The organism is Psychrobacter sp. GP33, from assembly GCF_014119005.1.
In the GTDB taxonomy this organism is placed as follows: Bacteria; Pseudomonadota; Gammaproteobacteria; order Pseudomonadales; family Moraxellaceae; genus Psychrobacter.
This window is the reverse complement of sequence record NZ_JACGYX010000009.1, coordinates 1-57,671: the sequence shown is the minus strand read 5'-3', so window position 1 is coordinate 57,671 and position 57,671 is coordinate 1. Positions and strand designations below refer to the sequence as shown.

Genomic DNA, 57,671 nt, shown 5'->3' with positions numbered 1-57,671 from the left:
ATTGGCAGCTTGAATGAAAGCCTCTGGAAAATGTGGCTGTAAAAATGCAATCAAATCGTCAGCGTTCATGCTCATAGGAATACCTGTTTTATTAGTAAAAAGTGGTCTTTACCATAGAATGGGGGTGAATAGGACGCCATTATAACAAGAGTTAGCAACTCTAGCAGTACTGTCATACGGTTATTTACTACCCTATTTAGCACGGGATTTACTACTCGAGCTTATTAACTGCACTTATTGTAGTTCTGTTGCCAAATACTGTAGCACTTGCGCTCGCACATCATTGACCCAGCGCAGTGGAGACGCCATCGCACCAATGCTGGTAGTATGACTGGCACCCTTAATCACGCCATTGCCTACTGTCGCGCCATGCGCTCTTAACGCTTGGGTCATATTAATCGTATTTTGCGCCGCAACGACCTGATCTTTTTCAGCAGTTAGTAATAAATAAGGCGGCTGTGTGCCTTTAATCTGCCTATCTGGCATCACCTCATCTGGAGTGGCAGTTGCAGGAAATGCGCTTGCACTGCTAAAGTTACGAAAGTCATAACTATAAGGACCGGCAATACCGACCACCGCGCGAATATCATTCGGTTTTAATCCATAGGGCACTAGAAAATCTTCATTGGCAACTGCAGCAACGACATTAAAAGCGCCTGCCGAGTGACCGACAACTGCCAAACGCTGCGGATTGGCATAAAAACTTTCCGCATTATGATAACTCCACGCAATCGCACGCGCCGTGTCCTTAACATAATCAGGATAAAGGTGCTCGGGCGCTTTGCGGTAATTAATCACAGCAGTGACATAACCTGCTTGTGCAAAACTTTTACCCACGAACGCGTAATCTTCTTTAGTACCGCTTTCCCACGAACCGCCATGCACAAACACTACCATGGGGTAGCTGGCAGCAATAGTCTGTTGACGCTGCATGGCTTGCGCTAACGGCTTAGGGTAATAGATATCCAAATCTTGCAGCGGCGCTTCACCATATAGGATATCTTTACTGACGCCAACACCGCCGGTCACGGTCACACTATTTAATACGCTCAAGACAGAAGATGCTTGTGCTTGCTGGGTTGCCATTAAAACAGCACCTACCACTAATACACCAGTCATACTATAACGGATAAGTACACGCGATTTTGCAGTACTATTATCGTCGTTGCTACTATCGAAACTTTTACCCAAAGGAGCCGCGCTACTATGCTGCCTGATATAGTGACTGGTCATATTAAATATCCTTATTACCTATGCGTTTAGCCATTTCCGTTATGATGCCACTATGACGCAGGTGCGCCGGTTTCAGACATGATATCTTCTTCAGTGATGGGCGTGCCCTGTTCGTTCATTAAAGTGGTCAACAGTACCAATTCGGTAATACCAACCGTATTATTTGCCATATCAATGAGTAAACTTTGCTGTGAAGGTGTCATTCGCCCCATTACATAGACGACTCCATCATTAGTAATAATTTTAATCTGTGACGATTTGATACCATTATTAGCGGTGACTCTTGCCAGCAGTTTTGAGGTGATATAGCCGTCATGAACCGTTGCACTATAGCCTTTCGAGACACTAACTTTCATCTCATTATAAACGCGGCTTACGTCAGGCATTGAGCCGACCACCTTTTCAATTTGCGTTTTGATGTCTTCAGACGGTACTTCACCCAGTAAAAGCACTTCACTATAAAAGCTATTAATACTGATGCGACTGTTTTGTTGCAAATCTTCTTGCAGACCGTAAATATTAACTTTTGCAGTATGCTCAATACTCCGGTCAAGCAGGCGCTGTGGAATGGTACGCTCGGTGGCAGGCACACCATAGGTGCCCTCAGTACTATTGGTCAAATAGTTGGTGGCACAACCGGTACTCATGAGGCAAGCGGTGATAATGGCACCTATCATAGCGCGGCGCGGGGTGAAAAAAGAAGGGAATGAATGCATCCTTGTCATTATTTACCTCATAAGACAGTGTTAAATAGGTCGGGGCAATGATTGCGGTTACTTTACTCAAATTTTATGTTGTGCGGTTAGGTATTTGGTAACGGCATATTGTTGAAGTGATGCAGCTTCTCGTTAAAATGACTACAAACATGTTGTTTTTAGCATTTACCATGCAGAAGTAATAAACGCGCCTTGCAACCATTCGGGTTGATACTCTACTTTTGCGTTATCTGGCCGTTTAGTATTATAGGCTATTACGTCAAATCGACAGTCATAATTTGCGTAGTGCGGGTGCTGCTGTAAAAAGTATTGCGCTGTTTTAATGATTTTGCGTTGTTTGGCAGGCGTGACCGTTAAAGCAGCATCGCCAAACCCTGAGCGCACGCGCTGGCGTACTTCGATAAACACCAGCGTCGACCACGCTTGCCCAACCTCTAGCATGACTAAATCGAGCTCGCCAATGTTTGGCTGCTGCCAATTACGAGAGATAAGCGTCAGCCCGTGTTGCTGCAGAAACTGACAGGCATACTGTTCAAATTGACTGCCTTGTTGCTGTTTTGGCGCATTTAACACCATCATTGCTGCCATTGGATACTGACTCTTGTGCTAATGTGGTTAAGGTTTGTTGATTAAATTATATGGACAATGAGTTATGACAACGGTTTATGTATATTAGCACTGTAACTGATTGTACCTACAGGGGTGTTAAGGGTTTGTTATGGCAGTTCCGTCTGTGTTTATTGTCAATAAAAATGATGCCTGATGCAACTGGCATTTCAGATTTATCATAGCACAACATGCTAAACTAATACCCTTTGCGCGTTTATTGGCTTCGCAACCAGCGCTCTTATAACTATTATTCCTAAGAGGTTTTAATGTCTACCCCCACTACGATGCCAGCTTGTCTATATATCGTTGCCACACCTATTGGTAATATGCAAGATATGACGCCGCGCGCGATTGATACGCTAAAACAGGTGGCTATTATCGCTTGTGAAGACACACGCACCTCGGGCAAATTACTGTCTTATTTTGGCATTGATACCAAAGCCGCTAAAGATAATAATACTGATAATTCTTCTAGTAATAATAACAACATTGCCAATAAAAATACTGATGGCGGTACGACTGAAGGTACGGATAATAAAAAAGGTCACAATAAGCTGTGGGCATATCATGAGCACAATAGCGCCATTCAAACCCCAAAAATTATTGAGATGATTCAGCAAGGGCATTCGGTTGCATTGATTAGCGATGCTGGAACACCATTAGTGAGTGATCCAGGGTATCAATTGGTACAAGCTGCGCATGCCGCTGGCGTCACCGTATCACCGATTGCTGGTGTCTCTGCTGCGATTGCCGCGTTATCGGTTGCTGGCTTACCCTCTGACCGATTTAGCTTTATCGGCTTTTTACCGGCAAAAAGCCATGGTCGCCAAAAGCAACTGACGGCATTGCAGGCACGCACAGAAACGCTGATATTTTATGAAGCACCGCATCGCATTATTGCCAGTTTAGAAGATATGGCAGCGATATTTGGCGCGGAGCGCAGCGTGACGTTTTGCCGTGAGTTGACCAAGACCTTTGAGACGGTACAGAAATTAACCCTTGGTGAATTGATTGAATTTGTGAAAGCCGATGACAATCAGCAGCGTGGTGAGATGGTAGTGGTAGTTGCTGGCAATCATACCGCACAAGATGATGACGATATCAGCGTACACGATGCATTATTACAGCGTTTATTGTTGGATTTATCCGTCAAAAAAGCAGCCGCTTTAGCCGCTGATATGACTGGTGTGAAAAAAAATGCGTTATATCAGCGCTTACTTGAGCTACAAGCAACTCATTAATAAGTAGCGCTGATAGTTTTTACTATGATTAACTGTGTTCTTAATTTTTTTTCTTAATATTAAGCTGAGGGAAATAAGCAATGTACGATGTAATGGCAATAGGTAATGCGTTGGTTGACCACGAATATGTGTTGAGCGATGCGGCATTAGATGAGACCGAACTGACCAAGGGAAATATGACGCTGGCAGCGATTGAAGAGCAGCAGCAACTACTTGCTTATTTTCAATTGGCAAATATCAAACCAACCAAACAAGCGGGCGGTGGCTCAGCGGCCAATACCATGTTTACCTTTGCAAGCTTGGGCGGTAAGCCGTTTTATGCGTGCCGTGTAGGCGATGATAAACAAGGCACCTTTTATCTGCAAGATCTACATAATGCTGGCGTTGCGACTTCAGAAAAATCAATCCATACAGGTGGTGTGACTGGCTCTTGCGTAGTGGCAGTAACGGAAGACGGCGAGCGTACCATGCAAACCTATCTGGGCACATCGAGCGATATCACCGCTGAGAATGTAAATTTCGATGCTTTAGTGAGTGCTGAGTGGTTGTATTTAGAAGGCTACTTGGCAATGTCTGAGAGCATCCAACCTGCAATGACCCAGCTGCGCCAACAAGCTGGCATTCATGGTACCAAAATCGCGGTGAGCTTTGCTGATCCAGCGGTAGTAAAATTTGCTAAAGACGGCTTACTTAATATGCTTGGCAATAAAGTCGCCGTGATTTTTTGCAATAGTGAAGAAGCACGCCTGTTCACGGATAAAAAACAATTAAAAGCATCAGCACGTGCCCTGCTTGAGCATTGCCAAATTGCGGTGGTAACCGATGGCGCAAATGGTGCTGTTATCGCCCAAAAGCCAGTACAAGAAGATGACGATATTATTATTCATGAGGTTGCTACGCCCGCCGTTAGCGATGTGATTGATACCAATGGTGCAGGCGACAACTATGCCGGCGCGTTCTTATACGCCCTATCGCAGCACTATAGCTTGCCAGAATGTGGTCGACTTGCCAGCGAAGTATCCGCGCAAGTGATTCAACAGTTCGGTCCACGTTTGGCACCACAAGACTATCAAGACATTTCGCGCCGAGTCTTAACCGCTTAAGTAATTCAGATATCGAGCAATGAAAAAGCTAGTATAAATAAAAAACCCATATCGGTCTGATATGGGTTTTTTCATGACTGACTTTTAAATATTGAATAAAATTAAGCAGCGGCTAATGCTTGCGCCAAATCCGCCTTAATATCATCAATATGTTCAATACCAATCGACAAACGTACCATATCTTCGCTAACCCCAGCTTGTGCCAATTCTTGCTCGTTTAGCTGACGATGGGTGGTGGTTGCTGGATGGCAAGCCAGTGATTTTGCATCACCGATATTGACCAATCGCGTGAATAACTGCAACGCATCAATAAAGTGCGCCCCTGCCTCGCGACCGCCTTTTACACCAAAGGTCAAAATCGCCGATGGCGTTCCTTTCATATAACGCTGCGCCAGCTCATAATCAGGGTGGTCAGGCAAACCAGCATATTTTACCCAAGCGACTTTGTCATGGTCACGTAGATATTCAGCAACGGCTTGCGCATTTTGCACATGACGCTCCATACGTAGGCTGAGTGTCTCCATCCCTTGCATAATACTAAAGGCATTCAACGGACTGAGAGCTGCGCCCGTATTACGTAATGGTGCTACCCGAGCACGAGCGATAAATGCCGCAGCGCCAATATCTTGTACAAAGTTCACCCCATGATAGCTGACATCAGGGGTATTTAGCAGTGGAAAACGCTCAGGATAATCACCCCAAGGAAAACGACCGCTGTCAATAATTGCACCACCAATAGAAGTACCCGTACCACTCATATATTTGGTCAACGCATGCACCACGATATCCGCACCAAAATCAAACGGACGGCAGATGGCAGGTGTCGCAACGGTATTATCAATGACTAATGGCACACCATATTCATGAGCAATATCACTGAGCGCTTGGATATCAACGATATTACCGAGCGGATTACCGATACTTTCGGCAAAAATCATCTTGGTCTTATCATCGATTAAATCGCGAATCGCTTCAGGATTAGTATGGTCAAAGAAGCGCACCTCAATACCTTGGCGCGGTAAAGTATGAGCGAATAAATTATACGTGCCACCATAGAGCGTCGACACGGTGACGATATTATCGCCCATCTCACAAATGGTCTGCACCGTATAAGTAATCGCCGCCATACCTGAAGCGACGGCAAGCCCGCCCACGCCACCTTCCATCGCAGCCACACGCTCCTCAAGTACCGCATTGGTCGGATTCATAATGCGCGTATAAATATTACCCGCGACTTTCAAATCAAACAAATCTGCCGCATGCTGCGTATCGTCAAATGCATATGAACTGGTGTGATAAATGGGCACTGCCACCGCTTTGGTGGTCGGCTCTACTGTGTATCCGGCATGAATGGCTAACGTCTCTATATGCTTTGTGGTTGTCTTAGGGTTGACTGGTTGTCCATCACTCATAATATATTCCTTCTATGTTTCTAGTTATATTTCTTAGTTTCGAATGTTTGGTATTAAATATTGACTATAAATCATCTTGAAAAAAGCGATTTCCCAAACAATAGTCATAAAAAAAAGCTGAGTTAATCATAACCCAGCTCTCTTATGAAAAGAATAGCGAAAACCTAATCTGTTAATGAATAATATTCATAAGTAGTAAGAAACATAATATTTCTCAGGACACCCTTAATCTTTATTTATAGTAGGCATTTTCAGTACGCGTATGATCCGTCTCATCAATGACTTGCGTAAGCTCCGGTATTTGTTGTTTAAGCTGAACCTCAACCCCTTGACGCAAAGTCATGTCGACCGCTGAACAACCCTGACAACCGCCGCCGAACTTTAATACCGCCGTTAAGCCAATACCTTCTTCATTAATCAGTTCAAGCAACTGCACATCACCACCATGCGCGGCTAATCCTGGATTAATTTCGGATTGCAAAACATAGTTAATACGCTCTTCAACACTGGCATCAGCACCCACTTTTGGCACTTTTGAGTTAGGTGCACGAAAGGTCAGCTGACCACCAAAACGGTCTTTATTATAATCAATCACGGCATCTTCTAAATACGGCACAGAGGCGGCATCAATAAAGGCAGAAAAATGCTCATAGCTGAATTGCAAATCTGCGCTGTCCTCTTCGCCCGGCTGATTATAAGCCATACAGCATTCGGCACGCGGCGTACCCGGATGCTCAACGAAAATACGCACGCCGATACCATCGGTATCTTGCTTGGAGAGCAGATCAGCCAAATAACCTTGAGCTGATTCGGTAATAGTAATGCTGCTTTTAATATCGGTTTGCTCAACATCTAGTGCAGATTCATAATCGGTAGGCGCAGTGGCGGTTGGATTATTTTCACTCATATTGTGCTCACTCATAAGAGTTCCTTATTTATTTGGAGTAGACGTGATGACAGTCCATTTATGCTCGCTATTATAACGCACTCAGCGCTCAATTCCGACTGCGCTACTGTGAATTAAAGTTATCTTCTATCTATAAACAGATTTGATTTTTCTGATGATAAGATAAAATGTATAACCTCTATCTTAAGGCAGACAAAGAGATTATCAAGCAGAGGGTAAACCGCTATTAAGCAAGGTCTATACCGCAGCCTCGCCATGTCTTTGTGTTTAACAGTCGTTACGTTTAACAATTGACAATACCCCTCACACTCCGCCACTATCTACCAATATTTTTTAAAGCTCATATTTAATTAATACCACTTATTCTCACCCTCATAAATAATAACGAATACGATAATAACGACAAAGGAGATTGCGTGAGTACTTCAATAAGTCCCAATTCAAAAACCATCTTTAACCCAGAATCAGCCGCAATGACAGAAGATACGGAACAAGATATCAAGCATTATCAGTATTTAGTCTTTATCGGGCGTTTCCAACCGTTTCATCGTGGACATAAAGCAGTGATTGATGAGGCACTAAAGCGCGCTGATAACGTCATTATGCTGATTGGTTCGGCAAACCTGCCACGCAGTCTGCGCAATCCTTTTACTGTATCAGAACGCGCCAAGATGATTAAAGGTGCTTATTCAGAAGATGACGCGGCACGGATACACTGCGTGGGTCTTGATGATGCGCTCTATAATGACACGCGCTGGCTACAATATGTGCAAGCGGCAATTAAATCAGTGACTGGCGACTTGAGCGCAGATATTGGTCTTATTGGACATTCTAAAGACAGCTCGTCTTATTATTTATCATTATTTCCAAACTGGGCATCGGTTTCTGTACCCAATTATCATAACCTGTCCGCCACACCGATTCGTGATGGCTACTTGATGGGCGCATCGCCAATCCCTGAGCGCACCCCTGAATCGACCCGTCACGTACTTAAAGCATTCAAAAAAACAGCCACCTATGACACGCTGCATGAAGAAGCAGGTTATATCGATACCTATAAAAAGAAGTGGAATTCCGCGCCCTATCCACCAATATTTATGACCGTTGATGCGTTGGTAATACAATCAGGGCATATCTTATTGGTTGAGCGCGGCGGTATGCCAGGACGTGGACTATGGGCATTGCCGGGCGGTTTTTTGGATGCCAAAGAGACTTTATTTGACGCCTGTATTCGTGAGCTGCGTGAAGAGACGTGCCTCAACATTCCTGAGCCTATCCTACGTGGCTCTTGTCACAGTCAGCATACTTTTGACGACCCATACCGCTCGGCTCGCGGGCGCACCATTACCCAAGCCTTTTATTTTCAGCTAAAAAATGATGCCAATGGTCTACCTAAAGTAAAAGGTGGTGACGATGCGGCAAAAGCATTTTGGCTGCCACTCGCCGAGCTTGATGCCACCATGATGTTTGAAGACCACTACGCCATTATTACCAAAATGGTCGGGTTATAAGAAGGGCTATAAATTATAATTTATTCACTTTGGCAATATCAATCAGTGCGGCAAATCAGCGGTAGCAATAAGCATCATTAATAAGTTAATAATTAGCCGTTAATAAAATTACTATGAATAAATAATAAGCCGCACCTTTGTCACAATAAGCCATAAATAAATGGAGGAGTTTTTGGATGTATACCAGCAATCTTAATAATTTAATCCTCAATAGCGACAGCTATAAAACCTCGCATTGGGTGCAATATCCAGCGGGCAGTGAGTATCTGTCGAGCTATATTGAAGCGCGTGGCGGTGACTATGATGTGGTATTTTTTGGGCTACAAGCCTTTATTAAAGAATATCTCAGCACACCTATTACCCATCAAGATATCAATGAAGCCGAGACCATTATTCAGGCGCATGGCTTAACGTTTAACCGCGCTGGTTGGGAGCGTTTGGTTGATAAGCATAATGGTTTTTTACCATTACGCATTGAAGCAATCGCTGAGGGTGGCATCGTTCCCGTGTCCAATGTGGTCTGCCAAGTGGTTAATACGGATCCAGAGTTTTATTGGCTGCCAAGCTATATTGAGACTGCTCTACTGCGTGCGATTTGGTATCCATCCACCGTTGCCAGCGTGTCGCATTATTGCAAAGGCATTATTCGAGATGCACTAGAGAAATCGGCTGATAATGCCGACTCGTTAATATTTCGCTTGCATGATTTTGGTTCACGTGGCGCGTCCAGCCATGAATCGGTAGCGCTAGGTAGCTTGGCGCACTTGGTCAATTTCGCTGGTACGGACTCAATGGCAGCCTTAGTGGCGGCCAGTCGTTGGTATCAAATGACGAATGACATGCCTGCATTTTCGATTCCAGCGGCTGAGCACAGTACCATGACGGCATGGGGACGCGAGGGTGAAACCGCTGCATTCGCCAATATGATTAAGCAATTTGGCGGCGCGGGTAAAGCCTTCTCCGTAGTATCTGACAGCTATGATTTATGGAATGCCATTGATAATATTTGGGGCGATAGCTTAAAAGAAGACGTTAAAAATATGGGTGGTACGCTCGTCATTCGACCTGATAGCGGCGAGCCAACTAAAGTGGTGCGTGAAGCACTGGAGCGCTTAGCCGTAAAATTTGGCACGACTGTCAATAGTAAAGGCTATAAAGTATTGCCCAATTACGTGCGTATCATTCAAGGTGATGGCATCAGCCCGCAAAGCCTTGGCAAAATTATTGATGTAGTATTAGACGCTGGTTTTAGCGCGGAAAATATTACCTTTGGTATGGGTGGCGGCTTATTACAACAAGTCAATCGCGACACCATGAGCTGGGCGATGAAAGCCAGCGCCATCTCTATTAATGGTACGTGGAAAGATATTTATAAAGACCCCATTACCAGCCATTCTAAGCGTTCTAAAAAAGGTCGATTAGCATTGGTGAAAGATGATAACGGTAAGGTAACTACTGTTAAAGCAGATGACTTAAATAGTAAACAAGACAACTTATTACGCGATGTCTATGTTGATGGCAAATTATTAATTGACGACAATCTCACTATTATTCGGGAGCGTGCCGGATGGTAGTTACCAATAAACTCACTACTGCTAAAATCATCCCTACTAAAGCCAAAGCTGCAAAGCTAACAGCTACCGCAAAAGATATGCTACTCGCTCCTGTTTATTTATATCAAGGTCGCAAAGTCAAACGAGATACTGTGCGTCTACCTGAACCAATCGGCGATAGATTTGGTCATATTAATCTAAATTCTGGCAAAGATACTAAGGTTACAAGTCAAAACCTGCCAACACTACGCCTTATGATTGTTGGCGACTCAGCTGCTGCCGGAGTTGGCAGTGAGACTCAGCAGCACGCATTATCAGGTCGTCTGATACCTGCTCTACAACAACACCATGCTATTTATAGCCAATTTCAGGCACTAAACTGGTGCCTACAAGCCACCACTGGGCATACCAGCTTTGATATTTTGCGGCGGCTGTATGTACTTGCCCAACCGAGCCAGCCTATTGATGTGATGGTCGTAAGCGTTGGTGTGAATGACACCACGACGAATGTTTCAACAGCTAAATGGCAGCAGCAATTAGCCGATATTATTACCATTGCTCAGCGTAAATTTGGGGTGCGTCAGCTGATTTTTTGTAGCTTACCACCGATGACGAACATGCCTGCCTTACCCGCCCCGCTTAGTCATTTTATAGGTGCAAAAGCCGCCAAACTTGATCAAGTGTTGCAGCATGTTTGTACTCAGTACATTTGTCACCAGGATAAGGGCGTACACTACATGGCAGCAGATTTTACCCAAATGGCAGTAGACCATGCCAATGCTATTAATGCGCATCCTGGCGCGCCACTTGATAAGGCAACACTGTTTGCTAGTGACGGCTTTCACCCCAGTAGCATTACCTATCGCTATTGGGCAGAGCAGCTTGCCGAGCTGATTGGTACATTACTTAACGACTCATCTCATATCACTGAAACGACATAATATAAAAAATGCCATTTAAAACGCAAAAAAAACCGCTGATCACTCAGCGGTTTTTTTTCATTCAGCAAAATGCATTCATACAATAGGTATAAATTATTCAGCAGAATCAGTATCAGCTTTCTTGTTACGACCACCAAACGCGCCAAAGCGTTTGTTAAAGCTAGCAACACGACCTTCAGTAGAAGTTTTGCGTTGTTCGCCAGTATAGAATGGATGCGACGCACTTGAAATATCAAGTGGGTAGTATGGGTATTCTGTACCTTCGTATTCACGAGTGGTTTTGGTTTTAACGGTTGAACGGGTTAAGAAAAACACGTCAGCGTTAGTGTCATGGAACAAAACGTCATGGTAATCAGGATGGATATCTTTACGCATAATAAACTCTCTATGTCCGATGTATATACAGTACTTTTGATGACCAACTGGCTATCAGACTGCACATACGTAACTGAGGCACCAAGGACATCTACTAGTCTGGCAGCTGTGTCACTGGCTTATTCCAGCACCCAACACCACACCTCTGCTCACTTAGCCTTTCCCCAGCGGGAAAATCAAACGCCGATTTTAACGGTTTTTACGCACTGATGCAAGCGCTGTCAGCGTTACCTAAGCGCCAATCTCTCATCAGCCATGATTAAAAAAAGCCAATGTAGCAACCATTAATTTTTTATTTATCAACCCTACTCTTATGATAAAGCTACTGACTTATGGTGATAAATACGTTATAAAAGATAAGCATGATTTGTCTGATTTACTTAATAATATAAGAGCAATGTGCAGTTTTTATAACTGACTGTATAACTTAAGCCTCTGCGTACACTACTTATTATTTCTTTCATCAGCTATTTATTTTCTTATTAATGGTGCCCTTTTATGACTAATTCTTACACAACATATCTGCCAAAAGCCTTATTACTCAGCTCGGCTCTAATTATTTCAAGTATGGCAAGCGCTGTTATGCCCACTCAATGGCAACTTGATAATTCCCACACGCGCGTCGGTTTTTCTGTTGAGCATTTAGGCTTTTCTACCACTATGGGGCATTTTGATAAAGTAGATGGCGCGCTCACTTATAATATAAAAGCGCCCAATAAGACTCAAATGAACTTTGTGATTGATACTAACAGTATTAATACCGCATGGGCGGCACGTGATGAACATTTAAGAAAGGATGAGTTCTTTAACGTGGCGAAATATCCGACCATGACCTTTAAATCTACTAAAGTGGATTTTTATAATCCGCAGCAAGCCAAGGTTACTGGTGATTTTACCTTACTCGGTAAAACCATGCCGCTTACCTTAAATGTGACGCTTAAAAAGATTGGTAAAAGTCCAATGACGAAAGAGCCTGTTATCGGCTTTCGTGCCACCGGCAATATTGACCGTGCTGCTTACGGTATGACTGCTTTTTCTCAAGGCATTTCCACCAATGTACCTATCCAAATAGATGGTGAATTGGTAGAGAAAAAAGCAAAATAAAACCTAATGAAACTAAAGAATCATATGTTCTGATTATTAAAAGTATTAAAAAAGCAGCTCATATATGGCTGCTTTTTTAATCAATAATATATAAAAGAACGCTCAAGTAATTGGCTTTTTTTAGCCATTATCTGGCAGGAACAACATGCCAAACATCAAGTTTACCATCACCACTTCTATCACCAGCTTTCTTATCGTTAGCATAGAAATATAACGGTTTACCATTCATTGCCCATTGATATTTGCCATCTTCACGTTTAAAAGGTGCAATTTGACCAGAGGCTTTGGCATTACTCGGTGCCATAAATGCTGGCCACGCCACCAAACAGACTGACCCACATTCAGACTTATTCATGGAGTCTTTATCAAAAGTATATAAAGTCATGTGATTGACGGAATCTACCAAAACGCCATTTTTACTGGTGACGGGTGCGGCACTGTCGGCGCTACCATGAACTTCGTGCATACCTGATGTGTCGTTGCCTACCACGTTTTTTAGCGTCGAGCAGCCTGTTAATGCTAAAACACCTGTTAATGCCGATAACATAATAATATGTTTCATAATAATGTCCTTATCATTAATAATAATATTGAGTTCGCTTAGACTATTTAGACTTAGTTTGCCATACGAACTCACCTTTAATCGAATCACTCAATTATCTTTTATTTATTGATTAATTTCTTAGTAACACATGCTGTTTTTAAGCATTTTGAATATAACATAGTGATGATATCATTCTATTTTGTTGTTAGAAGAACTTACAAAAGCCTGTAAAAATTACAAACTATATAAGAAATCTGGATATCTTTATAATATAAAAAAGGGTACGTAACACTTATCATCTAATCTTAGAAACTGATTTTAGTAACTGAGCTCTAACATAAATTTTCTCTTTTTCCATCACTACTTAATGATTAAATATCTTTATGATGAAGTCATTCTTCTATCAGTGCCTTACATTACAGCTTATCATTGTAATTCATTGACAAAACTACCGTATCTTCTTACGTATTTACTCGAATATTTGGAATTATTTTTTGTAAAATAGCTTTAGCAAACCTCTATATAGATAAGAAAAACTACATAATAATTTATAATTGAAATAGGAAGCTTCAATCGTAAATCAAAGTCACACAAACGGTTTATATGTGCTATTGAACTCTGTAATCATCGCACGCATATTAATGCAAAGATAATAAGAATAAATAACTGTGCTAAACAAGCCGTTATAAATATTACATAAAATGTTTAATCATAGCAGTCATAAAAACTCTGAGTATGTGCTGACGAAGATATCAAGGATATAACCACGACCATGACCCATTCTCCTATGAACGTTCAAAATCAAGATATAAAACGTGATGTGGTAACTCATGCTAAAGCCAATAATAACGCGCATGATGCTCCTGTCAAACGTGTTGGTATTCTTGGTGGTGGCACAGCTGGTGCAACGATTGCCATTCGCCTCGCTGCATTGGGTGTTGAGACTTATATATTTGAGAGGCAAAGTTCACTCGTTGATGGTCCGCCAATGTGTCATTTACATGCTGGTGGCAACCTGTATCGCGAAATCCCTGATGAAGATTGTGTGGCACTGCTCGAGCAATGTATCGATATTTTACGTTTATACCCACATACCATTGACGTGCGTCCCACGGTATTTGCGGTACCAACGCGCGATGCTGGTCTACCCAAGGATTTATTACCACGCCTTGATATTTTGACTGATGCTTATCGTGCACTTATCGAGCAGGATGTGAATAATAAAGTATTGGGCGAGCCTGAAGATTACTACCAGTTATACAATCATGAACAAATGCTTGAGCTGTCTACACGTGAGCAAGTCGCCAAGCCAAGTTGCGTTGATGAGTGGATGATTCCAGTTGCCAAATACTTAGATTTAAATAAGGTTAAATTTCCCTTAATTGTGGTACAAGAATATGGCTGGAATATCTTTCGCTTAGCCGCCTCAGCGCAATTAGCATTGGCTGAATATGACCATGCCCATGTATTAACAAATACAGAAGTTAAGCAAGTGGTTGCCGTTGATTGTACGGACTGTACCAATGCGAATCATCATGTCAGTAAATGGCGTATTGATTATCAGCGCAATATATCTCAAGATGAAGACGCCACAACCATTATCAATACCACTCCTGAGTCTATTGATGTGGATTATCTTATTAATGCTTGCGGTTTTCGCACCGGTATTATTGACGATATGGTGGGTGTAGATGTCACGCGGATGGTTGAATTTAAGTCCTCTTATATCACTCATTGGGGCGAGAGTGGCGGACAAATACCGGAGATTATCATTTACGGTCAGCGCGGTACTCCTGAAGGAATGGCGCAGCTGACCCCGTATCCGGATGGCTACTTTCAAATTCATGGCATGAGTAAATTTATTACGTTATTTAATGACGGTTTGGTAGCTTCAACCAAAGACAGCGCACAACCTAAGTTGCCAGCTCAATACGTACATTATATTGACGACGGTTGGGATGAAGCGCCACTACAAGCCCGTAGCCAGCAGTCGATTGATTATGTGGCTGAGTTTGTACCGACATTTCATAGCGCTCGTACCGTCGGCAATGCCCTATATGGTGGTCAGCAAATCCCTGGTGAAGACGATACCTTACGAGTAGCAGATGTCAGTTTATATTCGCACTTGCATTACGCACGCGCTGAGAATGTCAAAGCGTCTTCCACCTTAATTGCGGCAGATGAAATTGTGCACGAATTAACGGAGATTGGCATTATCGATGCTGAACTCTATACCAATAATGATCGCTATACTCACCAGTGGGCATATTTGCTGAATAATAATCGTAAAACGGTTGATAAAGTTGCTCAGAATTTAGCAAAATCGCGCGGTTTCCCGACATCTATGGCAAAGGTTAACAATAGTATTTGCGACTCTTTTATTAAACAATCGCCATTAAATGATGTTAAAAAAGCCGAAGGATAATATGAAGTTATTGTAATGATTAAATATTTTAAATACTTATTCTTGATAAAAAATGCTAACCCTTAAAACTAAAAACCGGCGTAAAGGTAATTTATTTGCCTTTACGCCGGTTTTTTTAATCACACTTTTTTTAAAAAATGATTTTTTTAAATGATAAAATCAGAGTAATACTATTAAGAATTACCCGCCATTTTTACCGTATCAACCGCATCATCAATCTCAACAATTACTTGTAATAATTCAATCGCTTCCGCAATCGTATTGCAAACCACCAAGCGATCAAGATCTTGCTGCTTCATAAATCCTTGCTCAGCGGTATATTGTAAATGGTCAATCAAGCGGTCATAAAAGCCATTGATATTCAATATAATCATAGGCTTTTCATGCTGATATAGCTGTCGCCAAGTGGCGATTTCCATGATTTCTTCTAACGTGCCAAGTCCACCCGGCAATGTAATAAAGGCATCGGCATACTCTGCCATCACCGTCTTACGTGTATGCATGGTGTCAGTCAAATGCAGGCGCGTTAATTCTTGGTGGGCAATTTCATGCTTGAGCATAAAGGTAGGAATCACGCCCACTGTCTGTGCGCCTCCTTTAATCACGCCATCTGCCACAGCGCCCATCAGACCAATACTTGCACCGCCATACACGAGACCCATACCATTTTCAGCTAATGCATATCCTAAATCACGAGCGGCTTGTTCATAAATTTCACTAGCGCCCAAGCGCGAACCACAATAAACAGCGACCAATGGCATATCAAGGCTTGCTTTATCCACGGCTCTTTCAATATGGCTAATATCTTGGCTGGTAATAACGTCATAATGGTGATTATTAATTTTCATTTGCATATATTGACCTTAATGTATGATGAATTTGCGATAATTATCATTCTATATAATGGTAATTTTTAAATACTAATCTGCTTTATATTTACAATTGCTATTATTATAAGTACTGTATTTATCATTTTTTTCCTTTTACTCTGTTTCTACGCACTAAATAAAACTTACTGCACAAACTAATAGTTGGTAGGCTTTGACACTTATTTTAGCTACTCTTTAAGCGTTTTCTTAAAGCATTAGATTGTGATTATCTTCGATATTTATCTTACCACAAGCCTTATCTTCTCATGTGACCAGCAATTTATCTCTACGCAATTACTACATTTTTTACTCGATGGTTGTTAATAGTAATGCTAATTTATATGGTGATTTAATATGGTTTCTTAAAGGGTTTATGATGCAGTCATCCACACCACCGCCACCACTAGCAGAACGTTTGTTAAGCCATTTATTTAAAGCCATTATTATCATCGCAGGTTTATTAGCCATATCTTTATTTATTATGCCTCTGCTTAATAAAGCACCGTCTATTGTGGTTGCCACGTGGCAAAAAATGACGTTATTACAAGAAGAATTGCCAGCTGTGCGTAGCTTACCAAGTCCGCTACCTGAGCGACATTTGGTAGATACGTGGGGCGGCGCACGCAGCGAAGGACGCTCACATGAAGGTATCGATATTTTTGCACCACGCGGTACGCCGATTCAGGCAACGACAAAAGGCGTGGTTAGTAAAGTTGGTGACGATCGATTAGGGGGTCGGGTCGTTTTTCTTATTGGTCCTGGTGGCGCAGCCCATTATTACGCGCATTTAGAGTCTTATGCTGATATCAAACCTAATGACTGGGTAAATGCTGGTGACGTTATCGGCTATGTGGGCAACAGTGGTAATGCAAAAGGCACGCCTCCACATGTGCATTACGGCGTTTATATTAACGGGAGCGCGGTAAACCCTTACCCTTTGCTAATCAAATGAATAAATAAATCAATGTATATATAATTAAATTATCTACTATTCTTTCACTTCTAATAAAAAATTAAGCGGTCCATCATTGATACTCTCGACTTGCATATCTGCACCAAATTCTCCGCTTGCCACATTGGGATGCTGATTTTTTGCATAAGTAATAAGCTCAGCAAACAAGGCTTGCGCCGCATTAGGATGCATCGCCCCACTAAAGTCAGGGCGGCGACCATTATTGGTATTTGCCATTAAAGTAAATTGGGAAACCAGTAATAATCCGCCACCGATTTGCTGTACATTTTGGTCAAGCTTGCCTACTTTAGCAGGGTCGCTGTTATTTTCAAAAATGCGATAGGTAAGGATTTTATCAACCATACGCTGAGCACTTTGCAAGTTATCCTCATGTCCAAGCCCGATATATGCCAATATACCGTGCTCAATGGCACCAATACAGTACTCATCCACTTTGACACTGGCACTGCTTACCCTTTGAATAAGCGCTTTCACTGATTGTCTCCTTCATAGATTATGATCATACAGACATTGGCTGACCATGATAAAATATAAGTATTAATGACTCTTTTTAATCATACTTTCTTATTCTAAGAATTATTTTGGTAGCCTTAATATGAATTTATTTACCACTATCCAACAGTTTGTACCGCAACAACAGCTGAGTATAGTCGCTGGACGCTTGGCAGCAAGTCGACATCCTTTAGTCAAACGGGCATTCATTCGCACTTTTGCCAAAGCATATGATGTTAAATTAGACGAATATGAACGTCAAAGCCTAAATGCTTATGAGAGCTTTAATGACTTTTTTACCCGTGAGCTAAAAGAAGATGCTCGTGCAATTGATAGCACCACGCATGGTATTGTCAGTCCTGCCGATGGGGTCATATCACAACTTGGTCAACTGCGTCATCATAAATTGCTGCAAGCCAAAGGTCGCGATTATGATATCGGGCAACTGCTCGCCGATAAGGACGATGGCAGCTATTTTGCGGATGGGAGCTTTGCTACCGTTTATTTAGCACCGAGCAATTACCACCGCGTGCATATGCCATTTGCGGGAACATTGACCAAAACCCGCTACGTTCCCGGCACGTTATTTTCGGTAAATAATACCACCGCTGCCAATGTACCAGACTTATTTGCCCGTAATGAGCGTTTGGTCTGTCTGTTCGATACAGAATACGGTAAGGCAGCCGTCGTTATGGTTGGCGCTATGATTGTCGCTGGGATTGAGACAGCAGCGACTGGTAAAATTACCCGCACTGATGAGATTCAAGAAGCTGAGCATGATATGGAATTTGCACAAGGCGCTGAGCTTGGACGTTTTTACTTAGGCTCAACCGCGATTGTCGTATTACCAAAAGCTGCAAGAACGGCTTGGCAAGATAGCATGACTGCCAATACTACGGTACAAATGGGTCAATTATTAGGCGTGGCAAACGCTGAATAAAACGCTCATTATGAATAAAAAACACTAAAAATACAGCCGCTAATATTAAGCTACTAACGGCTGTATTTATGATACCAGCATTTACGATATCGGCATTTACGACGTTAACAGTTTTACTGCTATTTAATCAAATTACTAATGGTTTTAAACGCAGGGTCTGCGCTACTACGGCATAGCTCGAACAAGATAGTTTCAACCGTCGTAATCACGCCACCGGCACGGCGAATACGGCGCAGAGCAAGCTTTTTATCATACGGAAAACGTGAACCAACCGCATCGCCAATAATGACCGGCTGCATACCATTATCTAATAAATCAAGCGCGGTTTGCAGCACACAAACATGGGTCTCAACACCAAAAAGCAAAACAATACCACGATTCTGCTGCGCAAGATAATGCCATGAGGTATCGGTATCACATGCGCTAAAGGTGACTTTCTCAAAGCTTTTGGCGTTATCACCCTCTAGTACTTCGCGAAGTTCCGGTAATGTGTCACCTAAGCCTTGTTTATATTGCTCATTAAGCATAATCGGCACATCAAGCGCTTGTAGACCCTTTACTAAAGTTATTATTTTTTTGACAATATTTTCATGATCATATATGTGCGGAGTCAGACGTTCTTGAACGTCGATAATCATCGCTTGGGTGTTCTCGCGGGCAATACGGTAGGTTTTATCAGAAATCATGGTCGACATAGCACACTCCTTGTACGGCTGCCAAATTGGCAATCCAAAACTGTCTTTTATTAGACGTTATATGTTAGCAAAACGCTTTTTTATCATTAATATTCTAATAGATTGCGCCATCTTATTTAGTCATATTTTGTTCAGGGCGTCAATCAGGATAATTTTTGGTAACAACTTACAAACACTCATTAGCATGTATCTTTAATCACGCCGTAAAAAAGCCCTCAATCATGATGACTGAGAGCTTTTTTAATGAATAATTTTATGACTGTATTATGGAATCTTTAAACACGCTCAATAATAGTAGCGATACCTTGACCCAAACCAATACACATAGTGGCAAGACCAATTTCAGTATCCATCTGTTCCATTGCATTAAGCAAAGTGACGGTAATACGTGCGCCAGAACAGCCTAGCGGATGACCGAGCGCAATCGCGCCGCCATTGATATTAATGATGTCTTGCTTATCGCTTAGCCCTAAAGTTTTGATAACTGCTAAGCTCTGTGCAGCAAAGGCTTCGTTTAGCTCGATGGTTTGCATGTCATCGATGCTCATGCCTGCACGTTTCAGTGCTTTTTGCGTGGCAGGTACAGGACCGTAACCCATGATAGCCGCATCACAACCCGCAATTGCCATGCTGCGAATACGGGCACGTGGTTTTAGACCCAATTCTTTGGCTTTTTGCGCGCTCATGATGAGCATTGCTGACGCGCCGTCAGATAGCGCTGATGAAGTAGCTGCCGTTACTGTGCCATTAACTGGATCAAACGCCGGACGCAATTTCTGCATTTGTTCCATTGTCGCATCGGGACGAATCACTTCATCGACAGTACACAGTTGCAAGCGACCAAGGGCATCATGACCTTCAATACCGATGATTTCATTGTCAAAACGACCCTCTAGCGTGGCTGCCCATGCGCGGCGATGCGATTCAAGACCAAACGCATCTTGCTCTTCGCGGCTGATATTGTTCATACGACCCAGCATTTCAGCGGTTAAACCCATCATATTTGAAGCTTTGGCATAGTGTTTAGACGCTTCAGGGTTAAGGTCGACGCCATGCATCATGCCCACGTGACCCATGTGCTCAACACCGCCAATAATAAAGGTGTCGCCTTGATTGGTCATAATTTGCGCAGCTGCCGTGTGTAGCGCCTGCATAGAAGAGCCACATAGGCGGTTAACGGTTTGACCCCCTGTCGTCTTTGGAATATCTGCAAGCAGACCAATATTGCGACCGATGTTCAACCCTTGCTCGAGAGTTTGATTCACACAACCCCAAATGATATCTTCAACATCACGTGGGTCAAAGTCATTACGAGCAACTAAAGCGCGAACCAAGTCAGCCGACATACTATCCGCACGCACATGGCGGAACATACCGTTTTTAGATTTACCCATTGCTGAGCGCACGCCATCGACGATGACCACATCTTTTGGACTTAAAATTGTCATATTACATTCCTTTCAATTTTTTATTGTCAGTGGCAGTACAGCAATATTTATTAGGGTTTATTAATCATTAAATAACTAAGTAATTAAATAATCAGCAACCGTTAATAAATAGGCGTACTGCGCTTCATCCTATTAATGACAGCTCGTTACGCGGTTGGGTAAAAAGTCTCGCCTGCCGCAGCCATATCGCGAATCTTTTGCGGCGCTTCATAAGCTTTGCCAAGGTCTGCGTATTTTTCACATAGCGCCAAGTAGTTATCTAGACCCATTTGGTCGATATAACGACACGGTCCGCCACGGAATGGTGGGAAACCAACGCCCATAATCATTGCCATATCCGCCTCAGATGGTGTGGAAACGATGTTATCTTCTAGGCAACGTACGGTCTCGTTACAGAATGCGAGCATCATACGGTCAATAATCGCTTGGTCATCAAAGGTCTGCGCGTCGCTATCAGTAGTGTCTTTTAAAAGCGCATAAGTGGTGTCATCAGCGACTTTTTGTGGCTTACCACGTTTGTCCATTTCATACTTATAAAAGCCAACGCCATTTTTCTGACCTAAGCGTTTCTTTTCATATAGATGTTCAATCGCGCCTTTATAATCAGGCTTCATGCGATCAGGATAGCCTTCTGCCATCACTTCTGCGCCATGCACACCGGTATCTAAACCAACCACATCGATGAGATAAGCTGGACCCATTGGCCAGCCGAATTTTTCCATGACTTTATCGATATGGACGAAATCCGCGCCTTGTTTCAATAATAAATCAAACGCGCCAAAGTATGGAAATAAGACACGGTTGACTAAGAAACCAGGGCAGTCATTAACGACGACAGGCACTTTGCCCATTTTAGACGCTAGGGCAACGGTAGTCGCAATGGCTTGTTCGGAAGACTTTGCCCCGCGAATGACTTCAACCAATGGCATTTTATGCACAGGGTTAAAGAAATGCATACCCACGAAGTTTTCTGGACGTGCCAGCGCTTCGGCTAAATAAGTAATCGAAATCGTCGAGGTATTTGAGGCCAAGATACAATCGTCTTTAACCAAGCCTTCCACCTCGGCAAGCACAGCTCGTTTCACGTTTGGATTTTCTACCACCGCTTCGATGACAATATCAGTTTCACCAAAGTCACCATAGTTCAAGGTTGGACGAATACGGCTTAAGGTTTCTCCCATTTGAGTTGGAGTCATTTTGCCGCGATCAACCATTTTGCCAAGTAACTTGCTTGCCTCGCCCATGCCCAAATCTAATTGTTCAGACTTGATATCTTTCATGATAATAGGCAAGCCTTTACTGGCTGCCTGATAGGCGATACCGCCGCCCATGATGCCTGCGCCAAGTACCGCCGCCTCATCAATATCATGTGCTAATTTACTGTGTTGTTTGGCGAGTTTTTTAACCAATTGGTCATTTAAGAATAGACCAACCAAGCTTTCGGCTTGTGGCGTTTTAGCCGCTTTAGCAAAACCGGCAGCTTCGACTTCAATGGCTTTATCACGTGGCAAATTAACGTGTTTTTCCATCGCCGCAATCGCAAGTGCTGGCGCAGGATATTGCTTAGGATTGGCTTTAGCGAAAATCATCGCCTTAGCACTACTAAATGCCATGGTTTGCTCAAGTGGATTTAGCTTCACCGGATTGAGTTTTTCTTGACGCTTGGCTTGCCAATCAAGCTCACCTGAGATACATTTTTTGACCAAATCAATGGCGGCATCTTGCAATTCTTCAGCCGCAACCGTCGCGTCAACCAAGCCTAGTTTTAAGGCATCAGGTGCTTTTTTAGGCGTACCAGTGGCAATCAGCTCAAGCGCATTATCAATACCAATCACACGCGTGGTGCGTACCGTACCGCCAAACCCAGGGAAAATACCCAGTTGGGTTTCAGGCAGACCGATGATTGCGTTATCGCTCATGACGCGGTATTCACACACCAAGGTCATCTCACAACCACCGCCGAGCGCTGCGCCATTAATGGCAGCAACTTTAGGAAACGGCAAATCTTCAAAACGGTTAAAGACGTCGTTGATACCAATCAGCCACTCTTTAATCTCATCTTCTGGTTGCTTAAAAGAAGCAACAAATTCAGTGATATCCGCGCCAGCGATAAATACACCTTTGCTAGAAGTGACAATCAAGCCTTTCACATCATTGGCTTTTTCAAGCGCATTAACGGCTTCATCGAACTGTTTGTTGGTCTCACTATCAAACTTATTCACGCTCTCGTTTTCGGCGTTGTATTGCATATTGGCGATGCCGTCTTCTAGCATACTGACCGTAATGCGATTTCCTTGGTATATCATGTAAGACTCCTTGTTATTAAATAATTATTAACCAGATATTAAGTACTTATAAAATAGTAGTAAGATAAAAAATCATGCGATAAAAAGTTATTGAATAAAAACGCCAAAGTAAAACCTTGTATTTTTTTAACGTCAGTCAATGCAGGAGTTAGTGTAGGCGGTTATGCCCCCGACTGTCACAAGCTAAAGCCAGACTCGTAAGTCACTATTAATCTGACGGCAGGCATTTACCTTACTGCCATTGTGCGTTACGAAACGGTTATCTTTTCTAATCACATCATTTCAGTATTTCTGTTTTAAGTTTTTATAAAAATCGACACCCATTCATCAAACCACATTCAGATGACAAGTTAAATCACCAATACGTAACCAAAACAAATGGCGCGTCAAGTGTGTCTATAAGCCCTCTGCGCTATCATGTTACACTAGCGATGTTTTTCTTATTCATCTGATAACTGGTTGGGTTATGACTGTTTCTTCTGTACCGCAATTCGTTCCTTTTACTAAGTTTGAGCATTTTCATAACACGTTGCGTGCGCAATTGGCGCAAGATATTGAGACCCTATTTGCTTATGCTGAGTTGCCAAGTCCGTTGATTGACGCATGCCGTTATGTGATGACTGGACAAGGAAAAGCGGTGCGTCCATTATTGGTTGCCAGTAGTTTTATCAGTGTCAGCGCCAGTAATGAATGGATTACCGATATAGATTTGGAAGCAGAAACTGGCACCGAAAACATGCCAGATAAGTTGGCTAAATTAGATAAGCTGGATAAATTACTAGATGCTGATATCCACTACGATATGTGTCGACGAGCGGCATTGGCAGTGGAGCTATTGCATACTTATTCATTGGTGCATGACGACTTGCCATGCATGGACGATGATGAGCTAAGACGCGGACAGCCAACCGCGCACATCGTATTCGATGAAGCGACGGCATTATTGGCAGGTGACGTGTTGCAGACGTTAGCCTTTGAAATATTAACCGCAGAAATTCCGACCTTTGCCTCCTATGATGAGCAGACAGCCAGTCAATTGTTAGCGGTATTTGCCCCGCGCGCACGGCGGATGGTGGCAGGGCAAATGCTCGATATCAATGCTGAAGCCACGAGTAACATTACTCAAGACGAGTTAGAAGCCATCCACCGTGATAAAACAGGCGCGTTAATTGAAGCGGCGGTATTAATGGGCGGCATTTGTGCTGGAGCAACTGCGCCACAACGCATTGCATTACAAGACTGTGCGCAACATATTGGGCTTGCGTTCCAAGTTCAAGATGACATTTTAGATGTCACTGCCAGCACTGATGACTTGGGCAAGCCTGCCGGTAGCGATGAAAAACTAGATAAATCGACTTACGTTAAATTAATGGGTGTGAATGCGGCAAGCGATTATGCGCAGTCGCTATTTAATCAAGGGCGCGCAGCGGTAATTCGTGAGCTAATTAATAATAGTGACGAAGTAGATAGCGACATAAATGACACAAATAATGGTGCAAAAAGTAACGCACTGCTTGAGCTGATTGACTGGCTATGGTCACGTAAAAAATAAACCCTTAAACAGAACTTTTACTGAATGATGGTAGTGATATAAAAAGATAAATTCTTAAAAATAGCCGTATAAAGGAATAAAGACAGACCAAAAAAAGGACTTCTGCAAGGAGGCAGCGATGACTCAAATTCAGACACCGACACAGGCACAGGCACAGACCAATACTCAACAGATTTATCTGGGCACAGGTGGCTATAGCGATACCGATTTATTAGGCACGTTATACCCAACCGGCACCAAAAAAACCGACTTCCTACGTGAATACGCCAAACAATACGGTGCGGTAGAGATTAATAGTACTTTTTATGCGCCTATTGGACAAAAAGCATTTGCGGGAATGGCCGATAAAGCCCACGTGCAAGCGGAAAGCAAGTTAAAGTTTACGGTAAAACTGCATCAAGATTTCACTCATGCGCGTAAAGGTAGCGCAGAACACGCCCAGTCTTTTCTCACTGCCCTAACCCCACTTATCGAAGCCAATGCTCTCGCACCACTATTATTACAGTTCCCGCATGGCTTTGATCGGACACGCGATAATCGGCTGTATTTAGCCAAATTAGTAAGCTGGTTTCAAGACTATCCTTTAGCCGTAGAATTCCGTCACGCCAGCTGGCACACGCTGCAAGTGGTCGATAGCTTCCGCGAGCAAGGTTTGATTTGGTGCAGCGTTGATTATCCAAAAGTGGATGGTCTACCGCCATCACGCTTGCTATTTACTCAGCGCATTGGTTATCTGCGGATGCATGGCAATAATCTAAATTGGTGGGATGCGATGAGTGCTGCCGACCGACATGATTATCGCTATAGTGAAGCGGAGATGCAGGAATGGGCGCAAGCGATTGCCAATCAGCGTCAGCATTTTGATACGCTCTATATCTTCTTTCAAAATACGGTGAATGCGCATGCTTATTATAATATCGCGATGTTGCGTGAGGCGTTGGGTAGGTTTGGGTTTGAGGTGTTATAGACTCTGAAGTTTGTTATTAGCAAATAATTATTCTATTCTCCGAGCCTATTACGTTAAAAACAGATATATAAATTTTCACGGACTTCTACTATTGTTATTATCAACTCTAATTATTAAAAGAACTGGAAGAAAGTATGTCGAATATAGAGCTTTTATCTTTGATCGCTTCAATAGCATCTTTGATACTCGCTGTTGGAGCGATTTGGTTATCTTTAGTATTTTTTAAAATGTCAGAGGCATCTTCCAAAGTTACAACTAAAGCTGCATCTGATATTGACGCTAGTGTACAGAAGCTAGAGAAGCTTTTCGATAAACTTTATTCAGATACATTTTCTATGGTGAAAGATACAGTATCAGATATGAGAAATCATATTTGGAATGGAGAAGACAATATTAGCTCCAATAAAAGTAATCTTCTCAAAGAAACTGAACTAAAGACAGAAGGTAAAATCCAAAAAATAAAATTACAGTTTGATGATAAATTGAATGAAATATTACAAAGGCAAGAAAATTCAGATAGTAAGTTGCTTGGTTTAGGAAACGAATTAGAAAGCTTATTAGAGAATGCTATCCAAGTTTCTAGTGTAGTAGAAAGTGAAACTCTCGAAGAGATGATACAAAAGAAGGTTCTAGAGGAAATAAGACTATTAGAAAAAGAGAACAAAATAGTTGTAGCTGATGATATTGTTCAACGATTAGACAACTTCATTTCTATAAGAGATATTGTCCAAGAATTAAGAAAAATGAATACAGCTGGTATATTAGAATATGAAGGTAGTCTTCAACCTGATACAGTAATTAAAATTAGATAGAAGCTCTATTTCAAACCAAAAAAAGGACGCCTCTCAGCGTCCTTTTTTTAAATCAAATACTAGGTTTTAAAGATTACTCTTCAACGCCAGCATCTTGACCTTGATATTTTGCGTTTGCGTAGTCCCAGTTCACTAGTTTGTCTAGGAACGTATCAACATACTCAGGACGACGGTTACGATAGTCGATATAGTACGCATGTTCCCACACATCACAAGTCAATACAGCTACTTGACCATGTGCTAATGGCGTATCAGCATTAGCAGTTTTAGCGATTGATAATGTACCGCCAACTTTATCAGCAACTAACCAAGCCCAACCTGAACCAAACTGAGTCATTGCTGCGTTTTTGAACTCTTCACGGAATTTATCATAGCTACCAAAGGCTTCTTCGATTTTGCCTTTTAGATCGCCAGTAGGTTCGCCGCCGCCATTAGTAGGCGTCATGCAGTTCCAATAGAACGTGTGGTTCCATACTTGCGCTGCTTGGTTGAACATACCTTGTTTGCTGTCATCTTTCGCAGTCGCTACGATGATTTCTGACAACGTTTTGTCTTCTAGACCAGAACCTGGTAGCAATTCATTCAATTTGTTTACATACGCAGCATGATGCTTATCATGGTGAAATTCTAACGTTTCAGCACTGATGTACGGCTCAAGTGCGTTTTTTGCATACGGTAATTCTGGTAGAGTAATCTGTGACATATTATTTTATCCTTGCTAGGTTAGCCGTTGATATTCTTTTTGAGTCGCGCAGCAGTCGTTTATTTCTTAACTGCAAAACTTACAGACAACGCAAATGTGAACGCGATACCTCTAAGTATTATTGACACTTATGACCGCAAGTTATTCGGCTAAATTGGCTGAGTTTATTGTTAATGAAGGTTATTGCTTGATGCGCTGTTGCACAGTGTCATGCATCTATAAAGTAATCGAATAACTGTTTTTAAGTTATTGTTAATTTTAAATACACAACTTATAAGCTATAATTCACTGTAGCTTGCCACACATTATAGCAAAAATTACGAGCAAAATCCGTTACTGAATGTTATAAGGCGGATTAGTTTGCAATTAACAGTGTAGGTATCAGCATAAGCGTTAATGATAAATTGCTAAAGTATTATTGATACTACGCAAACAAACACTCTATGGTAGCGACATTTTACTGCTTATTTCTTTATCACTATATACAATATTCTATTCGAAACATGGACTTACTTTATGAGCGACTCGCAACCTGCAAACATTTCTGACACTATGCAAAACCATGTGCGCCATAATGAATGGGTACTTGCCAGTAATAATAAAGGGAAATTGGCAGAGTTTACAAGGCTGTTTGCCGAAGCTAACTTGGATGTGAACATCATTCCACAAGGTCAGCTGAACATTGAAGATGCAGTTGAAGACGGTCTAAGCTTTGTTGAAAATGCCATTATCAAAGCCCGTCATGCCAGTCGACTCAGTGGCAAGCCTGCTATTGCTGACGATTCGGGACTTTGTGTGCCAGTATTGGGCAATGCACCGGGCATTTACTCGGCGCGCTATGCCGGTGAACATGGCAATGATACGCTGAACAATGACAAGCTTATTGCTGACTTGCAGCCCATTCGTGCTCAGCAATCTGATGTGCCTATCGAAGGGTTATTTGTCTGCGTGCTAGCGATGGTGCGTCATGCCGATGATCCGTTACCGATAATCGCACAGGGTTTATGGCACGGTGAAATTTTGGAGCAGTCGCATGGCGATGGTGGCTTTGGTTATGATCCGCTATTTTGGTTGCCAGATTTGCAAGCCAGTGCCGCAAGCTTAAGCGCCGCTGATAAAAATCGCGTCAGTCATCGCGGACAAGCCATTCAATCGTTACTGGTACAGTTATAATAGCTATTTTATAATAATTAATGACACAATTATCATTATAAAACCCCAAATAAGCGCATTTTGCGCCTATTTATATAATATTTGAATGTTATTTAGCTGCCTTTTAGCCAAAACAGATAATTTTTACTTTAATTAAGAGATAGATTATACTGGCATACTTTTAAAATTTTATTAAAATACCCTATTCATTCCATGGCAATCGGCTGACCGCCCACGTTTGCGCGCTTGATTGCCAGCCATTTCAATCCTAAAGGTGTAATCAACATGGCTACAGATTTACAGATCACAACCAACAAGCTGTCTAATAAAGAGACTCAGTTGACGGTTAAAGTTCCAGTCGAAAAGATTCAAAACAAAGTTGAAGGTCGTATCCGCCAAGTGGCAAAAACGGCTAAAATTGATGGTTTCCGTAAAGGTAACGTACCAATGTCGCATATCCGCTCTCAGTACGGTGCTGGCATTCAACAAGAAGTTATCAACGATGTGATTCGTGATACTGTTTTTGAAGCGATTAAAGCTGAAGACATCCGCGCTGTTGGTATGCCAAACATCGATGACGTGAAACTTGAAGACGACTTCTTAGTGTATCAAGCGACTGTTGAAATCTTTCCAGAAATCGACGTACAAGGTATCGATGAGATTGAAGTTGAGCGTCACACCGCGCAAGTGAGCGAAGAAGACGTTGACACCATGATTGAGAACCTACAAAAGCAACGTGAAGAATTCGTTGAGAAAAAAGGTAAAGCTGATAAAGGCAATCAGGTTATTTTTGACTTTGAAGGCTCAATCGACGGCGAAAAATTTGAAGGCGGCTCAAGCGAGGACTTCAAATTGGTTATCGGTAGCAACCAGATGATTCCTGGTTTTGAAGATGGCATCAAAGGTATGAAAGCGGGCGAAGAAAAAGTCATCGAAGTGACCTTCCCTGCAGAGTATCAAGCTGAAGAGTTGGCTGGTAAAGCGGCACAATTCAAAATCAATGTGAAGAAAGTTGAAAAGTCACAATTGCCTGAAATCAACGAAGAATTTTTAGAATTGTTTGGCGTAAAAGAAGGCGGCGTTGAGAAGTTAAAAGACGACGTGCGTAAAAACATGGAACGCGAAATCAAAAATGCTGCGCGTAGCCAAGTAAAACAAGCCACCTTTGATGCGTTGTTAGAAAAGAACGAATTTGAAGTACCAAACGCGATGCTTGAGCAAGAAATTGACCGTCAGCGCAGCATGATGATGCAACGTTTTTCACAGCAGTTCGGTTCAAGTGCCGAAAGCTTTGATAAAGGTATGCTACCTAATGAGCTGTTTGAAGAACAAGCACTTCGTGCGGCACGTCTTGGCATCATCGTTGCTCGCGTTATCGACACTAAAGGTCTAGAAGTGGATCAAGCACGTGTTGAAAGCTTTATCAAAGAAGCGTCAGAAAACTACGAAGATCCAAGTGAAGTGATTGAATACTACACCAATGATAAGCAACAACGCGCGAACATTGAGTCTGTTGTATTAGAAGACCAAGTGGTTGATTATCTGATTGAGCAAGGTAAAGTAACTGATAAAGAAGTCAGCTACCAAGACCTATTGGCAGCTCAGCAACAACAACAGCAAGCCATGTAATAGCGCGTTTTAGTACTTTTTTACTGAAATAGCGGTTCTGTTTCCCTGCTACATAATGCCTCAACAACTATTGTTGGGGCATTTTTATTGGCGAATTACTAGACTATTCAAGGCTTAGACCTTGATAAATGAGCGTAGACGCCTTATTAATAGGGAAACATTTATCATTTGTCACATTAAAACCTTACTATTATCACAGTAAAAAAGTTACTATTACTGCAATTATTTTCCGCAACATTTTCTTAATATTATTGAAAGCCATTACTGTTGAGCTGTTATTAATATAAAGCGTCGTACAACAGACTGATTTTCATCATTTAATTTACGTTTTTATGGATAGGATATTGCTATGACCGATTATGATCGCATCACCTCTAACCCACACTTTGATACCTTATTGGGCGCGCAAAATGCCCGAAACGCATTGGTGCCAATGGTTGTTGAACAGTCATCACGTGGCGAGCGCTCATTCGATATTTTCTCGCGCCTGTTGCGTGAACGTGTCATCTTTTTGACCGGTGAAGTCGAAGACAATATGGCAAATCTTATTGTTGCTCAGTTGCTATTCTTAGAAGCTGAAAACCCAGATAAAGACATTCACTTATATATCAACTCGCCAGGTGGCGTAGTAACTGCCGGTATGGCGATTTATGACACCATGAACTTTATCAAGCCTGACGTATCGACTATTTGCTTAGGTCAAGCCGCATCAATGGGTTCATTTTTATTATCTGCTGGCGCGAAAGGCAAACGCTACGCTCTTGCTAACTCACGCGTGATGATTCACCAGCCGTTAGGCGGTTTCCGTGGTCAGGCATCTGATATTGAAATTCATGCCCGTGAAATCATTGAACTAAAAGCCAAGCTAAACCGCTTGCTTGCTGAACATACGGGTCAGCCTATTGAACGCCTAGACAAAGATACCGACCGTGATAACTTTATGAGTGCCCAAGCGGCGAAAGATTATGGTTTGGTTGATGCTGTATTAGAACGTCGCCCAACGTCTTTATAAACCTTAGTTTTTGTAAGAATTATTAAGTAAAGCGGCACAGTGTTCCACCTAACTGTAACTACCAGATTATTTGTAGTCGATTTTCGGCAATAACTATTTAAGGCAACTTTATCAGGCAACTCTGCGCTATTCATAGTGCAGTAACGCTGGCGAAGTTGCTGTCTTTATAGATTTTATCGTAGGCAGACTATAGAAGCTTTAATTTTTAGGAGTGCCTTTATATGGCAGAAGATAAAACCCCGCATTGCTCGTTTTGCGGTAAAGCCAAAAGCGAAGTCAAACAACTGATTGCCGCTGATGATGCCAATATTTGTAATGAATGTATTGAACTGTGTACCGATCTGATTGCAGATAGTGCGGACAGTGAGGATACAGATAGCGACAGTGATAGCGCTTGGATCGATAAAAAACTGCCAACGCCAAAGCAATTGCGTGCAAAACTCGATGAATATGTCATTGGGCAAGATGCCGCGAAAAAAGCGTTGGCAGTGGCGGTTTATAACCATTATAAACGCCTAAAAGTCAGTCAGACCTTTGCCAATGACCGCAAAAAAGCCAAAATTGGGGCTGACGATGCGATGGTTGAGCTATCAAAAAGTAATATTTTGCTGATTGGTCCGACCGGTTCTGGTAAAACATTGCTGGCGCAAACCTTAGCGCGCTTGCTTGATGTGCCTTTTGCTATGGCAGATGCCACCACACTAACTGAAGCCGGTTATGTGGGTGAAGACGTTGAAAACATCGTCCAAAAGCTATTACAAGCATCAGATTACGATGTGAGCAAAGCGGAACAAGGCATCATCTATATCGATGAGATTGATAAAATCAGTAAAAAAGGCGATAACCCGTCTATCACGCGTGATGTGTCAGGCGAAGGCGTTCAGCAAGCCTTGCTTAAACTTATCGAAGGTACGGTTGCCGCTATCCCACCGCATGGTGGTCGCAAGCATCCGCAGCAAGAGCTGATTCAAGTCGATACCAGTAATATTCTAATTATTGTTGGTGGCGCATTTGCTGGTCTTGATAAAGTGATTCAACAGCGTACTGAAAAAACCGGTATTGGCTTTAATGCTGATGTCAGCTCAAAAGACGACAGTAAACGTAGCTCAGATCTACTACAGCAAGTAGAACCTGAAGACTTAATTAAGTTTGGTCTGATTCCAGAATTGATTGGTCGTTTGCCGGTACTTGCTGCGCTAGAAGAGCTGGATGAAGCGGCACTGGTACAGATATTGACTGAGCCAAAAAACGCCTTGGTAAAACAGTATCAGTATCTGTTCGATATGGAAGGCGCTGAAATCGTCTTCACTAAAGAGGCTCTTGACGCAATTGCTAAAAAAGCCATGGCACGCAAAACGGGTGCGCGTGGTTTGCGTTCTATCGTTGAGAATGTACTGCTTGAAACCATGTATGAGTTGCCGTCAATGGAAAACGCTACCATGGTGACAGTAGATAAAGAAGTTATTAATGACGGTAAAGCACCGCACATCACCTTGTCTACTGATGATGTAGATCAGGTAGCAGTAGAGTTATAATGTTATTTAGCGGATAAATGAAACATCCGCGATAGCTGTGATTTGCAGTGGCTGTAATTCTTAATGACTGTAAGTAAAAATAGCGCCGTAGCTTTATACAGCTACGGCGCTATTTTTTTTATTTTAAAAACTATTGGCAATCCATGCTTTGTATTGAATAACAGCCAATTTAACAAACAATCGTCCACGTAAACTTAGCGTTATGTTGCGTTTCACAACATCTTAAACCTAAGTTTTTGCTATAATAATGTTACAGACACCTTACTTGCTATTCATATTAAGGCAATCATGCATGTCATGATACTTACTAACGCGTTTATTTAGTTATGTTATAGGTAGGATACGGGCAGCATGGTGCATAACATAGCAGATAAAGACCATTTTACATATTATTTTTTATACTAAGGATATGCCAATGAAAAGTCTTTCATCAGCCAAACCTACAGTCCTTATGGCGGCTATCTTTGCAATCAGTGCGGCAGTGATTAGCGGCTGTAGCAGTGGTAACGATACCAAAGCGACAGATCGTGTGGACGAAGCGGCAGCAATAGCGCGCGTGCAAGCGCTAGAAGCTCGCGCTACTGAATTAAAAGGCAATATGCCAGCGGCAACTGATGGCAATGCAGTGGCTACCGATACGGCGGCAACCAGTGGAAAACCAGTGATTAAAATGCCGGATATTACTACTATTCCGGATGATGAGTATGGCGCAGCGGTACGTCGCGGCTTACAAATTGCCAATCATACTGGTCAAGAATTACCCAATAATGTGGGCAATAAACTCAACTGTACCAGCTGTCACTTGGGTAACGGCTCAGAAGCGTATGCGGCACCTTGGAACAATATGACCAGCATTTATCCTATTTATCGCTCGCGAGCTGGACGGGTTAACGTTATTCAAGAGCGTATTAATGGCTGTTTTGAGCGCTCAATGAACGGTAAAGCGCTCGAGCTTGGCTCTGACGATATGAATGCGATGGTGTCTTATATGAGCTGGTTGTCGCAGGATATGCCGTTTGGCGTGTCGCCTGAAGGACGCGGATTTGTCAAAATTGATAAGAGCTTAACTCCAAATACAGACAATGGCAAAAAGCTATTTGCAGAAAAATGTAGTGTTTGTCATGGTGCTAAAGGCGAAGGTCAATATAAAGACGATGGCAGCTATATCTACCCTGCCGTCGCAGGTGACGATTCATTTAATGATGGCGCAGGTATGGCGCGCACCTATACCGCGGCGGCATTTATCAAAGGTAAAATGCCGTTCGGTCAAGGCAACTCGCTAAGTGACCAAGAAGCAGTCGATATTGCCGGTTACTTTACCCATCTACCGCGTCCAGTAAAAATCAATAAAGATAAAGACTGGCCAAAAGGCGATGCGCCAAAAGACGTACGTCGCTAAGCCCTGAACTGATGCCCTGAGCTAATAAACAGTGTTAAGAATTAATGACTAATTTCTTATCATAAAAAAAGCCCCATTATTTTACTAATGGGGCTTTTTATGACGAATTATTAGTATAAATTTTTATCATAACTATAAGAATAAACTTATTAATATTGCTATTAAGGCAATTTCATATCGCCATCAACTAGCCAGCCCACTCGGCGCATCATATGAGCCACGACCCAAGCAATAATCGCGGGCAATACGAACATCAATAAGATAATTGCCGTCCATAATTGGGTACTACTCATCAGCCCTTGTGAGGCTTCAATCACGCCAAATACGCCCACCAACCCTGCCGTTCCCATACCCGCACCCGTTGCCGTACATGCCAGCCCAAAGCCAACTGTGGCAATGGGACCAACAATGGCGCTTGCAACCACTGCCGGTAATAAAATCAGTGGTTTTTTAAGCACATTCGGAATCTGTAGCATGCTGGTACCCAATCCTTGCGAGATAACGCCGCTCACCCCGTTATCTTTATAACTGGCTACCGCAAAGCCAATCATATGCGCCGCGCAGCCTACTACCGCTGCTCCGCCTGCAATACCGCCTAGTCCAATCGCGATACAAATGGCAGCGCTCGATGTCGGCATGGTCAATAATATACCGACTACTACAGCAATGACGATTCCCATTAATAACGGCTGCAAAGTGGTCGCCGCATGTATCCCTTGCCCAATTGCATCTACAGCTGCCACGACAGGAGGATTAAGAAGCGCACAAACTGCCAATGCCACCGCGCATACCAGCAGCGGAACCAGTAAAATATCCAGCTTGGTCTTACCAGCCACCCAAACTCCTGCGCGATAGGCAAACACAGAGGATAAATACGCGCCAATCGGATTGCCGGGTAGCGCCACAAAGGTTGCAGGACCTGCCTCTTGTGGAATAAATAAAGTGCCTGCTAATAATGCTTCAGAATGAGCGCCGAGCATTCCTGCCACCAAACAGCTGAGCATCACCAAGGTTGGCGCTTTAAGATAGTAGGCAATACCAACGCCAATGCCTGCGCCCATCAACACTGAGGCAAGTTTGCCAACCGCCACCAAAGCTGGAAAATGTAACCAGCCACCAATTTGCGAGATAATCAATCCGGCAATTAAGGTCACAAATAAGCCAAGCGCCATACCGGTAAAGGCATCGATAAAGTACTTTTGAAAAAATGCTTTAATAGAATGAGCGTTGGACACAGCAGCAGGAGATACAGTCATAGTGATGCTCTTGAGTAAGTTGTAAACAAGACAGCTGAATATAAAAGGACTAACAAAAAGGCAAAAAATATTTATAAAAAAAGCGTCTTAATCTGACGCTTTTTTTAATTAATTATTGATGATAAAAGTGGACCTTAACGACGCTGTTCAACAATAATGGAGTCAATGCCATTGTTTTGTAGGCGCTGCTGAGCCGTGGTAACCGCTTGACGATTATTCATCGGACGCGAGATGACTTGATAAATGGGTGCGCCATTACTGGTGGTATTTTTGACCACTTTAGCATCAACACCTGCCATCAACACTTGGGCGCGGCGGCGATCAGCTTCATCGGCATTGCCAAAGCTATTGATTTGTAAAATATACGTCGCTGATGGCTGAGCTTTTTGGACGCTCGCCGTACCAGCGCCTGTTGTATTCGACTTTGATTGCCCGCTATTGTTGCTGGTTGTATTACCAGAATTATTGGCAGGCGTTGACCCATCATAGGTATTATTCTCTTCAACAATAACGATATCTGCATCATTGTTGCTATTAGCTGCGTTATTACGACTTGGCTCAGTGTTGCTATTGTCAGTGCTGCCATCCGTATTACCGGTACTGCTCTCAGGCTGAGTCAATACTACATCTGGTTCAAAAGCGCTGTTGTTACCCAATTCATTACTGCCCGCCTCGCCTAACGCTTCATCAGGGATGGTCGCCATTTCTTGACTGGGCAAGATATCATAAAACTCATAATCAACATTATCAGTATCGGTATTTACGCGTGGCTGAACTTGCTTATTGGGGTCAGCAACATTTTTATCAGCAGGGCTAAAATCGAATAATGGTGATAGATATAGAAACACCCCAATCATTAGCGTCAATATGGCACCAACGAACATCCATAATAAGCCTGATACGCTACTGGTTTTGCGCTTTTCAGTGGCACCTTTGGGTTTTTTGGCTAACATGGATTGCACTCTCCCTACTGAGTCTGTCAATATTTCTGTCAATAATAATGCGCTGCTTTTATAAACAAATTATAATCGCAGCGTTTGCGTTTTAGATACGCCTAAATAGGACGGATAGCCATATCTAGGCGGTACTAACAGGCTACATGCTAGACGGTGCCGATAAGCCGAGTAAACCCAAGCCGTTTGCCAATACTTGACGCACCGCTTTTGATAAGCGCAAGCGCGCCTGCATCATATCCAGCTCCGCTTGCGTCGGCGTCTCCCCTGAGGTTAAGCTCAATGGCAAAATACGATTGCTGTCGTACCAGCCATGAAACAGCGCCGCCAATTCTTTTAAGTAATTAGTCAACACATGCGGCTCATAGCCTGTTGCTGCCCGTAATAAAGTTGCAGGATAAGCGGCAAGCAATTTAATCACTTCTTCTTCAGCAGGAGCCGTTAGCAAATGTTGCTGCTGCGCGCCAACCGCATCATCGACGATAAGACCACTAGCAGCCAGCTTATCTAAGACGCGGCATACACGCGCATGAGCATACTGAATATAATAAACCAAGTTATCTTTACTTTGTGATTTGGCAAGTTCTAAATCAAAGTCAACATGCACTTCAGGTTTACGCGCCACATAATAAAAACGCGCAGCATCATTACCGACCTCAGAGCGCAATTCACGTAAGGTGACAAATTTGCCTGAACGTGACGACATTTGTACTTTTTCATCGCCGCGCCATAACGCTACAAACTGTACCAAAACCACATCAAGGCGCTCGGCATCAATACCCAACGCTAATAATGCCGCTTTAACACGTGGCACATAACCATGATGGTCGGCGCCCCAAACGTTAACCACTTTATCAAAGCCACGATCGAACTTGTTTTTATGATAAGCAATGTCAGAGGCAAAATAAGTACTTTGACCATTAGCACGGCGCACGACGCGGTCTTTTTCATCACCAAAGTCGGTTGATTTAAACCAAATATTACCGTCTTTTTCGTAGAGATAGCCTTTTTCATCGAGCACTTGCAAGACTGGCTCAATCTCAGCATCAATGGATCTTTCGCTAAACCAGCACTCGTAATTGACCCCAAAGTCACTGAGGTCATCTTTAATATCCGCCAAAATACTCGTCAATGCGGCATTTAAAAATAGCGCGTAGCCATCGCCTAATAAGGCTTTACTATTGGCAATCAGTCCATCAATGTGCGCTTCTTTATCACCGGATAATAGAACCTTTTCGCCATCTGCATTAATTTCAAACACCGCATCAGCGGGCGCATCTTGAGCAATTTGTGCAAAGGGATGTACGTAGCTGTTGCCATGCTGTGCATTTACCGTATTAGCGATATCGCGCACATAGTCGCCCTGATAGCCGTTTACCGGGAATACAATCGCTTCGCCATTGGCTTCCAGATAGCGTAAATAAGTACTGGTGGCTAAAATGTCCATCTGACGACCAGCATCATTGACATAATATTCACGGGTGACGTCATAACCGATTGCTTGTAGCAAGTTTGCCACACTCATGCCAAATGCAGCGCCGCGTCCATGTCCAACATGTAAGCTTGAAGTCGGATTGGCCGATACAAACTCAACTTGGACTTTTTGTCCATCGAATTGGTTACTTAAACCGAAACGCTCCTGCAATGCAAAAATATCGTCTAATACCGCAAATTTCGCTTCGGCATTTAAAAAGACGTTAATAAAACCAGGACCTGCGATATCGACTTGGCGAATATCTTTATTAGTAGGTAACGCATGCACGATTTTTTCTGCCAACGCGCGTGGATTCGTCTTTGCTGCTTTGGCGGCAGTCATCGCAATGTTACTCGCAAAATCACCATGGCTGGCGTCTTTGGTGCGAGTAATCTGACTATTATTCTGCCAGTCGGCGGGTAGCGCCCCTTCTTTTTTTAAAACGTTAATAGCATCGTCGAATAGTGAGGCTAACGTATCAATTTGGGCTTGTGACATAAGATTATAAACTCAGATAAATAACACGAAAAGATAAGTAACCTGTAAATATAACAAGCTTTACGCTGTATTGCACCATTTGCACCAAAAATAGGCTTAAATTCTTATCTTTCTGACTACTGGTGGCTTAGTTTTACTCTTAACAAAAAATAAAAGCATTATGCTAAAGAAAAGATTGTAGCATTCCTGTTGCCTGATAACTGGCAAGCGTTTATAGCGCTTATATTCCGCGCTATAATTAAGTTTTATATTTTGGAAATACTGCTATGTTTGCAATTGCTGAAAGTACAGTCACCAGCTGGGGACTATACGTTTTATTACCAATATTTATTGCCTTCTTATTTTTTATTATTTGGGATCTCTCCAAAAAATCTGGCGCAGGTCGTGCTGGTACCTTTTGGATGTTTTTAGCCCTTGGTGCAGGCTTTATAGGATTTATACTGAAGGTTTTAATAGAAATTGCCTTTAAGAAGTGGTTTATTTAAACGACTTTGCTTAAAGCTATTTTGTTGCAATCAACGTCGCGCGCTTAGGCGCTGAATACCCTTCAATAGTTTTGCTAGAATCCGTAGGATCAAGAAAATCATTCAATGATTGATAGGTCATCCATTCTGTTTTGCGCTGCTCCTCGATTGAAGTCACTGCCACATCCACGCAGCGCACATTGGTAAATCCAACCTTTTCAAGCCAGCCAATTAATGCAGCAACTGATGGTAAAAAGTACACATTATTCATCTGCGCGTAACGGTCTTGCGGTACCAGTACGCTATTGGCATCGCCATCAATCACCAATGTTTCTAGTACCAGCTCACCGCCTTTGACCAGCTGACCGCGCAGCTGCTGCAAATGCTCAAACGGCGATTGACGGTGATATAACACTCCCATGCTAAAAACCGTATCAAAAAGCTGACTGTGCGCTGGCAACGTCTCTAACGGTACAGGAATATAATGAGTTCGATAACCGTCCATATTCTCATCTTTACTATTATCACATTCAGTGTCAGCCGCATCAGCCGCGCCCACAAAGTGTCGAATTGCCATAAATTGATGATAAAACAAACAGGATGGGTCAACGATAATCACTGTATCTGCGCCCGCACCTGCCATACGCCAACCGTGATAACCAGAACCGCCGCCCACATCCAATACTCGACGACCTTTTAGATTACTCAAGTGTGATGCGACCCGTCGCCATTTCCAATCACTGTGCCATTCCGTATCAATAAAGATAGGCTGCTTGTCGTTGTCATCAATTGCACTGCTACCAATCTGAAAAGGACCTTTACGCCACGGCATGAGCTGCTTTAATAAAGCAAGCGTTTGCTTGCGCTCAGCATCCGCCAAGCTCACATTTATGGTCAATACATCGGCATCTAGCGCCACGCTATCCGCAGTCACGACAGGCAACCGTGCCACCGCTGCTTGATACGCAGGCGCATGGGCATAGTTACTTCTATCCTTAATGTGAAGCAACCATTCTGGCAATAAAGTGAGCCATTCATAAGCACTTGGATGCGTTTGTGCCAGCGTTAATAAGGTTAAATACAACTCACGCTCAGCGCGGACAATAGTGTCATTCATCATAAAACGGTTACCAAGATTGCTAGAAATTAAAATCAGATAGGTTAAGCAAAAAACGTCATTTAAACGCCACTATAGACACAAAATTTAAAAACTGAAACCACGTTAAATGACGAGCAAAGCCCACGTTATCCAAGCGCTCATGATGCTCATCTAAAGTATCAGTAATTAGTACGTTTTCTAGTGCATTACGCTTACCACTGATTTCCATCTCGCTATATCCATTTGCCCGCTTAAAGTCATAATAGCGCTCCACTAACCACGCGTCAGCTTGCTCATCGAAGGCATGGGTTTTTTCTGTTAATACTAAGATACCGCCCGGACTTAAAGCTTTATAAATTTTTTCAAGAACCGCCACCCTGTCAGCGGCAGGCAAAAACTGTAACGTTAAGTTTAAAATCACCATATCGCAGGTTTCAAGTTCAAACTCTCTAATATCCGCGGTCACTACTTCAATATCATGCTCAGGATAATTATCTCTCAATAGTTTGCGCGCTTCGCTGGTCATTGCTGGTGAAATATCGACTGCTTTAATCTGTAAATCATGTGGCGCAAAATCCCCTGCCAGCGCCATACTTGCGCCGCCAAGCGAACAGCCCAAGTCATAAATACGGCTCACGCGCTGACCATTACTGGTTTGTTGGCGGTACTTACAATGGCGCTTGGCAAATATCGGTAGCATCGCTAATACTTGACCATAGCCTGGCACGCTTCGACGAATCATATCTGGAAAGCAGGCAACCACTTGCTCGTCAAAAGAAAACCTTGCCGCTTTATCGAGGGGCGTGGTAAATAACGTATCGTGTTGGACAGCCTCGCTTTTAACAATATCGAGTTGCACAGTAGCGTCAGGTAGAGGGTTCGATAGACTCATGGAAGGGCTCATTTTTATACGTAGCAAAAGCGCATTATAACATTACTGTTTGTTACTAATAACCAGCTTCTCGACTGCTAAGCTAAATACATCGTGTAAGAAATATATTTTTTAATCATTTCTATCTATAACAATAGGATAATTTTATGCAGAATATTATATTAGGTGGTGGCTGCTTCTGGTGCACCGAATCAGTTTTTCTATCATTAAAAGGCGTACAGTCGGTAGTATCCGGCTATATGGGTGGTGAGGCGGCAACTGCTAATTATCAAGCGGTATGTGGCGGTAATACTGGGCATGTCGAAGTGATTAACATTACCTTTGATGAGTCTGTTCTACCATTAGAAGTACTGCTTGATGTCTTTTTTGGCACTCATGATCCTACCACTAAAGACCGTCAAGGTAATGATGTCGGTAGCCAATACCGCAGCGTCGTGTACTACACCGATGAGGAGCAAAAGCCAACCATCGACCGCACTATCAATAAACTACGCGATATGGGTGTTAATATCGTCACTGAAGTCCACCCTGCCGTTGAATTCTATATTGCAGAAGAGGCGCATCAGGACTTTTTTAATAGAAATCCAGGACAAGCCTATTGCAACTTTGCCATTCCACCAAAACTTGCCAAGCTACGTAAAGAATTTAGCCAATATATGACCAGCTAAATTAGCTTTTCGTCAAGACAGTGTTTTATTGAAAAGGAATCCTCCATAACAGGCGAACAGTTAACTAATAATAGAGAAGTATAATGAAAATTTTAGTTAGTCTTGTCAGTTTAATCGCTTTGCTATTGGTGGTACTACCAGGTCCTCTACATAAATTTGGAATTATTGATTTAGGCACTGCTTTTACAGGATTTAAATACGGTGTCTATGCCGGTGTTGCCGCCCTTGTTTTGCTCATATTGCAGTTTTTATTCATGCGCAAAACGGTAACCATAGGCAGCGCACTTATGGCAATTGTGTTCTCTGCAATCGCTATTGCGCTACCACTCAGTATGATGAATAAAGGCAAAAGCGTACCGCCCATTCATGATATTTCAACCGACTTAGTTAACCCACCTGAATTTGTAGCGATTGCACCACTACGCGCTGATTCTCCAAATCAAGCAGAATATGATGGAGTCGAGACCGCAGAGCAACAACGTGCAGCATACCCTGAACTGAAAACACTCAACTACTCCCAGCCAAAAACTGAGTTAATGACTGCGGCTGAACAGGCGGCTAAGAATTTAGGCTGGGAAATAGTAAATATTGATGCTAGCAAAGGTATTATTGAAGCAACAGATACAACCACTTGGTTTGGTTTTAAAGACGATGTAATCGTACGTGTTAATGATAAAGGCGACGAGCGTTTAATCGATATTCGCAGTAAATCTCGTGTTGGCGCTAGTGATTTAGGTAAAAATGCGGAGCGTATTCATACTTTTATTAAAGAACTAAACGCTGTGCTGTACTAGAAAAACAACAGTCTATACAGAAGTTAAAGTTGTAAATGCGATCAATAAGAAACTAAGCTTTTAAATATAATTTTCTATAGCCAATAAAGAGCCAAGTGTCGATATACTTGGCTCTTTATTGGCTATTATAATGTTAGTATTAACTGCTCTTTTTATGACTTTCATTTTTTGATATATAGATAATTTCGTATAAAGCCCATCTATAATAAAAACTATCATTAGTAAAGGCAATCATATGAATCCTAAATTTTGGCAAGACCGCTGGCAAAATAAGCGCATTGGTTTTAACCAGTCAGATGTGAATCCGCTATTAATAAAATATTTCAAAATTTTAGGTTTACCAGTCGGTAGCCGTGTCTTTGTGCCATTATGTGGTAAATCAATCGATATGGTTTGGCTTGCCACGCAAGGCTATGATGTGGTGGGCATCGAATTGGTTGAATCGGCGATTCAAGAATTTTTTATTGAACAATCTATTTCTCATACCGTCATCGAAGATACTGAAAATCCACATAATAAATGCTATCAAGGTCAACTCGCAGGTCAAACGATAGAATTATGGGTGGCTGATATCTTCAACCTAACCGCTGCTACTATTGGTCAAGTTGATGCGGTATATGATAGAGCGGCATTGATTGCCATGCCACCTGATATGCGTCCAAAATATAGCGAACAGATTTGCAACCTCAGTCGAAATGCCGCTCAGCTGTTATTAACACTTAATTACGACCAAAATGAATGGTCTGGACCACCATTTTCGATAAGTAGTGAACAAGTTCAGCAATATTATGGCACTCAGTATCAAATTACTGTAATTGAGGGTGAGCCAGCAACCTTGAATGCAGCACCAGAGATGGCAGTGAGAGAATATGTATGGTTATTAAGTGAGTAAAAAATAGCACTCAAGTTGGTTCTTTTTAATTTATACTCAGTCTAATAATAAAAATGTGATACTTTATTTTTATCATAGTTCCACTACCCTTTTGTGTGCTTATACAGTATGGTCATAATTATCCGCTAACCATGCCAATGCATTTCTTATTTGTACCGCTTCTTTCTTTTATTACTGACCTTTATAGGATATATTCATGCGTTTGACTTCTTTGTCTACTTTATCATTACTCAGTGCTGCTATTGGTTTTAGTGTCATGAGTACGGCACAAGCAGCGGCTCCACCGGCACCTAATCTATCCAATGCTGAGCTTCAGCAGTGCCTAAATATGCTGAAAAACAGCAGTCAATTTAGCGGCGTATCTGCCTCTACTTTTGAGCGCTACCGTCCAAGTCAGCCAGACCCTAGCGTGATTCAATCACTCAATTATCAGCCTGAATTCCGTAAAGATATTTGGGATTATTTGTCGGTATTGGTAGACAAAGAGCGTGTTGACGATGGTATTCGAGCCAAACGCCAGTGGGCAGATACGCTGCGCCAGATTGAATCGCGCTACGGGGTAAAAGCCGAACACGTGTTAGGTGTTTGGGGCGTTGAGTCGAACTTTGGGCAAACCTTAGGTAAGAAACCTTTGTTTGAATCGTTAGCGACGTTATCGTGTTTTGATCGCCGCCAAAGCTACTTCCGCGGTGAATATGCCAATGCACTTAAAATTGTTCAAAACGGTGATATTAATGCCAACGATATGACCGGATCTTGGGCAGGGGCGTTCGGACAGACGCAGTTTATGCCTAGTACCTTTTTAGAGTTGGCAGTTGATTTTGATGGCGATGGTCGTCGTGATTTGGTGAATAGTGTCCCTGATGCGCTTGCCTCCACTGCTAACTTCTTAGCGAAACGCGGCTACCGTTCAGGCGAAGCATGGGGTTATGAAGTCAAACTGCCCAGCGGCTACTCAGCAGCATCCAACCGTAAAGACAAAAAATCTATGAGCCACTGGCGCACTCAAGGCTTAACGCTTGCTAATGGGGGCACGCTACCTTCTGATTTAAGCAGTGCCGGATTGTTATTGCCTGCAGGTAAGGATGGTCCAGCATTTTTAGTTGGCAAAAACTTCGATACCTTTTATTCTTACAATGCTTCAGAAAGCTATGCGTTAGCCATTGCTCATCTCTCAGATCTTATCACTAAAGAAAATAGCAGTAAGACTGATTTCATAACTGCATGGCCAACGGATGACGCTGGTATCAGTCGCCAACAAGCAAAAGATATTCAGCAGGCATTATTGAATGCAGGCTATGACATAGGCGGTGTAGACGGGATTATTGGTGATAATACTCGTACTGCGATTCAGCAGTATCAAACCAGCAATAACATCTTCCCAGCGGATGGGCGCGCTGGTCAAAGATTCCACACTATCATTGCCGGTAACAACGTTGCTAGTAAACCAGCGGCATCAGATAGTATAGGACAGCTGATTCAGCAACAGAACATTACTCCTACTCCCAGTGTGTCCACATTTCCAACAGCGATTCAAACACCAAAAACGAGCAATATTCGTTATCGCCGTGTTGCTGGTACTGATGGCGTTATTCGCCTGGTACGGGTTGATGAAGGTTCTTAAAAGGATATTCTAACTTGAACGAGCGTAGGCTGATTAGTAAGAAGATAAATAAGTCAGTCGTTAGCTCAATAAAAAACCACGCTTAGCTAGCGTGGTTTTTTTTATTTAGAGATACCGATCAATTCTGTAAAATATTAGTCGTTAAACAATGGGCGGTGGATTCGGTTTGCCATTCTCGCCATCCCAATTTTCGCGGGCATTTTCATCAAGATCCGCAGGCGTTTTATGTTCCCACTTGCCATTTTCTTTCCATGTGGTATCACCCCAATCCTCTTGTTCTTTTTCATCCCAATCATCGTAGGTTTTAGTTGGGTCTATACCGCGGCGCTTCATATCAGCCACTTGTTCTTCTAATGTGTGAAACTGCTCCGTGTCGTGCATCGTTTTCTCTAGTCCTTCTAGCTCTTTTTTTAATTCATCTCTTTTTGAATCATTCATTGTTAACTCCTTATTATTAGACCTGAAGTGTCATTTTATGAAATTATTGTGAACACTTCTTGTGTATATAGAAATGACTTATCAAATTTCTCGATAACGTCAACCAACAGTAATACCTTATTATTAACGGTACACCGTCTCTACACAACCATGGACACGTAGGTTTTATATTACAAAACGTAGCGACCACTATAATATGGTCACAATCTTAAATTATTTTAGAAGGAATATAAGAGATATAAATAGATGAGAGATAGGAAAACATATTACTTATAGATTATCTAAATAAAGCATATCGAACGAGGAAGGTAAAGTTATAAAGGCGGATTTGGTGTAGATTGACTGTCTTGGTATATTTTTTTGGCATAAAAAGTCAGTTTCCATAGTTCTTGTGAGGAACGTGATCCAACAGCAGTTAATTGAATCCAGTTGGCTGCTACCAACGATCGTTGTAACTTTAGTAAGTCGTCTTTGCTTATCTGACAGCGCGCAACAGCATGGACATTTGGCATCTGTTGTTTGATATCTTGTTCAGCTTTAACGGTGATAAGGCGATTAATACTGCTTTGCAAGCCATAGCTTGTAAAAGCTAAAGATATTTGAATCAACGCTTGTAATATTTCTTGCCATGTACAGCTTAATAAACTACTTACATCCGTTAAATTGCCACCCTCATAAGCTTGGGCACTATAGCTGAACTCAAACGTCTCTGTTAGCTTTAACGATTTGGTTAAGCTATCGACACCTTCAAGCTTACTAGCTTCATGATCGATGTTCGTAGTTACAGATGAAAGTGGACTAGATAAAAAATTATTAGAGCGCGATATATCAATATCTACCGCATGCTCTCTGATCCAGCCTAGAGCAGGATAGCGTACAATCATATCTTCATAAGCAAGACTAAGCAGTCGATCGATATCTTGATTACTTACATAATAATGGATGCCAATATTTTGGCGTTCAACCAGGCGTATAAAGTCTTTTAACTGCGGGCTAAGTTCGGCATTTTCGTGATGACTTTTAATAAAGATAAGCATCGGTTTGAGCTTTGCCTTAGCACTCAAGTAACTCAAATGCATTTGGCTAACGCCTGTATTTTGCGTTGCGCCGTAGCTGTCGCCAATGACGAGTAACGTATAATCGCAGTCATCAATACACTGACGACCATAAAGTGCAGCTCGCGGCAATTCACCCGAAACATCATAAGTTAAAAAAGCACGGGCTTGGAAAAATATCGCCACATTATCGAGTACTAACGACTGATCGCTAGCCGCACATATAACATGAAGATGGTGGCGATGATTGGACAAAAAAAAGACCTCTACAGCTTAGCTATCAAAATAGACTAGGATACCAAAAAAATTACTAACACAAGCCTAGCATAGTCTCATGATAGCTGTAACAATTTATCATAATAAGGACACATTATAGCCTTGTTAATAGAATGGATATAATCTTTTATCTCTCATGAGCATTGAAAACAATTCAATTTAGCGTAAATAGTGCACTTGTCTTTCTGCACCTAATAATTGTTGCACCAACTCAGTCAAAAACTCATCATATTTACTGGCAAAAAAGGTTAAAGGTTGGTTGTTAGAATATGTATTAGTTTCAGCCAGCAGGTCACTCTCAATTAACAATGATTGCACACGTGTAGCGACCGCATGACCTGAATCCACTATTTGCATCGCTAGCTGCTGTTTTTCGATTTCAATCTGTAAGAACGCTTTAAAAAAAGGATAGTGCGTACAACCTAATACTAAATAGTCCACATGGTTATCAGCAAATATTCTTACCTGCTCACGTAATCTTTGCGCCGTCTCACTATTTTCTGGCATACCTGCCTCCACCCAAGGTACCAGCATAGGGTCAAAATATTTGATCACGGTTGTATGAGAAGGAACAGCTACATCATTAATAACTTTATTTAATAACATACCATTTAACGTAGCTTTAGTCGCCAGTACCACGACATGACCGCTTTGACTGGCTAATACTGCTGGTTTTAGCGCCGGAACTAACCCTACTATAGGCAACTGCGGATAATAGCGACGTGCTGTGTCTAATGCATGAGCAGAAGCACTATTACAAGCGATAATAATCAGCTTACAGCCTTGCTCATATAACCAAGTCACTGCATTTAAGGTAAGAGCCTCGATATCGCTACTGTCACGATTACCATAAGGAACATGCAAGGTGTCGGCATAATACACATAACGTTCAGCTGGTAGCTGTTGCGCCAGATGCTTATAAATGGACAAACCTCCCACCCCCGAGTCGAATAATCCAATCGGGGCGTTGCGCTTGGGGTCAGTCATACGACTATTAGAATGAACAGGTAACACTTGCGGACTCATCTGCGGCTCGACCCAACAAAAAGATAATATAAATGAGCTTATTTTAGCACCATTTCCTCACCACATAATGCCCCGTTTACCCGCCTGTTCTGAAGACTGAATCAAGAAAACTAAATCATCAAAATTAACTAAAAAGTCCAAAATCAAGAACCTCAGTCAATAGGCATAGCAACCGTATAAGCTTGACCGCCACTATATAAGGTTAAAATCGTCGCCCCATTTCTCTCACTGAGCTCACCGATTTCAGTTAAATGATAAAATGCATTGCGACCGATAAGTGCCATCAACCCCTTCCGGACTGGCATGTAAGGGCGAACCTCCGATTCAGTGCGTTTTATTTGTGCGTCGCTATGCTCTCTATGTGGATGATAGGCAAGTAAAGTAATTTGATGCGCCTCATCCAATCGCACCACATCGCCCGTGGTAGTGGTGAATTCTAGCCAGCTTATATCGTTCTCCAGAACAATACCCACATCATTAATCAGTAGTGGTACATCTTCAACCTGAATACGTAGTAATTGTACCGGCGTTTTTAAAAAATACTCAGTAATGCCATCTTTTTCTTCTTGCCATAAAATCGTGGCAAACAGACTGACCAATGACTCACGGGTCATTTTACTGCCCTCATGCCACCATTCGCCATTGGCTTTAATAACCAAGTCCATATCTGCAACCTGAGTAGGATGCCAATCGGCAAGTGGCGGTATGGAGCGCCCCTGACGGGAACCGGCAGTAGATTTGAGATAGTGCTGTAGCCCATCAATACTATTTAGATCAGTTTGACCTGCCGTCACATCCTGTATAGGCTGGTTACTCATTGATTTATCAGTCATTACCCAATCCCTTATTATTAGTCAAAGTTTGGTATACCTATCATTACTATTCATTTTAGTTTCGGGTATGATAAAGTAGAACTTATTTCGTTGAACTCATTCACCTATTGAAACCTAATTATCAAAACTTAACTATTAGGACTTAGCTATTAAAACTTAGCCATCAGCTTAGCATTAGTAGCCATAAATGCCTGTCGTGTTTATAGGACTTTTCTTTTATAATGAGTAACGCTCTTTGAACCGAATAGCAGTGCCGTTGCTGTTTTTATGAGCTTGTAGCGTTATCTACTGACTATTTGTCACTCTTTTTTATTCTTATTATTATTTTCTGATGGCCATGATTTTTTGATAATTCTGTTATTAATAATATAGTTATTAACATCCCCTTTATTGACCACGCTGATACAACCATTTTGTACATGCTGCGCGCTATCTAGAAATAATGAGTGATACCCGTTATATTATTCAATGGAATCGCTGGTAATATCCGCAGATTAGCCACTAAACGTTTAGGAGTAGGTATGCAAGAGCAAGACAATCAACCCTCAGCCCTTGATGTTGATACTATCAATACTGAAGACACAACCCTGCAACAAGCCGCACCTGAAGCTTTACCTACTGAACAGGTAGCTGTTGACGAGGCAGCGCACTCTATTAGCGCTGAGCCAGAAATTGAGCGTGAATCGATGGAATTCGATGTGCTGATTGTTGGTGGTGGTCCTGCCGGTTTATCAGCCGCTATTCGTCTGCGCCAACTGGCAATTGAAGCCGGCAATGATGATTTTACGGTGTGCTTGGTAGAAAAAGGCTCGGAGTTTGGGGCGCATACCCTATCAGGTGCAGTTATGGAAACACGCGCACTTGATGAGCTTATTCCTGATTGGAAAGAAAAAGGCGCACCATTAAACGTACCAGCTATTGAAGATCGCGTCTATGTGCTCGGGTCAGCGACCAAAGCCACCAAGCTTATGGACTCTGTAGTGCCAGAGAGCATGCACAATAAAGGCAACTATATCGTTTCTTTAGGCAATGTCGTGCGCTGGTTGGCGCAACAAGCTGAAGAACTTGAAGTCATGATGTTCCCAGGCTTTTCTGCCGCGGATATTTTGTATAACGTCGATGGCTCAGTAAAAGGTATTTTAACAGGCGATATGGGCGTGGCAGCTAATGGCGATGCTAAACCCAGCTTTGAGCCAGGTTATGAGTTATTAGCAAAATACACCATCTTTGCTGAGGGCAGCCGTGGGCATTTGGGCAAACGTCTGATCAGTCGCTTTAGCTTAGACAAATACTCTGACCCACAGCATTATGGTATTGGTCTTAAAGAGCTATGGGAAGTACCGCCTGAACAACATGAACAAGGCGTAGTCATGCACGGTTCAGGTTGGCCGCTGAGTGATACCGGTTCGACCGGTGGTTGGTGGTTATATTTTGATGAAAATAACCAAGTTAGCTTTGGTCTGATTGTCGATTTATCTTACTCCAATCCTTACCTATCACCTTTTGACGAGTTGCAACGACTTAAGCTGCATCCGCTAATTCGTAACATCTTAGAAGGCGGTAAGCGTCTGTCTTATGGCGCACGTGCTTTAACCAAAGGTGGTTTTAACTCTCTGCCAAGACTAACCTTTCCAGGTGGCGTCTTAGTCGGTGATGAAGCGGGTTTCTTAAATCCTGCCAAAATTAAGGGTACACACACGTCCATGAAGTCAGGAATGCTTGCTGCCGAGGCTATTTATGAGGCGGTAGTCGCTGAGCGTCAGCATGATGAAGTGCTTGATTATACCTTGAAGTATAAGCATTCTTGGCTATATGAAGACAACCGTTTAGCGCGTAACTTTGCCCCAGCTATGCATCGAATGGGCACTTGGATGGGCGGTGCGTTTAACTTCATTGAGCAGAATGTGCTGGCTGGCAACATGCCTTTGACCATTCATGACAACTTGCGCGACTATGACCAGCTTGAGCGTGCTGCACACGCTTATCAGCCCGATTATCCGAAGCCAGATGGCAAATTGGTCTTTGATAAACTGTCATCGGTATTTATCTCAAATACCAATCATGCTGAAGATCAGCCATCGCATCTAAAATTGACTGACCCAACCGTGCCTATTACCATTAACTTACCTTTATATGCTGAGCCAGCACGCTTATACTGCCCAGCTGGCGTTTATGAAGTGGTAAAAGATGCAGAAGGTGCTAAGTTTGTTATCAATGCGCAAAACTGTGTGCATTGTAAGACCTGTGATATTAAAGACCCCTCGCAAAACATCACTTGGGTTGCGCCAGAAGGTGGCGGTGGTCCAAACTATCCTAATATGTAATGCAAGCAGTTATATTTCTTTAAGCGTTATAAAGTGAAGCACAATAAAATCGCCCTTATTCAATAAATGGATAAGGGCGATTTTTTATGATTAAAATCATTAGATAACATGCGATCAAAAACCCAGCTTAATCTTTCCATGCCTCACGATTGGCTTCTTTTTTCAGCTTAATAAAATTATCCGGATTAAATTTAATTTGATCAGCTGTTTTACCTTCTTTGATTTGACGCTCATAATCACGCAAAATTCTAAGGGCAACTGGCGACAAAATCACAATTGCGACTAAGTTGGTCAGCGCCATCAACCCCATCGATAAATCGGCAAAATTCCAAATCGCTGGTAAGCTGGCAACGGAGCCAACAAATACCATACCCAACACTAAAAAGCGAAACACCATAATCATCATTTTGGCATTTCTTTCACCAGAGATAAATTCAAGATTGGACTCACCATAACTGTAATTAGCAATGATAGAGGTAAACGAGAAAAAGAAAATCGCAATGGCAACAAAGATAATGCCCATGTCACCCACATATTGTGACAATGCCAGCTGTGTAAGCTGAATGCCTTCTTGCTCAACACTTGGATTGACCACGCCCGACAAAATAATAATCGACGCCGTTGCCGTACAAATGACCAGCGTATCGATAAACACGCCCAGCATTTGCATGAACCCTTGTACCGCTGGATGATCTGGATAGCTTTGCGCGGTTGCCGCCGCATTGGGCGCTGAACCCATACCAGCTTCATTAGAAAACAGACCACGTTTAATACCGTTAATCATGGCTTGAGCAATACCATAACCAATTACCCCACCTGCTGCCTGCTCAAAACCAAAGGCAGATTTCACAATTAATGCAATAGCCGCTGGGAATTGACTAAAATTGGTCACAATAATAAACAGCGCCAATAAGATGTACAAGATCGCCATCACCGGTACAACTTTACCCGCAATGCGCGCCACTGAACGCAATCCACCAAATACGACAGGCGCAACCAAAACGACCAATACCAAACCAGTCATCCAAGTTGGTACACCAAACGCTTCATTGGTCGCTTGCGCAATAGTATTTGACTGCACGCCATTGAAAGCCAAGCCGAAAGCTATCAATAAACAAATGGAGAAAAACACTGCCATCCAGCGCTGACCCAAGCCTTTTTCAATGTAATACGCTGGTCCACCGCGGAAAACATTGTCCTTGTGTGGCACTTTGTACGCTTGCGCCAATGTCGATTCGATAAAGCTAGTCGACATACCTACTATAGCAGTCATCCACATCCAGAACACCGCACCCGGACCGCCCAAATAAATCGCAATCGCTACCCCAGCTAAATTACCGGTGCCCACACGCGCCGCAAGCGAAGTCATCAGCGCCTCAAATGAGCTGATGCCGCCATCTTTACGACCTTGATTGGACGTCCGTAATAAATGCCACATATGCCCAAAATGTCGAAACTGCATAAAACGAGTAGCAATCGTAAAATAAACCCCCGCACCAATCAGTACAAACATGAGCAATCCATACCATGGATTGCTGGCAATCAACCAATCATTATTACCCCATATGATACTGACGCCATAATTCACCGCACTATTAAACCAACCTGCTAGCCCTTCGCCCATAATACTACCTTTAATATCTTTGAAAATAAACCTACTCACTACCAACCTAGCTGCCCTAATCATTGGCTGTGAAAACAGGCAACTTTATCTCGTACCATTTGGCAGATTTCATGATCTATGTTTCACGAAATCTACCAAAGTGAGTCAAGCTAACTGTTTTCTGTTTTTTGCTAAGATTAAGACACTCGCCCTAGTAATGATGAGCAGTATGTTGCTACATTTTAACTGACTCTGATACATTTAACTGTTTCAGTGTTTTACATTGAACTTTTTTACAGAACCTTTGATAACTGGACAAGCTATAAAAAGCAATATTTATAGATTTTAGTTTACCATTGGCAGTGATTATCTAGCTGTTGGTCGGTTTGTTAAGCTAGCTGTTTTATATGAAAGAGAGAGGCTCTAAGATGGCTGTAGCCATTGATGCTCAGACATTCTTAGACATGGGAAATATTAACCCGTAAAAAGCAGGCTCGTCTTAACAAAAGTATCGAGAAAGACAACCTTTCCATCATATAAATAATTAGTTACAAAAAGTAAATTAAACTTACTTATTGTTAATTACCCAAATTTTGTATATATTCATAATCAAGACAATAATTATCGTTTTAATCGATATTGACACAAAAACTATCAAATTATTAGGTAACACGGTTAGGAAGACAAGAGATAAGATGACAATGGATTGTCAGCACAACCGACCCTCCTGTAGCGCAAGCCAAAACACAGACTATAAAAGTCTGCCAGTAATGGACTTCTCTCTTTATATTTTGCCAATTTACACTGTAATTTTGCATTGCTTTTTTATCTTTATCTCAAACATTTGATAATTTAAACAATGAAAAATCCCATTTGGAATAGCCGTCCATAGTTGGACAAAACAATAAGGAGTTGGTTATGGATGATTCACAGGTACAACGAATTCTCAATAATCCAAAGTTTCAAGAAATGGTTAGTAAAAAGCGCCGATTGAGTTGGACATTAACGGTCATTATGCTGGTCGTATACGTCGGTTTTATGCTCTTGGTTGGCTACAATAAACCATTTTTAGCAAGCTCGTTTAGTGGTGGCGTTACCACTTGGGGAATTCCCTTGGGTCTAGGTATCATCGTGCTGTCATTCTTGCTATGTGGCGTATATTCTTATATTGCCAATCACACGCTTGATCCACTCAATGAAGAAACCCTTAAAGAAATTGAGGCCATTGCACATGAAAAAGGAACACATTGAGATGAAATTGACATCACCTAAAGCGATACTGATCGCAATAGCAAGTTTGTGTTGCTCTACCATGGCATTTGCTGGTCCTGATTTGGGTGTCGCAGAGCAGCAAGCAACCAATTGGCCTGCAATTATCATGTTTATGATTTTTGTCGGTTTTACGCTCCTTATTACTAAATGGGCCGCTGGACAAACCCAGTCAACCGCAGATTTTTACACTGCAGGCGGTGGTATCAGTGGTTTTCAAAACGGTTTAGCGATTGCAGGTGACTATATGTCAGCCGCATCCTTCCTCGGTATATCAGCTTTAGTATTTAGTTCGGGCTTTGATGGCTTGCTATACTCACTCGGCTTTATGGTCGGTTGGCCTATCGTACTATTTCTTATTGCAGAGCGCTTACGAAATCTGGGTAAATTCAACTTATCCGATGTGGTTTCATTTCGCTTAGAAGAAAAGCCTGTGCGCACGCTGGCAGCATTTAGCTCTTTAGTCGTCGTGGCTTTTTATCTGATTGCACAGATGGTAGGTGCAGGTCAGTTAATCAAATTACTATTTGGCTTGAACTATAATATTGCAGTAGTCGTAGTAGGCTTATTGATGACAGCCTATGTTCTCTTCGGTGGCATGTTGGCAACGACTTGGGTACAAATTATTAAAGCCGTGATGTTGCTAAGTGGTGCAACCTTTATGGCGTTTATGGTCATGAAGTCAGTTGATTTTAGCTTTAGTAATATGTTCGATCAGGCGATCGTTGCCTATGGTCAGGCACATGGCACCAGCGTAACTGATGCCGTTAAGATTATGGGACCTGGCAAACTAACTGAAAATCCAATTGATGCGCTATCTCTTGGTCTTGCGCTCATGTTCGGTACCGCAGGCTTGCCTCATATCTTAATGCGCTTTTTCACGGTAAAAGATGCTAAAGAAGCGCGTAAATCTGTTGTGGTTGCAACAGGATTTATTGGTTATTTTTATCTCCTAACCTTTATTATTGGTTTTGGTGCCATCTTGTTCATTGCCAATAACCCACAGTTTCTTGATGTTGCAAAATCAGCACTTACTGGTCAGTTAGAGTTGACTGGTGGTAATAATATGGCTGCCATTCACTTAAGTGAAGCGCTAGGTGGCGATTTATTTATGGGCTTTATCTCAGCTGTTGCCTTTGCAACCATTCTTGCGGTAGTAGCAGGTTTGACACTTTCAGGGGTATCGGCTATTTCGCATGACTTATATGCTAACGTGTTTAAAAAAGGTCAAACTACCCCTGAGTCCGAAATGAAAGTGTCAAGATATGCCACTTTAGGTTTGGCAGTCTTTGCTATGATTCTAGGGATTTTGTTTGAAAAACAAAACGTTGCTTTCATGGTTGGTTTAGCGTTCTCGGTAGCCGCTTGTGCTAACTTCCCTGTATTGGTTCTGTCCATGTTCTGGAAGGGTCTAACCACTCGCGGTGCTGTGATCGGCGGTATTGTCGGTCTAGTAGGCGCTGTTGGTTTGATTATTCTATCCAAAGCAGTTTGGGTCGATACACTTGGAATTTCTGAGACCGCACCAAACCCATTTAATGGTCCAGCATTATTTGCAATGCCACTATCATTCCTATGCTGCTGGTTCTTCTCAGTAACTGATAAATCAGCCCGTGCAGAAAAAGAACGTAAAGCATTCGATGCTCAGTTCGTTCGCTCACAAACAGGCATTGGTATCTCTGGTGCGTCTGACCACTAACTAGCTATAAATTTTGAATAAGTCGTTATTTAAAAAAAGCCCTCAATAACTGAGGGCTTTTTTATTAATATCTAGATAAACACTCATTATGTTTCGGAAATCTTAATTTTATTATCCCTATCATTATTCATAACACATCAATCAATATTATATTTATTCGATTAACTTATACTGATTGAAACAGCGTATGAGTGAGCACCGGATGTCGCAAGTGACTGATTGTGAAGAGCCTGAGCAGCTAGATTGTATATTGTTTGAAAAAATACGACTCGATCAATTAAAAAACATATTAATTAAACAATCGAATTACACCCGTTTATGCCTGCTGATACTTTATTTATCAATATTTGCGCCCATAGCGGTTAGCGATATCGGTGTAATGATGCTTTGAGCTTGCTCCTAAAAATAATCCGGCGCTTAAACCACCAAAGTGCGCTGCAAAAGAAATATCCTGCTGCGGCATCAACCCTTGTTTAATGGTTAGCCAGTATCCTGCACCCATCACCAAACACGCCAACAAATAGCCCCAACGCCGTGCAAACACCGCTCCCCCAATCATAAATCCCAGCATCGCAAAGCACAGCCCTGACGCACCAATATGAATCGTCAATGGTGAGCCAAGTAACCACGTCATTATACCAGAGCCGACAATTAGCTTAAAAATAATACGATAAACATTATTTTCAAACAGCCCAAATAAAAATAATATTTGCAATAAAACCACAGTATTACTTAATAAATGTGGCACATTATCATGCATCGTCCATGACGCAAATATCCCAATCATGCTACCGACATCCAGCGTACGCGGCACAATACCAAAGATATTCCACAGTCCAAACAGCACAATTTTATTAAGGATGAACATAACCCACATAGGTATAAGTACGATAGCGTACGCGCCAACAACCTGCTTTAGACGTTCTATAACGAGTGACAATAGCGCTTGTCCGTTCATAGCTTATAGCCTTACTCATTTATGAGACATGTCTACTCTGAATTTTTTAGCAATATATTTTATTTTTTGGAGTCTGCCACTCGACTCCATGAAGTAGGAATCGCTAGTAATCGCGGATCAGATAGCTAAATTAGTATCCTTTATCCTTTTAATACAATGACATTATTACAATGCGCAAAAGCTTATTATGATATTACTCAATTAGCGAGCAGAGGCTAAAACCGTGTGTTTGGTCGGACTAAAGGTAAGAGATGACACTGCCTCATCAGTTGTTAGTAAACTATTGGTGTGTAGTAGAGAGGTTGAATGATAAGGAACCAACGCTGTCGGTATAAAGTCACGAGCAGCATTAATATGTTGAATCGAATCATCAAAAAAGATATGTGGAGCAAAAGTTTTAAGCACAGCTGTTTTCTCAAGTCCACCTAAGAAAAAGGCCATATCCACATCAACACCCCACTGTCGCAACGTCTTAATTGCCCGTAAATCCGCTGGCGAATTACGCGCTGTCACTAGCGCAATCTTTATTGGACAGTGATCCACACGAGCGGGCAAGCGTTCCTGCAAGTCAGAGAGTTTTATTAATAGCTCAGCATAAGGGCCTTTTTCTATCGGCAAGTCACTCATACGCGCTTCACGCTCATGAAAAGCACTCAGCCCCTTTTGCTTATACAATAACTCGCCTGAATCATCAAAAAGTACTGCATCTCCATCAAAGGCAATACGCAGCTGTTCTGTATCAAGCGTATAAGTATTAACAGGCGTAGCATCGAGTATGGCACAAGCACAAATATTACTATCAGCTACTTGTTGCGCATCTTCACGATTGGTCGTCAAAAATAAATCGACATTAAAATCAGCAATATAAGGTGCAATAGGGCTACCTGAAATAAAAGCAGAGCGAGAAATATTCAGACTATGTTCGCGAATCGCATTAAGCACTTGTATGCCAGTATCAGGGCTGCTTTTAGAAATAATCACTACCTCTACCAATGGAGTATTAATATTCGAATCTGCAAGTTCAGGGTAGTAACTATTCAAATTTAAAAGTGCTTTGATGAGTGGGTAACCTGCACCGATCTTTAAAGGCTCGTCTTCACGTTCTGCCATATAATCTCGAAATTCTTTCACGGCGCTAATCGGACGCTGGTTGAGCAGCTGTAAAAGATGGTCTTCAGATTCGGATAAATCAAACAAAGCAGTTGCCGATATGGCGACTATCAAAGTATTAGTGAGGTCAATAGCCATAAATTATTATTCTCTATATTTTATATTAAATCAAAAACGTTCTTCAGTGTAGCAACTAGTCATTAGAGAGTAAGTATGTTTTTATTAACCTTAAATAATAAGTAATAATCATTACTTAAAACACGCGCAAAGAAAACCCCCCTCTGCTTTCGCAGAGGGGGGTTTTCTTT

Annotated in this window: 51 protein-coding genes (1 of these 51 running past the window's edge); 25 read left to right on the top strand and 26 right to left on the bottom strand. The window is 42.2% G+C overall.

The features are described 5' to 3' along the window. The 4 genes from H2245_RS11015 to H2245_RS11000 form a co-directional block, all read right to left on the bottom strand. A protein-coding gene (locus tag H2245_RS11015) for a BolA/IbaG family iron-sulfur metabolism protein (RefSeq protein WP_310734139.1) crosses the window boundary here: on the bottom strand, nucleotides 1–75 show its 5' portion. Its footprint begins 177 nt before the window's first position; the window shows 75 of its 252 coding nt (coding positions 1–75); the start codon lies at nucleotides 73–75; the stop codon falls past the left edge of the window. A 159-nt stretch (nucleotides 76–234) separates the two neighbouring features. Beyond that, nucleotides 235–1,233 (bottom strand): alpha/beta hydrolase, encoded by a 999-nt coding sequence (locus tag H2245_RS11010; RefSeq protein WP_259365196.1) that lies wholly within the window; start codon nucleotides 1,231–1,233, stop codon nucleotides 235–237. A gap of 50 nt (nucleotides 1,234–1,283) precedes the next feature. Continuing rightward, nucleotides 1,284–1,958 (bottom strand): BON domain-containing protein, encoded by a 675-nt coding sequence (locus H2245_RS11005; protein WP_182407432.1) that lies wholly within the window; start codon nucleotides 1,956–1,958, stop codon nucleotides 1,284–1,286. 156 nt (nucleotides 1,959–2,114) lie between these two features. Next, nucleotides 2,115–2,537 carry a YraN family protein gene (locus H2245_RS11000; RefSeq protein ID WP_259365195.1) on the bottom strand — a complete coding sequence of 141 codons (423 nt, stop codon included), beginning with the start codon at nucleotides 2,535–2,537 and terminating at the stop codon, nucleotides 2,115–2,117. Nucleotides 2,538–2,824: 287 nt separating this feature from the next. On the opposite strand from H2245_RS11000, the gene rsmI reads away from it, so the two are divergent. Further along, entirely contained in the window at nucleotides 2,825–3,799 is a 975-nt protein-coding gene (gene rsmI / locus H2245_RS10995; protein WP_182407431.1) for a 16S rRNA (cytidine(1402)-2'-O)-methyltransferase, read from the top strand. 80 nt (nucleotides 3,800–3,879) lie between these two features. Further along, nucleotides 3,880–4,902: an adenosine kinase gene (locus H2245_RS10990; protein WP_182407430.1), complete on the top strand. Its 1,023-nt coding sequence runs from the start codon at nucleotides 3,880–3,882 to the stop codon at nucleotides 4,900–4,902. A gap of 101 nt (nucleotides 4,903–5,003) precedes the next feature. Here H2245_RS10990 and H2245_RS10985 read toward each other — a convergent pair whose 3' ends face one another. Next, the gene (locus H2245_RS10985) at nucleotides 5,004–6,314 is read right to left on the bottom strand and encodes an O-acetylhomoserine aminocarboxypropyltransferase/cysteine synthase family protein (protein WP_182407429.1); all 1,311 of its coding nucleotides are present in this window, start codon (nucleotides 6,312–6,314) and stop codon (nucleotides 5,004–5,006) included. Between the two features lie 232 nt (nucleotides 6,315–6,546). Continuing rightward, nucleotides 6,547–7,221, bottom strand: a complete 675-nt coding sequence (nfuA, locus tag H2245_RS10980) for a Fe-S biogenesis protein NfuA (protein WP_220464428.1) — start codon at nucleotides 7,219–7,221, stop codon at nucleotides 6,547–6,549. A 473-nt stretch (nucleotides 7,222–7,694) separates the two neighbouring features. On the opposite strand from nfuA, the gene H2245_RS10975 reads away from it, so the two are divergent. From H2245_RS10975 to H2245_RS10965, 3 genes are all read left to right on the top strand, one after another. Further along, on the top strand, nucleotides 7,695–8,732 hold the full coding sequence (locus H2245_RS10975) for a bifunctional nicotinamide-nucleotide adenylyltransferase/Nudix hydroxylase (protein ID WP_182407446.1): 1,038 nt from the start codon (nucleotides 7,695–7,697) through the stop codon (nucleotides 8,730–8,732). Nucleotides 8,733–8,908: 176 nt separating this feature from the next. Beyond that, nucleotides 8,909–10,306, top strand: a complete 1,398-nt coding sequence (locus H2245_RS10970) for a nicotinate phosphoribosyltransferase (protein WP_182407428.1) — start codon at nucleotides 8,909–8,911, stop codon at nucleotides 10,304–10,306. Then, nucleotides 10,300–11,226 (top strand): SGNH/GDSL hydrolase family protein, encoded by a 927-nt coding sequence (locus H2245_RS10965; RefSeq protein ID WP_182407427.1) that lies wholly within the window; start codon nucleotides 10,300–10,302, stop codon nucleotides 11,224–11,226. The genes H2245_RS10970 and H2245_RS10965 overlap by 7 nt, the downstream gene beginning before the upstream one ends. A gap of 93 nt (nucleotides 11,227–11,319) precedes the next feature. On the opposite strand, the gene H2245_RS10960 is transcribed toward H2245_RS10965, so the two are convergent. Beyond that, entirely contained in the window at nucleotides 11,320–11,601 is a 282-nt protein-coding gene (locus H2245_RS10960; RefSeq protein WP_182407426.1) for a type B 50S ribosomal protein L31, read from the bottom strand. Nucleotides 11,602–12,099: 498 nt separating this feature from the next. Here H2245_RS10960 and H2245_RS10955 point away from each other — a divergent pair, with 498 nt between their 5' ends. Further along, a complete protein-coding gene (locus tag H2245_RS10955) occupies nucleotides 12,100–12,705 on the top strand; it encodes a YceI family protein (RefSeq protein WP_182407425.1) in 606 nt (201 codons plus the stop codon). A gap of 127 nt (nucleotides 12,706–12,832) precedes the next feature. On the opposite strand, the gene H2245_RS10950 is transcribed toward H2245_RS10955, so the two are convergent. Next, complete coding sequence (locus tag H2245_RS10950) at nucleotides 12,833–13,267, bottom strand: hypothetical protein (protein ID WP_182407424.1); 435 nt, start codon at nucleotides 13,265–13,267, stop codon at nucleotides 12,833–12,835. Between the two features lie 754 nt (nucleotides 13,268–14,021). Between H2245_RS10950 and H2245_RS10945 the strand changes: the two genes are divergently transcribed. Further along, complete coding sequence (locus tag H2245_RS10945) at nucleotides 14,022–15,674, top strand: FAD-dependent oxidoreductase (protein ID WP_259365194.1); 1,653 nt, start codon at nucleotides 14,022–14,024, stop codon at nucleotides 15,672–15,674. Between the two features lie 173 nt (nucleotides 15,675–15,847). Here H2245_RS10945 and H2245_RS10940 read toward each other — a convergent pair whose 3' ends face one another. Next, a complete protein-coding gene (locus H2245_RS10940; RefSeq protein ID WP_182407423.1) occupies nucleotides 15,848–16,528 on the bottom strand; it encodes a TIGR00730 family Rossman fold protein in 681 nt (226 codons plus the stop codon). A 388-nt stretch (nucleotides 16,529–16,916) separates the two neighbouring features. Here H2245_RS10940 and H2245_RS10935 point away from each other — a divergent pair, with 388 nt between their 5' ends. After that, entirely contained in the window at nucleotides 16,917–17,495 is a 579-nt protein-coding gene (locus H2245_RS10935; RefSeq protein WP_182407422.1) for a M23 family metallopeptidase, read from the top strand. Between the two features lie 36 nt (nucleotides 17,496–17,531). On the opposite strand, the gene dtd is transcribed toward H2245_RS10935, so the two are convergent. Then, entirely contained in the window at nucleotides 17,532–17,990 is a 459-nt protein-coding gene (gene dtd, locus H2245_RS10930; protein WP_182407421.1) for a D-aminoacyl-tRNA deacylase, read from the bottom strand. A gap of 121 nt (nucleotides 17,991–18,111) precedes the next feature. Between dtd and asd the strand changes: the two genes are divergently transcribed. Further along, the gene (asd, locus tag H2245_RS10925) at nucleotides 18,112–18,948 is read left to right on the top strand and encodes an archaetidylserine decarboxylase (protein ID WP_182407420.1); all 837 of its coding nucleotides are present in this window, start codon (nucleotides 18,112–18,114) and stop codon (nucleotides 18,946–18,948) included. Nucleotides 18,949–19,067: 119 nt separating this feature from the next. Here asd and H2245_RS10920 read toward each other — a convergent pair whose 3' ends face one another. The 3 genes from H2245_RS10920 to fadB form a co-directional block, all read right to left on the bottom strand. Next, on the bottom strand, nucleotides 19,068–19,643 hold the full coding sequence (locus tag H2245_RS10920) for an isochorismatase family protein (RefSeq protein ID WP_182407419.1): 576 nt from the start codon (nucleotides 19,641–19,643) through the stop codon (nucleotides 19,068–19,070). Between the two features lie 275 nt (nucleotides 19,644–19,918). Further along, on the bottom strand, nucleotides 19,919–21,091 hold the full coding sequence (gene fadA / locus H2245_RS10915; RefSeq protein ID WP_182407418.1) for an acetyl-CoA C-acyltransferase FadA: 1,173 nt from the start codon (nucleotides 21,089–21,091) through the stop codon (nucleotides 19,919–19,921). Nucleotides 21,092–21,237: 146 nt separating this feature from the next. Then, complete coding sequence (gene fadB / locus H2245_RS10910) at nucleotides 21,238–23,397, bottom strand: fatty acid oxidation complex subunit alpha FadB (protein ID WP_182407417.1); 2,160 nt, start codon at nucleotides 23,395–23,397, stop codon at nucleotides 21,238–21,240. A 466-nt stretch (nucleotides 23,398–23,863) separates the two neighbouring features. Between fadB and H2245_RS10905 the strand changes: the two genes are divergently transcribed. The 3 genes from H2245_RS10905 (at nucleotide 23,864) to H2245_RS10895 (ending at nucleotide 26,728) form a co-directional block, all read left to right on the top strand. Next, nucleotides 23,864–24,949: a polyprenyl synthetase family protein gene (locus tag H2245_RS10905; protein WP_182407416.1), complete on the top strand. Its 1,086-nt coding sequence runs from the start codon at nucleotides 23,864–23,866 to the stop codon at nucleotides 24,947–24,949. A 118-nt stretch (nucleotides 24,950–25,067) separates the two neighbouring features. Next, nucleotides 25,068–25,916: a DUF72 domain-containing protein gene (locus H2245_RS10900; protein ID WP_182407415.1), complete on the top strand. Its 849-nt coding sequence runs from the start codon at nucleotides 25,068–25,070 to the stop codon at nucleotides 25,914–25,916. 134 nt (nucleotides 25,917–26,050) lie between these two features. After that, complete coding sequence (locus tag H2245_RS10895) at nucleotides 26,051–26,728, top strand: hypothetical protein (protein WP_182407414.1); 678 nt, start codon at nucleotides 26,051–26,053, stop codon at nucleotides 26,726–26,728. Nucleotides 26,729–26,801: 73 nt separating this feature from the next. Here the strand turns inward: H2245_RS10895 and H2245_RS10890 are convergent, their stop codons facing one another. Beyond that, nucleotides 26,802–27,431, bottom strand: a complete 630-nt coding sequence (locus tag H2245_RS10890) for a superoxide dismutase (RefSeq protein ID WP_182407413.1) — start codon at nucleotides 27,429–27,431, stop codon at nucleotides 26,802–26,804. 552 nt (nucleotides 27,432–27,983) lie between these two features. Here H2245_RS10890 and rdgB point away from each other — a divergent pair. The 5 genes from rdgB (at nucleotide 27,984) to H2245_RS10865 (ending at nucleotide 34,158) form a co-directional block, all read left to right on the top strand. After that, a complete protein-coding gene (gene rdgB / locus H2245_RS10885) occupies nucleotides 27,984–28,604 on the top strand; it encodes an RdgB/HAM1 family non-canonical purine NTP pyrophosphatase (RefSeq protein WP_182407444.1) in 621 nt (206 codons plus the stop codon). A gap of 264 nt (nucleotides 28,605–28,868) precedes the next feature. After that, nucleotides 28,869–30,212 carry a trigger factor gene (tig, locus tag H2245_RS10880; protein ID WP_182407412.1) on the top strand — a complete coding sequence of 448 codons (1,344 nt, stop codon included), beginning with the start codon at nucleotides 28,869–28,871 and terminating at the stop codon, nucleotides 30,210–30,212. A gap of 349 nt (nucleotides 30,213–30,561) precedes the next feature. Beyond that, nucleotides 30,562–31,224: an ATP-dependent Clp endopeptidase proteolytic subunit ClpP gene (clpP, locus tag H2245_RS10875; protein WP_182407411.1), complete on the top strand. Its 663-nt coding sequence runs from the start codon at nucleotides 30,562–30,564 to the stop codon at nucleotides 31,222–31,224. A 221-nt stretch (nucleotides 31,225–31,445) separates the two neighbouring features. Continuing rightward, the gene (clpX, locus tag H2245_RS10870; RefSeq protein WP_182407410.1) at nucleotides 31,446–32,759 is read left to right on the top strand and encodes an ATP-dependent protease ATP-binding subunit ClpX; all 1,314 of its coding nucleotides are present in this window, start codon (nucleotides 31,446–31,448) and stop codon (nucleotides 32,757–32,759) included. A gap of 415 nt (nucleotides 32,760–33,174) precedes the next feature. After that, nucleotides 33,175–34,158 (top strand): c-type cytochrome, encoded by a 984-nt coding sequence (locus H2245_RS10865; RefSeq protein WP_182407409.1) that lies wholly within the window; start codon nucleotides 33,175–33,177, stop codon nucleotides 34,156–34,158. Between the two features lie 161 nt (nucleotides 34,159–34,319). On the opposite strand, the gene H2245_RS10860 is transcribed toward H2245_RS10865, so the two are convergent. The 3 genes from H2245_RS10860 to argS all read right to left on the bottom strand — a co-directional run bounded on the left by H2245_RS10860 (nucleotide 34,320) and on the right by argS (nucleotide 38,339). Next, nucleotides 34,320–35,414, bottom strand: coding sequence for a PTS transporter subunit IIC (locus H2245_RS10860; RefSeq protein WP_182407408.1), 1,095 nt, complete (start codon nucleotides 35,412–35,414; stop codon nucleotides 34,320–34,322). Between the two features lie 134 nt (nucleotides 35,415–35,548). Then, nucleotides 35,549–36,367: an SPOR domain-containing protein gene (locus H2245_RS10855; RefSeq protein ID WP_182407407.1), complete on the bottom strand. Its 819-nt coding sequence runs from the start codon at nucleotides 36,365–36,367 to the stop codon at nucleotides 35,549–35,551. 142 nt (nucleotides 36,368–36,509) lie between these two features. Next, on the bottom strand, nucleotides 36,510–38,339 hold the full coding sequence (argS, locus tag H2245_RS10850; protein ID WP_182407406.1) for an arginine--tRNA ligase: 1,830 nt from the start codon (nucleotides 38,337–38,339) through the stop codon (nucleotides 36,510–36,512). Nucleotides 38,340–38,605: 266 nt separating this feature from the next. Here argS and H2245_RS10845 point away from each other — a divergent pair, with 266 nt between their 5' ends. Next, a complete protein-coding gene (locus H2245_RS10845; protein WP_182407405.1) occupies nucleotides 38,606–38,824 on the top strand; it encodes a DUF2788 domain-containing protein in 219 nt (72 codons plus the stop codon). 16 nt (nucleotides 38,825–38,840) lie between these two features. On the opposite strand, the gene cmoB is transcribed toward H2245_RS10845, so the two are convergent. Both cmoB and cmoA read right to left on the bottom strand, forming a co-directional pair. Next, the gene (cmoB, locus tag H2245_RS10840; protein WP_182407404.1) at nucleotides 38,841–39,923 is read right to left on the bottom strand and encodes a tRNA 5-methoxyuridine(34)/uridine 5-oxyacetic acid(34) synthase CmoB; all 1,083 of its coding nucleotides are present in this window, start codon (nucleotides 39,921–39,923) and stop codon (nucleotides 38,841–38,843) included. Nucleotides 39,924–39,978: 55 nt separating this feature from the next. Then, a complete protein-coding gene (gene cmoA, locus H2245_RS10835) occupies nucleotides 39,979–40,794 on the bottom strand; it encodes a carboxy-S-adenosyl-L-methionine synthase CmoA (RefSeq protein ID WP_182407403.1) in 816 nt (271 codons plus the stop codon). Nucleotides 40,795–40,940: 146 nt separating this feature from the next. Between cmoA and msrA the strand changes: the two genes are divergently transcribed. The 4 genes from msrA to H2245_RS10815 all read left to right on the top strand — a co-directional run bounded on the left by msrA (nucleotide 40,941) and on the right by H2245_RS10815 (nucleotide 44,772). Next, the gene (gene msrA / locus H2245_RS10830; RefSeq protein ID WP_182407402.1) at nucleotides 40,941–41,462 is read left to right on the top strand and encodes a peptide-methionine (S)-S-oxide reductase MsrA; all 522 of its coding nucleotides are present in this window, start codon (nucleotides 40,941–40,943) and stop codon (nucleotides 41,460–41,462) included. 83 nt (nucleotides 41,463–41,545) lie between these two features. Further along, on the top strand, nucleotides 41,546–42,256 hold the full coding sequence (locus H2245_RS10825) for a DUF1499 domain-containing protein (RefSeq protein WP_182407401.1): 711 nt from the start codon (nucleotides 41,546–41,548) through the stop codon (nucleotides 42,254–42,256). A gap of 235 nt (nucleotides 42,257–42,491) precedes the next feature. Next, entirely contained in the window at nucleotides 42,492–43,148 is a 657-nt protein-coding gene (gene tmpT / locus H2245_RS10820; protein WP_182407400.1) for a thiopurine S-methyltransferase, read from the top strand. Between the two features lie 196 nt (nucleotides 43,149–43,344). After that, on the top strand, nucleotides 43,345–44,772 hold the full coding sequence (locus H2245_RS10815; RefSeq protein WP_182407399.1) for a lytic murein transglycosylase: 1,428 nt from the start codon (nucleotides 43,345–43,347) through the stop codon (nucleotides 44,770–44,772). Nucleotides 44,773–44,913: 141 nt separating this feature from the next. Here the strand turns inward: H2245_RS10815 and H2245_RS10810 are convergent, their stop codons facing one another. The 4 genes from H2245_RS10810 to H2245_RS10795 form a co-directional block, all read right to left on the bottom strand. Continuing rightward, the gene (locus H2245_RS10810) at nucleotides 44,914–45,153 is read right to left on the bottom strand and encodes a hypothetical protein (RefSeq protein WP_259365193.1); all 240 of its coding nucleotides are present in this window, start codon (nucleotides 45,151–45,153) and stop codon (nucleotides 44,914–44,916) included. A 371-nt stretch (nucleotides 45,154–45,524) separates the two neighbouring features. Next, nucleotides 45,525–46,520, bottom strand: a complete 996-nt coding sequence (locus tag H2245_RS10805; RefSeq protein ID WP_182407397.1) for a DUF4062 domain-containing protein — start codon at nucleotides 46,518–46,520, stop codon at nucleotides 45,525–45,527. 180 nt (nucleotides 46,521–46,700) lie between these two features. Then, nucleotides 46,701–47,567, bottom strand: a complete 867-nt coding sequence (murI, locus tag H2245_RS10800) for a glutamate racemase (RefSeq protein WP_182407396.1) — start codon at nucleotides 47,565–47,567, stop codon at nucleotides 46,701–46,703. A 152-nt stretch (nucleotides 47,568–47,719) separates the two neighbouring features. Next, nucleotides 47,720–48,400 carry a DUF1285 domain-containing protein gene (locus tag H2245_RS10795; protein ID WP_182407395.1) on the bottom strand — a complete coding sequence of 227 codons (681 nt, stop codon included), beginning with the start codon at nucleotides 48,398–48,400 and terminating at the stop codon, nucleotides 47,720–47,722. A gap of 686 nt (nucleotides 48,401–49,086) precedes the next feature. Here H2245_RS10795 and H2245_RS10790 point away from each other — a divergent pair. After that, nucleotides 49,087–50,724, top strand: a complete 1,638-nt coding sequence (locus tag H2245_RS10790) for an electron transfer flavoprotein-ubiquinone oxidoreductase (protein ID WP_259365199.1) — start codon at nucleotides 49,087–49,089, stop codon at nucleotides 50,722–50,724. A gap of 127 nt (nucleotides 50,725–50,851) precedes the next feature. On the opposite strand, the gene H2245_RS10785 is transcribed toward H2245_RS10790, so the two are convergent. Then, complete coding sequence (locus H2245_RS10785) at nucleotides 50,852–52,348, bottom strand: sodium:alanine symporter family protein (protein ID WP_182407443.1); 1,497 nt, start codon at nucleotides 52,346–52,348, stop codon at nucleotides 50,852–50,854. Between the two features lie 897 nt (nucleotides 52,349–53,245). Between H2245_RS10785 and H2245_RS10780 the strand changes: the two genes are divergently transcribed. Further along, on the top strand, nucleotides 53,246–53,578 hold the full coding sequence (locus H2245_RS10780) for a DUF485 domain-containing protein (RefSeq protein WP_182407393.1): 333 nt from the start codon (nucleotides 53,246–53,248) through the stop codon (nucleotides 53,576–53,578). Between the two features lies 1 nt (nucleotide 53,579). Beyond that, nucleotides 53,580–55,295 carry a cation acetate symporter gene (locus H2245_RS10775; protein WP_182407442.1) on the top strand — a complete coding sequence of 572 codons (1,716 nt, stop codon included), beginning with the start codon at nucleotides 53,580–53,582 and terminating at the stop codon, nucleotides 55,293–55,295. 340 nt (nucleotides 55,296–55,635) lie between these two features. Here the strand turns inward: H2245_RS10775 and H2245_RS10770 are convergent, their stop codons facing one another. Next, nucleotides 55,636–56,253: a rhomboid family intramembrane serine protease gene (locus tag H2245_RS10770; RefSeq protein WP_182407392.1), complete on the bottom strand. Its 618-nt coding sequence runs from the start codon at nucleotides 56,251–56,253 to the stop codon at nucleotides 55,636–55,638. A 201-nt stretch (nucleotides 56,254–56,454) separates the two neighbouring features. Beyond that, nucleotides 56,455–57,501: a 5'-nucleotidase gene (locus H2245_RS10765; protein WP_182407391.1), complete on the bottom strand. Its 1,047-nt coding sequence runs from the start codon at nucleotides 57,499–57,501 to the stop codon at nucleotides 56,455–56,457. Between the last annotated feature and the right edge of the window lie 170 nt (nucleotides 57,502–57,671).

Excerpts from the sequence above, each read along its gene's own strand:
- clpX (WP_182407410.1), top strand. The coding sequence starts at position 31,446 with ATGGCAGAAGATAAAACCCCGCATTGCTCGTTTTGCGGTAAAGCCAAA.
- H2245_RS10845 (WP_182407405.1), top strand. The coding sequence starts at position 38,606 with ATGTTTGCAATTGCTGAAAGTACAGTCACCAGCTGGGGACTATACGTT.
- H2245_RS10920 (WP_182407419.1), bottom strand. The coding sequence starts at position 19,643 with ATGTCGACCATGATTTCTGATAAAACCTACCGTATTGCCCGCGAGAAC.
- H2245_RS10990 (WP_182407430.1), top strand. The coding sequence starts at position 3,880 with ATGTACGATGTAATGGCAATAGGTAATGCGTTGGTTGACCACGAATAT.
- H2245_RS10895 (WP_182407414.1), top strand. The coding sequence starts at position 26,051 with ATGTCGAATATAGAGCTTTTATCTTTGATCGCTTCAATAGCATCTTTG.
- nfuA (WP_220464428.1), bottom strand. The coding sequence starts at position 7,221 with ATGAGTGAAAATAATCCAACCGCCACTGCGCCTACCGATTATGAATCT.
- H2245_RS10940 (WP_182407423.1), bottom strand. The coding sequence starts at position 16,528 with ATGCAAATGAAAATTAATAATCACCATTATGACGTTATTACCAGCCAA.
- H2245_RS10765 (WP_182407391.1), bottom strand. The coding sequence starts at position 57,501 with ATGGCTATTGACCTCACTAATACTTTGATAGTCGCCATATCGGCAACT.
- cmoA (WP_182407403.1), bottom strand. The coding sequence starts at position 40,794 with ATGAGTCTATCGAACCCTCTACCTGACGCTACTGTGCAACTCGATATT.
- H2245_RS10795 (WP_182407395.1), bottom strand. The coding sequence starts at position 48,400 with ATGACTGATAAATCAATGAGTAACCAGCCTATACAGGATGTGACGGCA.
- rsmI (WP_182407431.1), top strand. The coding sequence starts at position 2,825 with ATGTCTACCCCCACTACGATGCCAGCTTGTCTATATATCGTTGCCACA.
- H2245_RS10935 (WP_182407422.1), top strand. The coding sequence starts at position 16,917 with ATGATGCAGTCATCCACACCACCGCCACCACTAGCAGAACGTTTGTTA.
- H2245_RS10960 (WP_182407426.1), bottom strand. The coding sequence starts at position 11,601 with ATGCGTAAAGATATCCATCCTGATTACCATGACGTTTTGTTCCATGAC.
- msrA (WP_182407402.1), top strand. The coding sequence starts at position 40,941 with ATGCAGAATATTATATTAGGTGGTGGCTGCTTCTGGTGCACCGAATCA.
- H2245_RS11005 (WP_182407432.1), bottom strand. The coding sequence starts at position 1,958 with ATGACAAGGATGCATTCATTCCCTTCTTTTTTCACCCCGCGCCGCGCT.
- H2245_RS10905 (WP_182407416.1), top strand. The coding sequence starts at position 23,864 with ATGACTGTTTCTTCTGTACCGCAATTCGTTCCTTTTACTAAGTTTGAG.
- murI (WP_182407396.1), bottom strand. The coding sequence starts at position 47,567 with ATGAGTCCGCAAGTGTTACCTGTTCATTCTAATAGTCGTATGACTGAC.
- H2245_RS10855 (WP_182407407.1), bottom strand. The coding sequence starts at position 36,367 with ATGTTAGCCAAAAAACCCAAAGGTGCCACTGAAAAGCGCAAAACCAGT.
- H2245_RS10825 (WP_182407401.1), top strand. The coding sequence starts at position 41,546 with ATGAAAATTTTAGTTAGTCTTGTCAGTTTAATCGCTTTGCTATTGGTG.
- H2245_RS11010 (WP_259365196.1), bottom strand. The coding sequence starts at position 1,233 with ATGACCAGTCACTATATCAGGCAGCATAGTAGCGCGGCTCCTTTGGGT.
- H2245_RS10815 (WP_182407399.1), top strand. The coding sequence starts at position 43,345 with ATGCGTTTGACTTCTTTGTCTACTTTATCATTACTCAGTGCTGCTATT.
- H2245_RS10860 (WP_182407408.1), bottom strand. The coding sequence starts at position 35,414 with ATGACTGTATCTCCTGCTGCTGTGTCCAACGCTCATTCTATTAAAGCA.
- tig (WP_182407412.1), top strand. The coding sequence starts at position 28,869 with ATGGCTACAGATTTACAGATCACAACCAACAAGCTGTCTAATAAAGAG.
- argS (WP_182407406.1), bottom strand. The coding sequence starts at position 38,339 with ATGTCACAAGCCCAAATTGATACGTTAGCCTCACTATTCGACGATGCT.
- asd (WP_182407420.1), top strand. The coding sequence starts at position 18,112 with ATGAATTTATTTACCACTATCCAACAGTTTGTACCGCAACAACAGCTG.
- H2245_RS10810 (WP_259365193.1), bottom strand. The coding sequence starts at position 45,153 with ATGCACGACACGGAGCAGTTTCACACATTAGAAGAACAAGTGGCTGAT.
- rdgB (WP_182407444.1), top strand. The coding sequence starts at position 27,984 with ATGCAAAACCATGTGCGCCATAATGAATGGGTACTTGCCAGTAATAAT.
- H2245_RS10945 (WP_259365194.1), top strand. The coding sequence starts at position 14,022 with ATGACCCATTCTCCTATGAACGTTCAAAATCAAGATATAAAACGTGAT.
- clpP (WP_182407411.1), top strand. The coding sequence starts at position 30,562 with ATGACCGATTATGATCGCATCACCTCTAACCCACACTTTGATACCTTA.
- H2245_RS10955 (WP_182407425.1), top strand. The coding sequence starts at position 12,100 with ATGACTAATTCTTACACAACATATCTGCCAAAAGCCTTATTACTCAGC.
- H2245_RS10985 (WP_182407429.1), bottom strand. The coding sequence starts at position 6,314 with ATGAGTGATGGACAACCAGTCAACCCTAAGACAACCACAAAGCATATA.
- H2245_RS10780 (WP_182407393.1), top strand. The coding sequence starts at position 53,246 with ATGGATGATTCACAGGTACAACGAATTCTCAATAATCCAAAGTTTCAA.
- fadB (WP_182407417.1), bottom strand. The coding sequence starts at position 23,397 with ATGATATACCAAGGAAATCGCATTACGGTCAGTATGCTAGAAGACGGC.
- H2245_RS10900 (WP_182407415.1), top strand. The coding sequence starts at position 25,068 with ATGACTCAAATTCAGACACCGACACAGGCACAGGCACAGACCAATACT.
- H2245_RS10785 (WP_182407443.1), bottom strand. The coding sequence starts at position 52,348 with ATGGGCGAAGGGCTAGCAGGTTGGTTTAATAGTGCGGTGAATTATGGC.
- H2245_RS10790 (WP_259365199.1), top strand. The coding sequence starts at position 49,087 with ATGGAATTCGATGTGCTGATTGTTGGTGGTGGTCCTGCCGGTTTATCA.
- H2245_RS11000 (WP_259365195.1), bottom strand. The coding sequence starts at position 2,537 with ATGGCAGCAATGATGGTGTTAAATGCGCCAAAACAGCAACAAGGCAGT.
- H2245_RS10865 (WP_182407409.1), top strand. The coding sequence starts at position 33,175 with ATGAAAAGTCTTTCATCAGCCAAACCTACAGTCCTTATGGCGGCTATC.
- H2245_RS10775 (WP_182407442.1), top strand. The coding sequence starts at position 53,580 with ATGAAATTGACATCACCTAAAGCGATACTGATCGCAATAGCAAGTTTG.
- fadA (WP_182407418.1), bottom strand. The coding sequence starts at position 21,091 with ATGACAATTTTAAGTCCAAAAGATGTGGTCATCGTCGATGGCGTGCGC.
- H2245_RS10975 (WP_182407446.1), top strand. The coding sequence starts at position 7,695 with ATGACAGAAGATACGGAACAAGATATCAAGCATTATCAGTATTTAGTC.
- H2245_RS10950 (WP_182407424.1), bottom strand. The coding sequence starts at position 13,267 with ATGAAACATATTATTATGTTATCGGCATTAACAGGTGTTTTAGCATTA.
- cmoB (WP_182407404.1), bottom strand. The coding sequence starts at position 39,923 with ATGATGAATGACACTATTGTCCGCGCTGAGCGTGAGTTGTATTTAACC.
- H2245_RS10965 (WP_182407427.1), top strand. The coding sequence starts at position 10,300 with ATGGTAGTTACCAATAAACTCACTACTGCTAAAATCATCCCTACTAAA.
- tmpT (WP_182407400.1), top strand. The coding sequence starts at position 42,492 with ATGAATCCTAAATTTTGGCAAGACCGCTGGCAAAATAAGCGCATTGGT.
- H2245_RS10890 (WP_182407413.1), bottom strand. The coding sequence starts at position 27,431 with ATGTCACAGATTACTCTACCAGAATTACCGTATGCAAAAAACGCACTT.
- H2245_RS10970 (WP_182407428.1), top strand. The coding sequence starts at position 8,909 with ATGTATACCAGCAATCTTAATAATTTAATCCTCAATAGCGACAGCTAT.
- H2245_RS10770 (WP_182407392.1), bottom strand. The coding sequence starts at position 56,253 with ATGAACGGACAAGCGCTATTGTCACTCGTTATAGAACGTCTAAAGCAG.